The 55,670-nt window shown below is 69.9% G+C and carries 55 protein-coding genes, 2 tRNA genes and 1 riboswitch (1 of these 58 running past the window's edge); of the genes, 36 read left to right on the top strand and 21 right to left on the bottom strand.

Translation table 11 applies throughout. The features are described from left to right. The 3 genes in view from ETD86_RS05100 to ETD86_RS56690 are tightly spaced (at most 41 nt apart) and all read left to right on the top strand, a layout consistent with a single transcriptional unit that may run on beyond the window. Positions 1–169, top strand: partial view of a sugar O-acetyltransferase gene (locus tag ETD86_RS05100; protein WP_138664915.1) — the 3' portion only. It extends 419 nt beyond the left edge of the window; only the last 169 of its 588 coding nucleotides appear in the window; the start codon falls outside the window, past its left edge; it ends in the stop codon at positions 167–169. Then, positions 166–738: a TetR/AcrR family transcriptional regulator gene (locus tag ETD86_RS05095; protein WP_138664914.1), complete on the top strand. Its 573-nt coding sequence runs from the start codon at positions 166–168 to the stop codon at positions 736–738. The genes ETD86_RS05100 and ETD86_RS05095 overlap by 4 nt, the downstream gene beginning before the upstream one ends. 41 nt (positions 739–779) lie before the next feature. Continuing rightward, entirely contained in the window at positions 780–917 is a 138-nt protein-coding gene (locus ETD86_RS56690; RefSeq protein WP_211369836.1) for a hypothetical protein, read from the top strand. Positions 918–1,083: 166 nt separating this feature from the next. On the opposite strand, the gene ETD86_RS05085 is transcribed toward ETD86_RS56690, so the two are convergent. Continuing rightward, complete coding sequence (locus tag ETD86_RS05085) at positions 1,084–1,746, bottom strand: glycosyltransferase family 2 protein (protein ID WP_138664913.1); 663 nt, start codon at positions 1,744–1,746, stop codon at positions 1,084–1,086. Positions 1,747–1,968: 222 nt separating this feature from the next. On the opposite strand from ETD86_RS05085, the gene ETD86_RS57920 reads away from it, so the two are divergent. Beyond that, on the top strand, positions 1,969–4,059 hold the full coding sequence (locus tag ETD86_RS57920) for a class I SAM-dependent methyltransferase (RefSeq protein ID WP_246147645.1): 2,091 nt from the start codon (positions 1,969–1,971) through the stop codon (positions 4,057–4,059). A gap of 313 nt (positions 4,060–4,372) precedes the next feature. Here the strand turns inward: ETD86_RS57920 and ETD86_RS05070 are convergent, their stop codons facing one another. Beyond that, complete coding sequence (locus tag ETD86_RS05070; RefSeq protein ID WP_211369835.1) at positions 4,373–5,398, bottom strand: S66 family peptidase; 1,026 nt, start codon at positions 5,396–5,398, stop codon at positions 4,373–4,375. Between the two features lie 25 nt (positions 5,399–5,423). Beyond that, on the bottom strand, positions 5,424–6,569 hold the full coding sequence (locus tag ETD86_RS05065; protein ID WP_246147643.1) for a DUF1835 domain-containing protein: 1,146 nt from the start codon (positions 6,567–6,569) through the stop codon (positions 5,424–5,426). A 555-nt stretch (positions 6,570–7,124) separates the two neighbouring features. Here ETD86_RS05065 and ETD86_RS05060 point away from each other — a divergent pair. Further along, positions 7,125–8,258, top strand: a complete 1,134-nt coding sequence (locus ETD86_RS05060) for an FAD-dependent monooxygenase (RefSeq protein WP_138664949.1) — start codon at positions 7,125–7,127, stop codon at positions 8,256–8,258. A gap of 19 nt (positions 8,259–8,277) precedes the next feature. Here the strand turns inward: ETD86_RS05060 and ETD86_RS05055 are convergent, their stop codons facing one another. Next, complete coding sequence (locus tag ETD86_RS05055; protein ID WP_138664912.1) at positions 8,278–8,832, bottom strand: dihydrofolate reductase family protein; 555 nt, start codon at positions 8,830–8,832, stop codon at positions 8,278–8,280. Positions 8,833–8,913: 81 nt separating this feature from the next. Next, the gene (locus ETD86_RS05050) at positions 8,914–9,750 is read right to left on the bottom strand and encodes an alpha/beta fold hydrolase (RefSeq protein WP_138664911.1); all 837 of its coding nucleotides are present in this window, start codon (positions 9,748–9,750) and stop codon (positions 8,914–8,916) included. Between the two features lie 98 nt (positions 9,751–9,848). Here ETD86_RS05050 and ETD86_RS05045 point away from each other — a divergent pair, with 98 nt between their 5' ends. Then, positions 9,849–10,478, top strand: coding sequence for a TetR/AcrR family transcriptional regulator (locus tag ETD86_RS05045; protein WP_138664910.1), 630 nt, complete (start codon positions 9,849–9,851; stop codon positions 10,476–10,478). A 51-nt stretch (positions 10,479–10,529) separates the two neighbouring features. Here ETD86_RS05045 and ETD86_RS05040 read toward each other — a convergent pair whose 3' ends face one another. Continuing rightward, a complete protein-coding gene (locus tag ETD86_RS05040; RefSeq protein ID WP_138664909.1) occupies positions 10,530–11,144 on the bottom strand; it encodes a maleylpyruvate isomerase N-terminal domain-containing protein in 615 nt (204 codons plus the stop codon). 128 nt (positions 11,145–11,272) lie between these two features. Here ETD86_RS05040 and ETD86_RS05035 point away from each other — a divergent pair, with 128 nt between their 5' ends. The 4 genes from ETD86_RS05035 to ETD86_RS05020 all read left to right on the top strand — a co-directional run bounded on the left by ETD86_RS05035 (position 11,273) and on the right by ETD86_RS05020 (position 15,409). Then, a complete protein-coding gene (locus ETD86_RS05035; RefSeq protein ID WP_138664908.1) occupies positions 11,273–11,692 on the top strand; it encodes a hypothetical protein in 420 nt (139 codons plus the stop codon). 57 nt (positions 11,693–11,749) lie between these two features. Next, positions 11,750–13,930 (top strand): tetratricopeptide repeat protein, encoded by a 2,181-nt coding sequence (locus ETD86_RS05030; RefSeq protein ID WP_170222890.1) that lies wholly within the window; start codon positions 11,750–11,752, stop codon positions 13,928–13,930. 52 nt (positions 13,931–13,982) lie between these two features. Beyond that, positions 13,983–14,073, top strand: a riboswitch (SAM riboswitch). Positions 14,074–14,080: 7 nt separating this feature from the next. Continuing rightward, complete coding sequence (locus ETD86_RS05025) at positions 14,081–14,713, top strand: GNAT family N-acetyltransferase (RefSeq protein ID WP_138664906.1); 633 nt, start codon at positions 14,081–14,083, stop codon at positions 14,711–14,713. 21 nt (positions 14,714–14,734) lie between these two features. After that, complete coding sequence (locus ETD86_RS05020) at positions 14,735–15,409, top strand: flavin reductase family protein (protein WP_138664905.1); 675 nt, start codon at positions 14,735–14,737, stop codon at positions 15,407–15,409. Here ETD86_RS05020 and ETD86_RS05015 read toward each other — a convergent pair. After that, positions 15,386–15,901, bottom strand: coding sequence for an NUDIX hydrolase (locus tag ETD86_RS05015; RefSeq protein ID WP_138664904.1), 516 nt, complete (start codon positions 15,899–15,901; stop codon positions 15,386–15,388). The genes ETD86_RS05020 and ETD86_RS05015 overlap by 24 nt on opposite strands. A 92-nt stretch (positions 15,902–15,993) precedes the next feature. Here ETD86_RS05015 and ETD86_RS05010 point away from each other — a divergent pair, with 92 nt between their 5' ends. Continuing rightward, complete coding sequence (locus ETD86_RS05010) at positions 15,994–17,118, top strand: calcium:cation antiporter (protein ID WP_138664903.1); 1,125 nt, start codon at positions 15,994–15,996, stop codon at positions 17,116–17,118. On the opposite strand, the gene ETD86_RS05005 is transcribed toward ETD86_RS05010, so the two are convergent. Then, the gene (locus ETD86_RS05005; protein ID WP_138664902.1) at positions 17,119–17,865 is read right to left on the bottom strand and encodes an ABC transporter permease; all 747 of its coding nucleotides are present in this window, start codon (positions 17,863–17,865) and stop codon (positions 17,119–17,121) included. Next, a complete protein-coding gene (locus ETD86_RS05000; protein ID WP_138664901.1) occupies positions 17,846–18,790 on the bottom strand; it encodes an ATP-binding cassette domain-containing protein in 945 nt (314 codons plus the stop codon). Before ETD86_RS05000 ends, ETD86_RS05005 begins: the two co-directional genes overlap by 20 nt. Positions 18,791–19,293: 503 nt before the next feature. On the opposite strand from ETD86_RS05000, the gene ETD86_RS04995 reads away from it, so the two are divergent. The 4 genes from ETD86_RS04995 (at position 19,294) to ETD86_RS04980 (ending at position 21,357) form a co-directional block, all read left to right on the top strand. Beyond that, positions 19,294–20,301: a GH25 family lysozyme gene (locus ETD86_RS04995; protein WP_170222889.1), complete on the top strand. Its 1,008-nt coding sequence runs from the start codon at positions 19,294–19,296 to the stop codon at positions 20,299–20,301. A gap of 110 nt (positions 20,302–20,411) precedes the next feature. Next, positions 20,412–20,936 (top strand): C40 family peptidase, encoded by a 525-nt coding sequence (locus ETD86_RS04990; RefSeq protein WP_138664899.1) that lies wholly within the window; start codon positions 20,412–20,414, stop codon positions 20,934–20,936. Between the two features lie 78 nt (positions 20,937–21,014). Beyond that, positions 21,015–21,245 (top strand): transposase, encoded by a 231-nt coding sequence (locus tag ETD86_RS04985; protein WP_138664898.1) that lies wholly within the window; start codon positions 21,015–21,017, stop codon positions 21,243–21,245. A 39-nt stretch (positions 21,246–21,284) separates the two neighbouring features. Continuing rightward, positions 21,285–21,357: transfer RNA gene (locus ETD86_RS04980), tRNA-Thr, on the top strand. A 73-nt stretch (positions 21,358–21,430) separates the two neighbouring features. On the opposite strand, the gene ETD86_RS04975 is transcribed toward ETD86_RS04980, so the two are convergent. Continuing rightward, positions 21,431–21,634 carry a hypothetical protein gene (locus ETD86_RS04975; RefSeq protein ID WP_138664897.1) on the bottom strand — a complete coding sequence of 68 codons (204 nt, stop codon included), beginning with the start codon at positions 21,632–21,634 and terminating at the stop codon, positions 21,431–21,433. A gap of 112 nt (positions 21,635–21,746) precedes the next feature. On the opposite strand from ETD86_RS04975, the gene ETD86_RS04970 reads away from it, so the two are divergent. From ETD86_RS04970 to ETD86_RS56685, 7 genes are all read left to right on the top strand, one after another. Next, positions 21,747–23,861: a TerD family protein gene (locus ETD86_RS04970; RefSeq protein ID WP_138664896.1), complete on the top strand. Its 2,115-nt coding sequence runs from the start codon at positions 21,747–21,749 to the stop codon at positions 23,859–23,861. Between the two features lie 186 nt (positions 23,862–24,047). Then, on the top strand, positions 24,048–25,097 hold the full coding sequence (locus tag ETD86_RS04965) for a hypothetical protein (protein WP_211369833.1): 1,050 nt from the start codon (positions 24,048–24,050) through the stop codon (positions 25,095–25,097). Positions 25,098–25,497: 400 nt separating this feature from the next. Then, positions 25,498–25,571: transfer RNA gene (locus ETD86_RS04960), tRNA-Met, on the top strand. 71 nt (positions 25,572–25,642) lie between these two features. After that, positions 25,643–25,807, top strand: a complete 165-nt coding sequence (rpmG, locus tag ETD86_RS04955) for a 50S ribosomal protein L33 (protein WP_101786011.1) — start codon at positions 25,643–25,645, stop codon at positions 25,805–25,807. Between the two features lie 299 nt (positions 25,808–26,106). Beyond that, positions 26,107–26,556, top strand: coding sequence for a MaoC family dehydratase N-terminal domain-containing protein (locus ETD86_RS04950; protein ID WP_138664895.1), 450 nt, complete (start codon positions 26,107–26,109; stop codon positions 26,554–26,556). Then, the gene (locus tag ETD86_RS04945) at positions 26,556–26,984 is read left to right on the top strand and encodes a MaoC family dehydratase (RefSeq protein WP_138664894.1); all 429 of its coding nucleotides are present in this window, start codon (positions 26,556–26,558) and stop codon (positions 26,982–26,984) included. The genes ETD86_RS04950 and ETD86_RS04945 overlap by 1 nt, the downstream gene beginning before the upstream one ends. Positions 26,985–27,213: 229 nt before the next feature. Further along, positions 27,214–27,480: a hypothetical protein gene (locus ETD86_RS56685; RefSeq protein ID WP_211369832.1), complete on the top strand. Its 267-nt coding sequence runs from the start codon at positions 27,214–27,216 to the stop codon at positions 27,478–27,480. Between the two features lie 162 nt (positions 27,481–27,642). On the opposite strand, the gene ETD86_RS56680 is transcribed toward ETD86_RS56685, so the two are convergent. Beyond that, complete coding sequence (locus tag ETD86_RS56680; RefSeq protein ID WP_211369831.1) at positions 27,643–28,296, bottom strand: hypothetical protein; 654 nt, start codon at positions 28,294–28,296, stop codon at positions 27,643–27,645. On the opposite strand from ETD86_RS56680, the gene ETD86_RS56675 reads away from it, so the two are divergent. Continuing rightward, a complete protein-coding gene (locus ETD86_RS56675) occupies positions 28,295–28,843 on the top strand; it encodes a hypothetical protein (RefSeq protein ID WP_211369830.1) in 549 nt (182 codons plus the stop codon). The two genes, ETD86_RS56680 and ETD86_RS56675, sit on opposite strands and share 2 nt — an antisense overlap. A gap of 1,842 nt (positions 28,844–30,685) precedes the next feature. Here the strand turns inward: ETD86_RS56675 and ETD86_RS59915 are convergent. Beyond that, positions 30,686–31,240, bottom strand: a complete 555-nt coding sequence (locus ETD86_RS59915) for a recombinase family protein (RefSeq protein WP_138664892.1) — start codon at positions 31,238–31,240, stop codon at positions 30,686–30,688. A 225-nt stretch (positions 31,241–31,465) separates the two neighbouring features. Between ETD86_RS59915 and ETD86_RS04925 the strand changes: the two genes are divergently transcribed. The 3 genes from ETD86_RS04925 to ETD86_RS04915 all read left to right on the top strand — a co-directional run bounded on the left by ETD86_RS04925 (position 31,466) and on the right by ETD86_RS04915 (position 34,396). After that, positions 31,466–32,443: a hypothetical protein gene (locus ETD86_RS04925; RefSeq protein WP_138664891.1), complete on the top strand. Its 978-nt coding sequence runs from the start codon at positions 31,466–31,468 to the stop codon at positions 32,441–32,443. 11 nt (positions 32,444–32,454) lie between these two features. Beyond that, positions 32,455–33,492: a UDP-N-acetylmuramate dehydrogenase gene (locus tag ETD86_RS04920; protein ID WP_211369829.1), complete on the top strand. Its 1,038-nt coding sequence runs from the start codon at positions 32,455–32,457 to the stop codon at positions 33,490–33,492. Between the two features lie 337 nt (positions 33,493–33,829). Next, positions 33,830–34,396, top strand: a complete 567-nt coding sequence (locus tag ETD86_RS04915) for a TMEM165/GDT1 family protein (protein ID WP_211369828.1) — start codon at positions 33,830–33,832, stop codon at positions 34,394–34,396. A gap of 53 nt (positions 34,397–34,449) precedes the next feature. Here ETD86_RS04915 and ETD86_RS04910 read toward each other — a convergent pair whose 3' ends face one another. Both ETD86_RS04910 and ETD86_RS04905 read right to left on the bottom strand, forming a co-directional pair. Further along, positions 34,450–35,994, bottom strand: a complete 1,545-nt coding sequence (locus tag ETD86_RS04910) for an FAD-dependent monooxygenase (RefSeq protein ID WP_246147642.1) — start codon at positions 35,992–35,994, stop codon at positions 34,450–34,452. After that, positions 35,991–37,301 carry a serine hydrolase domain-containing protein gene (locus ETD86_RS04905; RefSeq protein ID WP_138664889.1) on the bottom strand — a complete coding sequence of 437 codons (1,311 nt, stop codon included), beginning with the start codon at positions 37,299–37,301 and terminating at the stop codon, positions 35,991–35,993. Before ETD86_RS04905 ends, ETD86_RS04910 begins: the two co-directional genes overlap by 4 nt. Before the next feature lie 102 nt (positions 37,302–37,403). Between ETD86_RS04905 and ETD86_RS04900 the strand changes: the two genes are divergently transcribed. After that, positions 37,404–38,012: a TetR/AcrR family transcriptional regulator gene (locus ETD86_RS04900; RefSeq protein WP_170222887.1), complete on the top strand. Its 609-nt coding sequence runs from the start codon at positions 37,404–37,406 to the stop codon at positions 38,010–38,012. An 8-nt stretch (positions 38,013–38,020) separates the two neighbouring features. Beyond that, positions 38,021–38,380 carry an arsenate reductase family protein gene (locus ETD86_RS04895; protein ID WP_138664887.1) on the top strand — a complete coding sequence of 120 codons (360 nt, stop codon included), beginning with the start codon at positions 38,021–38,023 and terminating at the stop codon, positions 38,378–38,380. Here the strand turns inward: ETD86_RS04895 and ETD86_RS58990 are convergent, their stop codons facing one another. Beyond that, positions 38,381–41,230: an ATP-binding protein gene (locus ETD86_RS58990; RefSeq protein WP_281286873.1), complete on the bottom strand. Its 2,850-nt coding sequence runs from the start codon at positions 41,228–41,230 to the stop codon at positions 38,381–38,383. Positions 41,231–41,340: 110 nt separating this feature from the next. Then, a complete protein-coding gene (locus ETD86_RS54830; RefSeq protein WP_170222886.1) occupies positions 41,341–41,487 on the bottom strand; it encodes a hypothetical protein in 147 nt (48 codons plus the stop codon). Positions 41,488–41,665: 178 nt separating this feature from the next. Here ETD86_RS54830 and deoC point away from each other — a divergent pair, with 178 nt between their 5' ends. The 3 genes from deoC (at position 41,666) to ETD86_RS04875 (ending at position 45,055) form a co-directional block, all read left to right on the top strand. Continuing rightward, positions 41,666–42,607, top strand: a complete 942-nt coding sequence (gene deoC, locus ETD86_RS04885; protein WP_138664885.1) for a deoxyribose-phosphate aldolase — start codon at positions 41,666–41,668, stop codon at positions 42,605–42,607. Between the two features lie 3 nt (positions 42,608–42,610). Continuing rightward, positions 42,611–44,035, top strand: coding sequence for an aldehyde dehydrogenase family protein (locus ETD86_RS04880; protein ID WP_138664884.1), 1,425 nt, complete (start codon positions 42,611–42,613; stop codon positions 44,033–44,035). Positions 44,036–44,197: 162 nt separating this feature from the next. Further along, complete coding sequence (locus ETD86_RS04875; RefSeq protein ID WP_138664883.1) at positions 44,198–45,055, top strand: aldehyde dehydrogenase family protein; 858 nt, start codon at positions 44,198–44,200, stop codon at positions 45,053–45,055. 7 nt (positions 45,056–45,062) lie between these two features. Here ETD86_RS04875 and ETD86_RS04870 read toward each other — a convergent pair whose 3' ends face one another. After that, positions 45,063–45,275 (bottom strand): hypothetical protein, encoded by a 213-nt coding sequence (locus ETD86_RS04870; protein ID WP_138664882.1) that lies wholly within the window; start codon positions 45,273–45,275, stop codon positions 45,063–45,065. Further along, positions 45,275–46,714 carry an amidase gene (locus ETD86_RS04865; RefSeq protein WP_138664881.1) on the bottom strand — a complete coding sequence of 480 codons (1,440 nt, stop codon included), beginning with the start codon at positions 46,712–46,714 and terminating at the stop codon, positions 45,275–45,277. Before ETD86_RS04865 ends, ETD86_RS04870 begins: the two co-directional genes overlap by 1 nt. 52 nt (positions 46,715–46,766) lie before the next feature. On the opposite strand from ETD86_RS04865, the gene ETD86_RS04860 reads away from it, so the two are divergent. Beyond that, the gene (locus tag ETD86_RS04860; RefSeq protein ID WP_138664880.1) at positions 46,767–47,942 is read left to right on the top strand and encodes a threonine synthase; all 1,176 of its coding nucleotides are present in this window, start codon (positions 46,767–46,769) and stop codon (positions 47,940–47,942) included. 58 nt (positions 47,943–48,000) lie between these two features. Here the strand turns inward: ETD86_RS04860 and hrpB are convergent, their stop codons facing one another. Next, entirely contained in the window at positions 48,001–50,385 is a 2,385-nt protein-coding gene (gene hrpB, locus ETD86_RS04855; protein WP_138664879.1) for an ATP-dependent helicase HrpB, read from the bottom strand. A 14-nt stretch (positions 50,386–50,399) separates the two neighbouring features. Beyond that, entirely contained in the window at positions 50,400–50,813 is a 414-nt protein-coding gene (locus ETD86_RS04850; protein ID WP_138664878.1) for an ArsR/SmtB family transcription factor, read from the bottom strand. An 86-nt stretch (positions 50,814–50,899) separates the two neighbouring features. Between ETD86_RS04850 and ETD86_RS04845 the strand changes: the two genes are divergently transcribed. After that, a complete protein-coding gene (locus ETD86_RS04845; RefSeq protein ID WP_138664877.1) occupies positions 50,900–52,048 on the top strand; it encodes an MFS transporter in 1,149 nt (382 codons plus the stop codon). 217 nt (positions 52,049–52,265) lie between these two features. Further along, positions 52,266–52,979, top strand: coding sequence for a hypothetical protein (locus ETD86_RS04840; RefSeq protein ID WP_138664876.1), 714 nt, complete (start codon positions 52,266–52,268; stop codon positions 52,977–52,979). On the opposite strand, the gene ETD86_RS04835 is transcribed toward ETD86_RS04840, so the two are convergent. Then, positions 52,910–53,740 (bottom strand): undecaprenyl-diphosphate phosphatase, encoded by an 831-nt coding sequence (locus tag ETD86_RS04835; protein ID WP_211369827.1) that lies wholly within the window; start codon positions 53,738–53,740, stop codon positions 52,910–52,912. The genes ETD86_RS04840 and ETD86_RS04835 overlap by 70 nt on opposite strands. 196 nt (positions 53,741–53,936) lie before the next feature. Between ETD86_RS04835 and ETD86_RS04830 the strand changes: the two genes are divergently transcribed. Together ETD86_RS04830 and ETD86_RS04825 are read left to right on the top strand one after the other, a co-directional pair. Further along, positions 53,937–54,824 (top strand): ABC transporter ATP-binding protein, encoded by an 888-nt coding sequence (locus ETD86_RS04830; RefSeq protein ID WP_138664875.1) that lies wholly within the window; start codon positions 53,937–53,939, stop codon positions 54,822–54,824. After that, on the top strand, positions 54,821–55,543 hold the full coding sequence (locus ETD86_RS04825) for an ABC transporter permease (protein ID WP_138664874.1): 723 nt from the start codon (positions 54,821–54,823) through the stop codon (positions 55,541–55,543). Before ETD86_RS04830 ends, ETD86_RS04825 begins: the two co-directional genes overlap by 4 nt. The last annotated feature ends 127 nt before the right edge of the window (positions 55,544–55,670 follow it).

The raw sequence follows: 55,670 nt of genomic DNA, 5'->3' as shown, positions 1-55,670 counted from the left end.
CGACAACGTATGGCTGGGCAGCGGGGCGATCGTCCTGGCCGGCGTCACGATCGGGGACAACACCGTCGTCGGCGCCGGCGCGGTGGTCACGCGCGATCTCCCGGCGAACGTCGTCGCCGTGGGCAATCCCGCCCGCGTGATCCGCGCCATCGGGCCGGGTACGGCATGAGCGGCCCCACCCCGCGGTCACCGGTCCCGCGGCGGCCGCGCCGGCACGACCCCGGGCGGCGGGACCGGTTGATCGACGCCGCGCTCACCGTCATCGCCGAGCGCGGCGTCGCCGGGACGACGCACCGGGAGATCGCCCGCGCCGCGGACGTGCCGCTGGGTTCGATGACCTACCATTTCGCGTCCCTGGACGAGGTGCTCGCCGAGGCGTTCACCCGGCACGCCGACTCGGTGGCCCGCGTCTTCGACGAGCGTCTGAGCGCCGCCCGGGATCGTGACGCGGCGATCGAGGCGGTCATCACGCTGGTGTCGGACGACCTGCTCGGCGCACGGCAGGACCTCGTCCTCAGCGTGGAGTTGTACGTGGCCGCAGCGCGTAACCCGGCCTTGAGGACCGTCACCCAGGCCTGGATGGCGCGCAGTCGCCAAGCGCTGGAACGCCACTTCGACGCCACCACCGCCCGGGAACTCGACGCGCTCATCGAAGGGCTCGTGTTGCACAGCGCCCTGTCGACCGACCCGATGACGCCCGAGCAGATCCGCCACGCCATTTGCCGGCACCTGCGCTGATCCCCCTCATGCGATCGGAAAGCCGATGTCCGCGGCTCGACATGACCGAGGAGATGCTGGCGCTGGCGCTGGCGCTGGCGCTGGCCAAGCCCAGCCGGGCGGGCGCCCGGCTGGGCGTTTCCGACGTGGTCGCCGACGATGCGCTGAGCCCCGCGCAGCGGGCGGAGCGCGGCTCGTAGGTCGGCTGCATCGCCGGGGCGTAGTCCTTCACCGAGTGCCGTCAGGGCTTGGAAGGCGCCGGGTCCGCCGATGTGGTGATCACATCTCCGAGGGCGGCCGCTGCGCCCCCGCCAGCTCGAGGCCGCTGGCCGGCCCCATGGCGCCGAGCTTGGCCGGAGAACCTGGTCAACCGGGCCGGATCTCGGCCATGACCCGCCGCATGTCAGCGACGGCGCGCAGCGTCCCGCGCAGGGTGCCGGTCACTTTGGAGCGTCCCGTCCGTGCCAGGTAGTCCACTTCCACCTCGGTGATCCGCCAGTCGGCCGCGGCGGCGCGCAACACCATCTCCAGGGGATAGCCGAAGCGGCGGTCGGTCAGGCCGAGCGCCAGCAGCGACGAGCGCCTGGCCGCCCGCATGGGGCCGAGGTCGTGCAGCGGCGCACCCGTGCGGCGGCGCAGGTTGCCGGCGAGGACGGCGTTGCCCAGCCGGGCGTGCGGGGGCCAGGCCCCCGCGGTCTGCGGTACGCGTCGTCCGAGTACGAGGTCGCTGCGCCCGTCGAGCACAGGGGTGGCCACTCGGAGAAGCTGGGCGGGGTCGAGCGAGGCGTCGGCGTCCATGAAACAGACCAGCTCGGCGGAGGAGACCAGCAACCCGGCATGGCAGGCGGCGCCGAAGCCGCGCCTGGGTTCGTGGACCACCCGCGCCCCGAGGTCGCGGGCGATCTCCGCGGAGCGGTCCGTGGAGCCGTTGTCGACCACGATCGGGCGGTAGCCGTCGGGCATGCGCCCCAGCACCCAGCCGAGCGCGGCTTCCTCGTCCAGGCAAGGCAGGATGACGTCGATCGTCATGACCGGGCGAACTCCTTCGTACCCGCGTCGAAGCCGATCTCGGCCACGTGTTCCCCGATGAAACCGGCCGAGCCGGTGACCATCACTCTCACGCCGCCGACGCTAGCCCGCCGTTGCGGCCATGCCGAGGTGACGTCAGCGGTTCGTAAGAGTTCTTACGAAGGGCGAACAGGCGAGCCCGTCACGCGCCCGAGCCGGCCTCGGGATGCGAGGCTGCCGCCTGTGCGCCGAAGCTTGCTCGCGGTCAGCGGGACCCTCGTGGCCTTGGCGGCCGTCCTGCTCAGGATGGTGGCCGGGCCACCCGGCCTGGACTGGTACCTGCTGGCCTGGGCGCTGTTCGCGTCCGCCTTGTGGTTGGCCCGGCGGGTGCCGGAACGGCGGCTCGGTGCGCTGGTCGTCGCCGGTGGGATCACGCTGGCCGCAACCGGGCTGGCGGCCCCTCCGAGCAGCAGCACCGACTCCTTCCGGTACGCATGGGACGGCCGGGTGCAGGCCGCGGGCATCTCCCCCTACGACCACCCGCCGTCCGACCCGGCGCTCGTCCCGCTGCGCGACGACTGGCTCTTCCCGCCGGACTGCGGCGCCCCCGATCTGTGGCCCCTGCCCGTCGACGGCTGCACCCGGATCAACCGCCCCACCGAGCCCACGATCTACCCGCCGGTCGCGCAGGGGTACTTCCTGCTGCTGCACTGGCTCTCGCCGGAGGGTTCGCGGCACAAGGCCCTCCAACTCGGCGGCTGGGCGATGGCCGTGCTGGCGCTGGTGGCGCTGTGCCGGCTCGCGGGCGCCCGCCGGACGGCGTACTGGGCGTGGTGCCCCGCGGTGCCGGTCGAGGCCGTGAACAACGCGCACGTCGACATGCTCGGCGTGCTGCTGGTGGTGCTGGCCTTCAGCGCCGTCCGCGCCGGTCGCGCCCGCGGCGCGCTGCTCGGCGCAGCCGTGGCGGCCAAGCTGCTGCCCGTGACAGCGCTCCCCGGCGCCCTGTCCGGCGTGCTGGCGAACGGCGTGGCGTGGCGGCGCGTCCTCGGCACCGTGGTGCCTGCCGTGCTCGTGGTGGCGCTGTCCTACCTGCCCTATGTGCTGGCCTCGGGAGCGTCGGTGGTGGGCTACCTGCCGGGCTACCTCAAGGAGGAGCGCTACGACGGACCCGGCGGCGGCAACCGCTACGCGGTCCTGCGGCTGCTCATGCCGGACTCGTGGGCCCCATATGCCGCGATCGCGCTACTCGGCCTGGTCGTCCTTCTCGTCCTGCGGTACGGCGACGCCGACCGGCCCTGGGAGGGCGCGCTGCTGGTCAGCGGCTCGCTGCTCCTGCTGTTCACCCCCGGGTACTCCTGGTACGCGCTGCTGGTCGTCGCGCTGGCCGCCATGGACGGCCGGTGGGAATGGCTGGGCGTGGCCCTTGCGGGCGCGGTCGCTTACACCGCCGGCCCGGTCGCCCCCGACAGCCCAGGAACCCCCTTCTACGCCGCGGCCGCGCTGGCCGTACTGATCGGCTGGGCCGTCCGCCGGCCACACCAATCGGCTGGGCCGTCCGCCGGCCACACCAAGCGGAGATACGCCAATGCCCCAGATCGTGATCATCGCCGAGGAGCCGCTGCCCGGAAGGGTCAAGACCCGGCTGACTCTGCCGCGCAGTCCGGCCGTGGCCGCCGAGGTGTCCGCGTCCTGTTTCGCCGCCGCACTCCGGGAGCTGAACCGATGATCGGGGAGATCTACGCCGACGCCCTCGCGGGAGAGGCCGCCGAGATCGAGTACGTGGACGGCACCCGCGTCACGCTGGAGACCGCACGGTGGTTCGAGCCGATCGACGGGGACGAGGAACTCCTGAGCCGCTGCTCCAGCCCCACACTGGACATCGGCTCCGGTCCCGGACGTCTCACGGCGGCCTTGACCCGACGCGGGATCCGCTCACTCGGCATCGACATCACACCGCGCGCGGTCGCCCTGACCCGCCGCGCCGGAGGGTTCGCCCTGCTCCGAGACGTCTTCGACGAGGTGCCCGGCAGCGGCCGCTGGGCGACGGCGTTGCTCGCCGACGGCAACATCGGCATCGGTGGCAACCCCGAAGCGCTGCTGCGCAGGGTCAGGCAGCTCCTGGAGCCGGGCGGCACGATCCTGGCCGAGGTCGCGCCGCCCGGGACACGAAGCCGGGTCGACCGGCTCCGGCTACGCCGGGGGCCGCTCGCCGGGGAATGGTTCGGCTGGGCGACCGTTTCTGCGAACGACATCCGGCGGGTCGCACTGGCCGGCGGGTTCGTGGAAGCCGACTGCTGGACGGCGCACGGCCGCTGGCTGGCACGCCTGCGCTAGGACGGGCACTCCTCCGGCGCACGTGGCGTGGACGCGAGGCGCCCGCGGCGACACCGCGTCCTGCCCCCATCGCCCCTCGACTCCGCCCGTTGGCAGGAGCCACTAGCGTTGTCAGGTTAAAGATCAAAGACATGGGAACCAGGATTTGTCGCCTATAGAGGGCGTACCGAGCACGCCGAGCCACCGGATCGACGCCGCTCCGAAATTGATCGCGCTCGTCACCCGGCCGATCAGCGCGTCCGGGATCGTCCGTGCCTGCCCCGGCCCGGCCGCCGGTGGATGCTCCTCGTGCCCGATGGGACGGGCCGGGGTCTCAGTGGCGGAGCAGCGTCACGCTTGTCTCGGCCTCGGCCTCGGCCTCGGCCGCGGTCGCGGGTTCGGTGTCGCTGACGGCGAGCCGGCCTTGGCCGCCGATCGGGAAGGTGGCCAGCGGGTAGGTGTGGCCGACGTCGATGTTGGCCAGGACGGGGATGCCGGTCAGCGCCGGTTGGGCGTCGATGATCTGTTCCAGTAGCGGGCGGGTCATGTGGCTGGCGTGCTGGAAGCGTCCGATCGCGAGGCCGCGGATCCCCGGAGCGCCGGGCAGCTGCAGCAGTGAGGTCAGGTCGCGGGCGAAGGTGGCCGGGTGTGACTCGAGGTCGTCCTCGACGACAAGGATCACACCGTCGAGGGACGGCATGTACGGGGTGCCTTGCAGCAGGTTCAGCGTGCACAGGTTGCCGCCGATGATGCGTCCCTCGGCGGTGCCGGGCCGGATCGGCCACCATCCGTCGTTGGGGATCAGTTCACGTTTGTCCTGGTCGAGATACCAGAGATCGTCGCTCCAGTGCGCCGCGGGGGCGAGGGCGATCGGAGCGGTGCCGAACATGACCGAGGTGAACCAGCGCAGAGTCTGCTCGAAGTGATCTCGCATCCCGAACGTCGACCAATGGGGACCGGAGTAGGTGACCAGCCCGGTCCGGGCGAGGATGGCGTTCTGCAGGGCGGTGATGTCGGAGTATCCGCACAAGATCTTCGGGTTGGCGCGGATCAGCTCCCAGTCCAGGAACGGCAGGAGCTCGTTGCAGTTGTAGCCGCCGATGACCGTCAGGATCGCGGCCACTGACGGGTCCGCGAAGGCCTCGTGCAGATCGGCGACCCGTGAGGCGATGCTGGTGGAGTCGAAGGCGTCGCGCTCATCGACGTGGTTGCCGTAGGAGAGTGTCAGGCCGAGCTCGGCGAACCGAGGCCCGATGATGTCGGTGTGGTCATGCTCCATCACCATCGCGCGGGACCTGGCCGGCGCCACCACGCGTATGACGTCGCCCTCGTTCAGCTTGCGAGGAAAGATCACATCCATCGTCGAAGCGTAACGGGCGCTCGGTTCACGGTGAATCGCCCCGAGTCTGTGGGTCCTCGGCCGGGCGGGTGATGGTCTCGGTCCCGTCGTCCCAGCGCCACGGCACGTGGTGGCCGCGCAGGTGCACCCCGCCGACCCACCGGTCGATGCCGTTGAGCGCCACGTGGTCCGCCCCACCCGCGAGCACTCGTGCCCCGGCGCGGGTCAGGCTCAGGCCGGTGCCGCGGTCGACCGGGCGGTTCGCCGGTTCGGCGTGAAGGAGCGGGATGGGTGCCTGAGCCATCCGATCCATCATCGCGAAGCACCACGTGTCTCCGAGGTACGGGCGCGTTTCTCGCGCTGCGGCGCGGACGAACGCCGTCCCGGCTTCGGCCGCGCCGTCGGCGACGGCGGCCAGGATCCGCCGCTCGGTCAGCGACAACCCGTCGCGGGTCGCCGGGTACTCCCGGCTGAGCCGGTCGAACGCCTCACCCAGGAACCGCAGCTCACTCGAGCGGTTACCGGCGATGGCGCGCAGACCGTCCGGAGTCGGCGCCCGGAAAGCGGCCCAGGCGTGCGTGGCCAGCTGGAGCGCAGCGGGGGTCAGCCGGGCGCACGCGTTCGTGGTGGGCAGTTCGCGCAGCTGTTCGGCGGTCAACTGGCCGAGGCCACCGAAGCGGGCGATGCCGGGGTGCTCGCCGATGCAGATCAGGGTGATGCGCTGCGCCGGCACTCCAAGGTCGGCGAGGCGAGCGAGGATCTGGATGATCTGGAGCTGGTCGTACAGATCCGCCTCGAACCACAGGACATACTCGCCGTCGCGGTTGGCCTCCAGGATGCGGTCCCGTTCGGCGAACATGTCGGCACCCTCCGCGCGGTCGTCCGCGTTCGCCCCGGCCAGGAAGGCGGCTCTGATCTGGCGGAGCTCCTCGGGACCCACCGCAGGCACCGGCCCCTCGTGCAGGACGTCGCGCCAGTACAGAACGCGTGGCGCGAGACCGGTCCCGGGCAGGTCCGTGCCATCGCCATTGCTGACGTGCAGGGCCGCCGCCATCCCGTCGCCGGTGGGACCGGAAGCCGCTGTGCCGGGCTGCTCGGCCAAGAGGTTGCTGCGGGCGGTCGCGTACGACTCGCCGGTCTTGGCCATGCGAGCGCGCACACGCCGTTTGAAGTCGGCCTGCTTGGTCATCATCGTCTCCCGCGGCCCGTCCGCAGATCCCCCAGCGACCGGTGCGGCGGACGCACGATCGAGAGCGAAGCCCCGCCCGAGAGGTGGACCTCCCTTTGCCTCCTGGGGTGACCCTGCTGGGGCGGGTCGCCGGAGGTTGTGCGCGGACGGACGCCACTGGCCAGTTTACCGAGTGCGGTGGCAACCGCCGCAAGAGCCATCGCGGCGTCCGTCCGCGCTCCACCAGCTCCGCCGCCACGAACCGGGCGGTGCGCGGTTCTGGACCTCATCGACCGCAGCCAGACCTTCGAACAATGACGACCCCACCGTTCGGCGACCTCGGGGGCCGAGATGCCCGCGTTCGGGCAGAGGGGGCGTAATGGCATGGGCCGGCGCCGCCGTGCCCGGAGTTTCCGGCACTTCCGGCGCTTGACGCCAAACGCGTACGGAGTGCCGCGACCCTCCCACACTCGCCTGTTACGCTGTGCAACGTATCGATGACATGACGTCACACAGGGGGCTCGTGTGAAGGTTGCCTGCGTCGGCGGCGGACCCGCCAGCCTGTATTTCGCGATCCTGATGAAACGGGCTGACCCGTCCCACGACATCACCATCTACGAGCGATACCCGGAAGGCTCGACGTACGGCTGGGGTGTGACCTACTGGGACGGGCTCTACAAGGACCTCCACGCCATCGACCCCGAGACCGCGCGTGCCATCGGCGACAGCTCGGTCCGCTGGGACAACTGGGTGGCGTACGTGCAGGACCACCCGCCGACTCCGGTGGATTACTGGGACGCGGGCTTCGGCGTCGGCCGGAGCCGGATGCTCGGCCTCCTCGCCGACCGGGCCCGCTCCCTCGGCGTGCGGATCGAGTACGAGCGTGAGATCACCGGCGAGGAGGAGCTGGCCGGCGCGGACCTGATCGTCGCCGGCGACGGCGTCAACAGCGCGCTGCGTGGGCGCCATGCCGACCACTTCGGCACCGAGGTCGCGGTCGGCCGCAACGCCTACATCTGGCTCGGCACCACCAAGGTGTTCGACTCCTTCACCTTCGCCTTCGTCAACACCGCGTACGGGTGGATCTGGTGTTACGGCTACGTCTACAGCAAGGAGCGCAGCACCTGCGTGATCGAGTGCTCCCCGGAGACTTGGGCGGGGCTCGGGTTCGACCGGGCGAACGAGGCCGACAGCCTGGCCCTCCTGGAGAAGCTCTTCGCCGAGATCCTGGACGGCCACCCGCTGATCGGCCAGGAGAACGCCGGCGAGAGCGCCCGCTGGCTGAACTTCCGCACCCTGACGAACGAGAGGTGGTACCGCGGGAACCTCGTCCTGATCGGGGACGCCGCGCACACCACCCACTACTCGATCGGCGCGGGCACCGCACTCGCGCTCGGGGATGCCGCTTTCCTGGCCCACGCGCTGGGCGCCCAGCCGCGGCTGGAGCCCGCACTCGAGTTCTACGAGCGGGGGCGCCAGACCGCGATCCGGGGCGTGCAGAAGGCGGCCCGCAACAGCGCCCGCTGGTACGAGAGCCTCCCGCGTTACGTCAAGCTCCCACCGGAACAGATGCTCGTCCTGCTCGGCCAACGGCATTCGGCGCTGCTCCCGCATGTCCCGCCGCGGCTTTACTACCGGTTCGACCAGGCGATCGGGCAGGTCACGTCGTTCTGGTCGAAGATCACACGCCGGGGGGATGCCTGGCCGACCTGATCGCGCGGCCATTTGCTCGTCACGGTCGGCTGAGCGGCCGGTACGTCAGGTGGAGAACTCCGTGCTCGAATGCGCGGTGCGATTCCAGGCGCATTTTCCGGGGTGGGGCGTCGGCCGGGAAGAGGCGTGGCCCTTGGCCGCGGGTGAGCGGATAGAGGAAGAGGTTGAGCTCGTCCACCAGGCCGTCGGCGAGCATGGCGCGTACCAGGGTGCCGCTGGCGCTGGTGAAGATGTCGCCGTCGACCTGATCCTTGAGGCGTCGGATCGCGTCGGGGTCGTAGGGGCCGAGGATCGTCGAGTTTCGCCAGGTCAGCGAGTCGAGGGTGCCGGTGACGACGTACTTGGGCGTGTCGTTGAAGAAGGACGAGTGCGGGTCGTCGGCGTCGGTGCGCTGCGACCACGGCTCCTCGAAGTGCTGGTAGGTGGTCCGGCCGAGCAGGATGGCGCGGCAGCGTTCGGTGATGCCGGTGAGGGCGTCGTTCATGGCGTCGGTGAATTCGTAGTCGACGGACCAGGCGGGGTCGTCGATGACGCCGTCGGCGGTGATGAACTCGTGGACGAGGATTGCTCCCATGGCGTTGCCTCCGTTTCGGTGCGGCTTGGGTTCCGGGCGGTGGTGCAATTCGAGGCGGTGAGCAACAGGCTCTCGACTCGGTCAGTGTTGCGCGGTGGGCAGCCACTCGGTCAGGGCGGACACCAGGTGCTCCGGGGACACGTCGTGGTCCTTGCCGGGGAGCTCGCGCGCCGTGGCGTTCGGGAGGACGCCGGCGAGGGCGGTGGCCGCGTGGGCGAACCCGGGCAGGCCGGCGTCGCCGTACGTCACCAGCATGGGGACGTCGACCGTCGCGTATCGCTGGAGGCGGGCGGGGTCACCGCTCATGGTGTCGCCCATGATGGCGGCGTCGTTGGGGAGTGAGGGCGCGATCTGCTCCATGCCCGCCCAGTAGGGCTCGGCGCGCATCGGCTCGACGAACTCCGCGGGGACTGCGCAGGGTTCGGTGAGGAACAGGGCGACCGCGTCGCCGGGGCGGCCGTCGGCCAGCGCCTGCTGGACCCGCTCCCGGTAGCCCGCGGCGAGCGGGGCGCGGTCGGCCGAGACGAGGAAGGGCGGCTCCCAGAGCACGAGCGCGGTGATCGGCAGGCCCGCCCGTACCGCCTCCAGGGCCAGGACCCCGCCGGAGGAGAACCCGAGCACGGCGGCCGTGCCCCCGGCGTGGTCGATCAAGGCGGCGACGTCGGCGACCTCGGCCTGGACCGCCTCGGTCGCCGCCAGTGCCGGATCGGTGGGGCCGCTCTCACCGCGCCCGCGGCGGTCGTAGGTGATCACGGTGTGCCGGGCCGCCAGCCCCTGCGCGACGGTGCCCTCGGTGGGGTGGGAGCCCCGGTAACTCATGGCGCCGTTGATGATGACGATCGCCGGCCCGGAGCCGATCGAGGTGAACGCGATCTCGGTGCCGTCGGCCGAGCGGGTGATGCCAGTGGTTGCCTTCATCGTTCGTCTCCCTAGTACGGTACTGTTCAGTACGTACAGTACGGTTCAGTACTGACAGGGTCAAGAGGGAACGGTACTGTTCAGTACGGAGGTGTCACATGGGCACAGGCAGCAGGTCGGACGCGACCAAGGCGCGAATCTTGGACGCGGCGTTGGAGGCCTTCGTCACGGACGGGTACGCCGGTGCGAGCACAGATCAGATCGCGGCGCGGGCAGCCGCGTCGAAGCAGACCGTGTACAAGTACTTCGGCGACAAGTCCGGCCTGTTCCGGGCCCTCGCGGACGACATGATCGGACGCGGGCTGGCCGCGGTGGTCGAGGTGAAGGCCGACGCCTTCAGCGATGGCGAGGAGACCGTACGCTGCCTTGCCCGTCAGCTCGTGGGATTGCTCTTCGACGTGCGGGTGCAACGCATCCGCCGGCTCGTCATCGCGGAGGCCACCAGGTTCCCTGAGGTCGGGCAGGCCTACTACGAGGGCGCGTTCCTGCGTGTGCTCGGGTCGGTGGCCGAGACGCTGCAGGACGCGGCCGATCGCGGCTGGTTGCGCCTTCACGGCGACGCGAAGATCGCGGCCGACCATCTCGCCGGGTTGTTGTTGTGGCTTCCCGTGAACCGCGTCATGATGACCGGTCAGCCACATCCGGATTCGCCCAGCGAAATGAAGGCGATCATCGAGCCCGCGGTACGCGTGTTCCTCGCTGCCTATGGGCCCCGATCGGCCGACTAGCGGTGCACTGTTAGATCGGGCGCCTGTCGTCGAGCGGAAACCTGGTGGCGATCAACCCTGAGGGCCGAGCATGGGGTTGACGCCATTCCATTCGGCCAGCGGGGCGCAGTGCCATTTCCACCTCACCTGCCGTTCCTGACCGGGGAGGTCGGTGCGGCCGTTGGCCCACAGCAGCGTCGCCCATGGGGGCGTGTCCGCCGGCGCCCACGGGAACAGGCGACGCAACGTGGCCATGGCGGGTTGCTCGGGTGGGAGGAAGGCTCGGTCGAAGCCGGAGGCGACGTCGTTGGTGTGGACGAGCATTTCGTTGCAGGCCATCGCGGCGAAGCCGGACGCGTCCGCGAGGCCGAAGGGGTGCCAGCCACGAGCCCCGGGCGCAGCCCCGTCCACGACGCGCGCGAGGACCGTGGAGTATGTGGTCATCGTGCTGATGAGCTCGTCGGGCTTGGACTCGGGGCGGACACGGATGTCCGTGGTGCTGAGCTCCTGCTCGCCGGCGGCGAAATCCGTGGCGTACCACAGCAGGCAGTCGCTGATGTGGGCCGCGGTCCGCGCGACGGTCCAGTCCATCCCGGGAATAGGGGTTTCCGCCCAGTCTTGGGATGCCACCGAGCGCAGGAATCCCTCGCACTCGGTTGCGGTCTGCAGCACCATGTTTCCGTTCATGCGCGGGATCATCGCATACGCGACTGGCAATGTGGCCGCCGTTCAGGATGCCTCCTTCTCCTGGAAGTCCTGATTTTTTGGGGAATCTGAGGTATCCCGGAATCAGGGCGAGTGGAGGAGGGGGAGGCATGCTAGCTGAGGCTTTGATCGCATTGGCGGGCGCCGCGGGTTCGGCGTTGGTGACGGCGATGACCACCGATGCGTGGGAGGGGGTCAAGACACGCTGCGCTCGTCTGCTGGGGCGCGGTGATGCCGATGCGGAGGCCCGGCAGGAGGGCAGGCTGGAGCAGTCGCGGCAGGAGTTGCTCGCCGCCGACGATCGTGAGCGGGCCGGGCGGGAGCAGGAGGCGGCGTGGGCGGCGCGGCTGCGGGACCTGCTGGAAGACCATCCGGACAGCGAAGGGCAGCTGCGCGAGCTGGTGGACTCTGTCGCCGGCCATGCGTCCGCGAGCGTCGTGCAGGTCAACGCCCAGGCACGTGATCAGGCCCAGCAGGCGGTGCAGGGGCAGGGGGTCCAGAACGTCACGTTCGGCCCGCGCCAGGCCTGAGCGGCGAACATGACCGGGCCCGAGCGCGCGTTGCCGCTGGGACCAGACGCACGGGACATGAAGGCGTCCGCGTACGACAACTCTCAGATGGCCGTCCAGGGGGAGGGGACGCAGCATGTGCATTTCCACGGGGTCTCGCGTCCGCACGTGACTCTGCTGCCGATGGTGGCGCCGCCCCCGATGGTGGGGCGGGACGGAGAGATCGCGGCCCTGGTCGGCAAGGTGGACGCGGCGCTGCGGGAGGGCCGCCCGCTGTTGATCTCAGCGGTTCACGGCATGGCGGGGGTGGGCAAGACGGCGCTGGCCCGTGCCGTGGCCGTCCAGGTCAAGGAGCGGTTCACCGATGCGCGGGTGGAGGTGGACCTGTACGGCTTCACCCCGGACACCGACCCTGCCGACCCGCGTGACGTGCTGGCCGAGCTGCTCGGGTGGGCGGGGTTCGAAGCGGCGGACATTCCCGGCAGCCTGGATGGCCGGTCGCGGTTGTGGCGGGGATGGCTGGCCGGGCGCCGGGTGCTGCTGTTGCTCGACAATGTCCGTACCGTCGAGCAGGTCATGCCGTTGTTGCCGCAGGACGCGCCGCACTGCCTGACCTTGATCACCAGCCGGTCCAGTCTGGACGACCTGGACGATGCGGACCGCCTCCCCGTGGATCTCTTGGATCCGCCGGAGGCGGTGAGCCTGCTTCGGCGGCGGGCTCGGCGGCCGCTGGCCGGCGACGGCATCCTGGCGGATGTGGCGCGGCTGTGCGGGTGGTTGCCCCTGGCGCTCGATCCGGTGGGGCGGTTGCTGGCCCGCCAGGACCCGGCCATGGTGTTGGAGTTGATGACCGAGGCCATGCGTGACGGCGGCCGGCGGTTCCGGCACATGACCAAGGTCGATCAGGCGATACGAGCCGCGTTCACGGTCTCGTACCAGGCGTTGGACACCGGTCAGCGGCAGGTGCTGCGTTGTTGTGCCTGGCACCCCGGGCCGGACTTCGACGTCCGGTCCATCGCGCCCCTCGCCGGACTGTCCCCATCGGTGACGAGGCTGCGATTGGACGAGCTGGCCGCGGAGGCCATGCTGACGCGCCAGCCCACCGACCGCTACGGCTTCCACGACGTCTTCCTCGAATGCGCCCGCCGGCAGGCCGATGCCGAGGACTCGGCGGACGAACGGCGGGCCGGGCACGATCGCCTGTACGCGACCCTGCGGGACCACGTCCGCATCGCGATCAGCATGCTCACCACGACCGCCCCGGGCGATCCGTCCTTCGGATCCCCCGGCCAGGCCCGTTCCTGGTTGATGGCCGCCACCAGCGAGGTGCGCGTGGCCGCCGACATCGCGCTCGCCCAGAGGCATCCGAAGGCGCTCGCGCTCGCCAACGAGGTCGCCTGGTGGCTGCGCCTGAACGACCGCTACCTCCAGGCCCATGATCTCTATACCGCCATGAGAAATACCGCTGTCGCCCAAGGCGACCGATCGGGCCAGGCCGGCGCGATGTACGGCCTGGCCTCGGTCGCGGCCATGCGGGGCGAGTTCGGCCAGGCGGAGGAGGCCTACAGGCAGGCTCGCGGCTTGTACGAGGAGATCGGGAACGAGAGCGGCCAGGCCGACGCGATGCACGGCCTGGGTGACGTCGCGTTCGTGCGAGGGGAGTTCGGGCCGGCCGAGGAGGCGTACAGGCAGGCTCGCGGCCTGTACGAGGGGACGGGGGACCGGACGGGTCAGGCCCACGCGCTGCAGGGCTTGGGTGACGTCGCGTTCACGCGAGGGGAGTTCGCCCCGGCTGCGCAGGCGTACAGGCAGGCTCGCCGCCTGTTCGAGGAGATCGGGGACCGCCTGGGCCAGGCCGGCGCGATGTGGCGCCTGGGCGATATCGCGCGGATGCGGGACGAGGACGGACCGGCCGAGGAGGCGTACAGGCAGGCTCACAGCCTGTACGAGGAGATCGGGGACCGCCTCGGCCAGGCTCACGCGCTGCGGGGGTTGGGCGAGGTCGCGTCCATGCGGGGTGACGACGGGTCGGCTGAGGAGGCCTTCACGCAGGCTCGCGACCTGTACGAGGAGATCGGGAACCGATTGGGCCAGGCCAACGCGATCCTCGGGCTGGCCCAGCTGGCGCACGCGCGGGACCACAAGCACGAAGCCGGCCTCGCGTACGCCGCCGCAGCGGAGATCTACCAGTCCATCGGCTTGGACTACTGGGCGGATCTCTGCCGGGCCGAACGGGAAAACGTGGTCGAGGACTACTGAACGGTCCTCGTTTGACGGACGTCTCGGGGGTCGGGCATCATCTCGGCACCGAGATTCATCCAGAGGATCCGAGGGACCCGGCCCTGTGACGGTCCGGCAACCTGCCCCAAGCGGCAAGGTGCCAACGCCGGGAACGATGAGGAGAGTTCCATGAGCCTGCGGCTCGATGTTCCTGTGCTGCGCGGATCCCTGGTCAGGCTGGAGCCCCTGGAGATGCGGCATGCGGCCGATCTGGCGTGGGCGGCGGAGGAGGATCGCTCCGCCTACGCGTTCACCCTGGTGCCTCGAGGCGCGGACATCGAGGCGTACCTGCGGGATCAGCAGGAGCGCACGGGGCTGACGCCGTTCGCGCAGGTGCGGGCGGCGGATGGCCGAGCCGTCGGATGCACGGCGTTCTGGGATCCTCGCTTCTGGCCGGGGCGGGAGGAGTTGCGGGCGATCGAGGTGGGGTGGACCTGGCTGGCCGCGTCGGCGCAGGGCACGGGGATCAACGCCGAGGCCAAGCTCCTGCTGTTCACGTACGCGTTCGAGGCACTCGAGGTGGTGCGGGTCGATCTCAAGACGGATGCCCGCAACGTGCGGTCGCGGCGGGCGATCGAGCGCCTCGGCGCCCGGTTCGAGGGGGTGTTGCGGAATTGGTCGCCCTCGTGGGCGCCGGGCGAGGAGGGGCAGGTTCGGGATTCGGCCGTCTTCTCGGTGATCGCCGACGAGTGGCCGGCGGTCAGGTCGGAGCTGAGCGCCCGGCTGGCCGCGATGTCCGATACCCGCCAGCGGTGCCCCTGACGAGCCATGACACTGGTGGGTATGAGCATTTCCCTCAACACGCAGGCGCACACCAGGGTCGAGCCCAGCATCCTCTACTTCGGCACCCCGGTCGTGTTGCTCTCTTCCACGAACGAGGAGGGCACCCCCAACCTGGCCCCCATGTCGTCGGTCTTCTGGCTCGGCTGGAGGGGCATGCTGGGACTGGGCTCACGGGCCAAAACGGCTCAAAACTTAGTGAGGACGCGCGAGTGCGTACTGAACCTGCCCTCCGACGCGATGGCCGGCGCCGTCGACCGGCTGGCGCTCACCACCGGCTCCAATCCGGTGCCTGACCGCAAGTGGGAGCGGGGCTACCGGTACGTGCCGGACAAGTTCGAGCGGGCCGGACTGACCGCCGTCCCCTCCGAGACGGTGACGCCGCCGCGGGTCGCCGAGTGCCCGGTCAGCATGGAGGCCGTGGTCGAGGCCGTGCATCCGGTCGGGGACGACGGCGGGACGCTGGCCTTCGAGGTACGCGTGCAGCGGGTCTGGGTGCACGAGGAGATCCGGATGGCCGGGACGAGCGATCGCATCGACCCTGACGCCTGGCGCCCGCTGATCATGAGCTTCCAGCACTTGTACGGGCTCGGGCCGCAGGTCCATCCGTCCACGCTCGCCCGCATTCCCGAACACTTCTACCGCGGGGAAGACCTAGAGCGTGCCCGCGCGCTCTAGCAGCGTCAGCCACGTGCGGTGCCCGCAGAGGCGTTCGATGTCCGCGCGCGGCAGCCACTCGGCACGGGTGCTCTCCGAACCCGCCGGCGGGCGGGTCGGGGCGCCCGGGCCCGGCACGACGGCGCGGAACATGGCCATGTACGTCAACGCCGCGTAGCGGTACTCGGCCGGCGGGGCGTCAAAGAGCTGGATCCGCTGCCAGGCGAAGACGGACAGGGCGGCGGGAGGCAGGCGCAGGCCGGTCTCCTCGTGCAACTCGCGCGCCGCGGCGTCGATCGCGCTCTCGCCGGGTTCGAGATGGCCGCCCGGGATGTCCCAGCCCCTCCCCTCCCGATCCACGCAGGTCATCAGGGTCCTGCCGAGCTCGTCGGTGACGAACGCGAACGCCGACGTGGTGCTGTCCGCGGGCGGAACGGTCCGGGACAACATGACGTCGAGGCGGTGCGCCACGGGAATCCAGGGCACGGTGTTCGTCGCGATCACATGGGCCACCAAGTCACCTTCATTCCCGCCAAAACGTGATGTCAAGGCATTATCAGGGTGAAACCCTTTTCCGCCCCAAAGAAGGGAAAGACGCCCTGTATATGATCCGTAACGCTGCGAGGTTGTGGACCGTTCTCCTACCCGCACTGGCGCTGCTCGCGCTGGGGCTCTCCTGGGGCCGTGAGCTGCCGCTCGCGCTCGCGATCATCGTGGCCCTGCTGCTGGCCGGCGCGGTGCTGGCCGCCGTGCACCACGCCGAGGTCATCGCCCACCGCGTGGGGGAGCCTTTCGGCTCGCTGGTGCTGGCGGTGGCGGTGACGGTGATCGAGGTGGCGCTCATCGTCAGCCTCATGATCTCCGGTGGGGCGCAGACCGGTGCTCTGGCCCGGGACACCGTGTTCGCGGCCGTGATGATCACCTGCAACGGCATCGTAGGACTGTCCCTGCTCACCGTCACACTGAAGCGGCGGATCGCGGCGTTCAACGCCGAGGGCACGGGGAAGGCGCTCGCCACCGTGGCCACGCTCGCCACGCTGAGCCTGGTGCTGCCCACGTTCACGACGAGCGCACAAGGGCCGGCGTTCTCGCCTGCCCAGCTCGGCTTCGCGGCGGTGGCCTCGCTGGCGCTGTACGCGCTGTTCGTGGTGACGCAGACGGTACGGCACCGCGACTACTTCCTGCCGGTCCCCAGGGAAGCACGGAGCGGCGAGGGCCAAGTGAGCGCGACCAATGACACCGTCGACCCCGAGGAGCACGCGCCCCGGCCGTCCGGGCGGACCGCGCTGACAAGCCTCGGGCTGCTGCTGGTCGCGCTCGTGTCGGTCGTCGGCCTGGCCAAGGTCGAGTCACCGATCATCGAGGGCGCGGTGTCGTCGGCCGGGCTGCCGCAGGCCGTCGTGGGCGTGGTGATCGCGCTGCTGGTGCTGCTGCCCGAGACGATCGCCGCGATCAACGCGGCCCGGCGCGACCAGGTCCAGATCAGCCTGAACCTGGCGCTCGGGTCGGCGATGGCGAGCATCGGGCTGACCATCCCGGCCATCGCGGTGGCGTCGATCTGGCTCGAAGGGCCGCTCCTGCTCGGATTGGGCGGCACCCACATGGTGTTGCTGGCCCTGACGGTCGTGGTCTCGACGCTCACCGTCGTGCCTGGCCGGGCGACGCTCATGCAGAGCGGGGTGCACCTGGTGTTGTTCGCGGCGTTCTTGTTCCTGGCGATCAGTCCCTGATCAGACGACGCCCTGGCGCATGGCTCGGTTGCCCAGGTAGAGGCCGGCCGCGGCGATCAGGCAGGCGGACGCGGTGCCGTACAGGATCGAGGGGTCGGCGAGGTCGCCGGCGAACAGGGATCGTTGTGCGTCCACGATGTACGTCACCGGGTTCACCTGCCCGATCGCCCGCAGCCACGCCGGGGCGGTCTCCAGCGGCAGCAGCACACCGGACAGGAGCAGCAGGGGGAACAGGATCGACTGGCTGACGACCCAGAACAGCGTGCCCCCGGGGGCGGACTTGATGGCCAGGACGAACGAGAGAGCCCCCAGCCCGACCCCGAAGACGACCAGCTGGGCCAGGCCGGCCAGCACTCCTGCCGTGTGCAGCTCGAAGCCCAGCGGCAGCGCCAGCAGGATGATCAGCACGGCCTGGACCAGCAGCACGATCATCGCCTTCATGGCCCTGCCCACCAGCATCGCCGTCCGGTTCAGCGGTGTGACCAGCATGCGCTCCATCGAGCCGCCGATCAGCTCGACCAGCAGCGTGTAACCGGCGGACATGGGGCCCGTCAGGCACATCATGACCAGGATGCCCGGCACGAACCACTGCCACGACGAGCCGACGGCCCCGTCCAGCAGCGACCCGAACAGGAACAAGAACAGCAGCGGCTGCCCCATCTCGAACAGCAGCCCGGCGGGTGCGCGCAGAGCGGGTTTGAACTCCCGTGCGAAGACGGTGGCGGTGTCACGCAGGAATGTCGTCATCGGTGAGGCTTCTCCCGGTGAGAGTGAGGAACACGTCGTCAAGGGTGGGACGGGTGGTCTCGGCCGTGGTGACCTTGATGCCGGCACCGTCCAGGGCGCGCAGGCATTCGGGCAGGGCGGCGGCCGCGTTGGCGGCCCGCACGCGCACGGTCGTGCCGTCCGCCGTGCCGTCGCTCATGCTCGCGGCCCGCCGCGCCTCCGCCTCCGTGCTGGTGGTGAGCGTGATGTGGTCGCCGGCGAGGTCGTTCTTGAGCTGCTCCGAGGTGCCGTCCGCGATGATCCGGCCGTTGTCGATGATCACCACCCGCTCGGCCATGGTGTCGGCCTCCTCCAGGTAGTGGGTGGTCAGGAACAACGTCGTCCCGTACGTCTCTCGCAGCCGCAGGATGTGCGCCCAGATCTCGGCGCGGCTCTTCGGGTCCAGGCCCGTCGAGGGCTCGTCCAGGAAGAGCAGGTCAGGGCGGTGAACGAGGCCGAGCGCGATGTCCAGGCGGCGGCGCTGTCCGCCCGAGAGCGTGCCGGGCTTGCGCTTGGCCAGCGGTGTCAGGTCGAGCAGGTCGAGCAGCTCGTCCGCGCGGGCCGCCGCCTGCTTGGCGGGCAGGCCGTAGCAGCGGCCCTGGGTGACCAGTTCGTCGCGGACGAGGAAGTCCTCTCCCGCGCTGTTGCGCTGGCCCACGTAGCCGATGCGGGCGCGTACGCCTGCCGGATCCCTGGCCACGTCGTGGCCGGCCACCGTGGCGGTGCCCGAGGTGGGCGGCAGGAGGGTCGTGAGGATGCGCAGCGTCGTCGACTTGCCCGCGCCGTTCGGGCCGAGGAACGCCACCAGCCGGCCGGCTTCGACGTCGAGGTCGATGCCGCGGACGGCCTCGACGGTCTCCTTCTTCTTGAGCTTGAACACTCGGGTCAGGCCCCGGGCGTGGATCATGGTCGGCCTCCTGCGGGCATGGCGAAGAAACCCCAGGTCGGGGGCTCGATTGAGGATCGAATCAAGTTTGGGCAGCAAGAGCCGCCTTTGGCAAACGCGAACATCACGTTCATAAACCCTCCCCACCTGCGCAAACTCCGTCAGGGTGACGAGTTGGCGACGGCCGGTTTTCGGGCTCTGAAGTGCGGTTTTCCCAGACGTGGCGGAGAATTTTTCGCGAGCCCTCGGACGAGCGCTCGGCCCGCCGGTCTTCAGCGGGGACGGCGGCCTCCAGGACACGCTCGAAAGACCCGAAGGGGTGAGCGAGCGGGAGTGGAGCCGGCACGAGGCGCGTGTGCTGCATGCCATCCACGGCGACGCCCACGTCGGTGACGCCCGATGGCGGGAACGGGCGGCGGGCGTGGCGCCACGGGGCCGGGGCCGGTGTATTGGCTCGATACTTCGAAATCGGTGGATATTTCCGGACTTGCGGAATTGTGTGAAGCTCCGCCATGATCTCCGGCGTGAAACGTCTCTGGTTATTCGCGGTGATTGCGGCGCTTGGAATGGGTGGCGGGGTCGCCGAGGCGGCCGATGGCGTACCCGGGGTCGATGTCAGCAATTGGACCGGCGACATCGACTGGGCAAGCGTCGCTTCCGGGGGTGGGAAGTTCGCGTTCGTCCATGCCACCGAGGGGACGAACTACCGCAACCCCCGTTTCGACCCTCAGTTCGGCGGTGCCGCGTCGGCCGGGCTGGTTCGCGGTGCCTATCACTTTGCGCAACCGCACGAATCCGATGGGGCGACGCAGGCCGAATATTTCCTGCAGAACGGCGGCAGCTGGATCGCCGACGGCCAGACGTTGCAGGGAGTGCTCGATATCGAGGACAACCCGTACAAGGACCGGAACGGCAAGAACAACTGCTACGACCTGTCCACGGAAGACATGGTCACCTGGCTCCAGGACTTCACGAAGAGGTACCGCGCGCGGACCGGCCGACACGCGATCATCTACACCACCACGAGCTGGTGGCAGACCTGCACGGGCAACTCCACGAAGTTCAGGTCCAACCCGCTCTGGCTCGCCCGCTGGGGCACCGACCCGGGGGAGCTGCCCAAGAGCTGGAAGAAGCACACCTTCTGGCAGTCGGCGGACAAGGGACCGCTGGTCGGCGGCGGGAACTCGTTCAACGGCTCGGAATCCCAGCTCAAGGCGATGGCCAACCCGCCGGCGGAGGTGTCGGTCACGGGCGTGGCGAAGAGCAGGCGCACGTACACGGTCACCGTCGCGAACACCGGCCCGCACCCCGTCACGAACGTCAAGCTCTCCGGGCGCGCGTTCGGCGGGCAGAGCGTGGTCAGGGCGCCTGGATGCACGTACAGCGGTACGGCGGTGCGTTGCGCGATCGCGGAGTTGCCGCGCGGCAAGAAGGTGACGTTCACATTCACCACCAAGCCACGCAAGTCGAAGGGCACGGTCGGCATCAACGTCACCGTCGGTTCGGTGAAGCTCACCCTCAAAGCCGGATAAGTCCCGATGAGTCCTGATGAGTCCTGATGGGTCCGTATAAGTCCATATAAGGCAGGTGTAGGGCAGTATGAATCCCGGGCCCGACAGTAGGTGGAGGGGACGGGAACGGGATGAAGCGGCGGTTAGCCGTGGCGGCGGTGCTGATCCTGCTGACCGCCACGGCTTCCATGCCCTTCGCGACCCGCGTGCTGCCGAGGATCGTGCAGATCGCGTACGAGCTCGAGCGGCACGGCATCGTGTACTCGTGGGGCGGCGGCCACGCGGAGCGGCCGGGGCCGTCGAAGGGGACCTGCAAGGGCTACAAGGGCCGGATCAAGCCCTGCCCGGCCGCGAAGACACGCGGCCTCGACTGCTCGGGGTTCGCCCGGTGGGTGTACGCGCTGGCGCACGGGGAGGACGTGCTGGGGCCGGGGAACACCAATGATCACGTACGGAAGATGCGGCGGGTCGACGCGGCGCCCGTACCCGGAGATCTTGTTTTCTTCGGAAAGATCACCAAAAAGGCCGTCAGAACCCACCATGTCGGCATCTACTTGGGTGACGGCAAGATGATGAACGCGCCCGAGACCGGGGCCGTGGTGCGCATCGACGACATCGCCCGGCTGAAGGACCTCGCGGGTTTCTACCGCTACTGAACGCCTGCCGACTCGGTATGGCTGTAACGCCTGTGGCGTGGCGGAAATTGAGAGACCCGGAGGCTACTCTGTGCCGCTATGGAAAGGCGATGGGTCGGTCTCGACGGCTACGAGGTCGTGGGCGCCGTGCGGGCCGGGCGGCAGGTGCTGCGGGTGCGCAGGAACGGATGGCTGGTAGCCGACTGCACCTCCGTGGCAGAAGTGGCCAGGCATGTCGATTTGGCCGATCTGTGCGAGGTCATCGAGCTTCGTCCGCGCCGCTTGCCGGAGAAGATCGTCCAGGCCGGAACGAGTTCGCATCATCGCTGAGTGCCGTGTATGGTTACACCTGTCCGCAGCGACGGACAGGCCCCTATAGCTCAGTCGGCAGAGCGTCTCCATGGTAAGGAGAAGGTCAACGGTTCGATTCCGTTTGGGGGCTCTCTACATGAGTAGCCACAACGCCCGGTCCACGTGATGGTGGGGTCGGGCGTTTCGCGTTTTTGCGCCATTCCTCAGAAGCCGACCAATTCGGGTGACTCGGCGACGGACTTCAGCTCCAGCCGGAGCGCCGCGCCGTCCAGCACGACGGAGCGAACGCCCTCAGTGGTGTCGCGTGTGCCGCTGTGGCGTGCCACCCGATAGACCTCCTGACAGCTCTCGACCAGAACGAACGGTGCGGGCGCGTTCTGGCGCGGCGGGACACCTTCTGCCGGCACGGGACTCCCTCGACGGCGGGTGGCGGGGCCGGCCGCGCAGGACTCCCGCGGCGGTGATCCCGGGCCGGAAAACCCGCAGAATGCGGGCGGGTGTCGGCTATATGGTGCGTCAGTGGATACGCTGGAAAGCCTCGTCATCGTCCGGCGGCTGCGAGTTCCCATCGACGCCCCCGCCGACGCAGCGCCCGCCGGCTGGGGAGAGGTGGCCGCGCGCCAGCTCGACGCCGCGCTCCTGAGCGTCGGCTTCACCTGCTCGGCGGCCCTGCTGGAACGTCTGGCGCGACTGCCCGGCGAGACCGTCGTGGACCTCGGCGTACGCGTCCTGGCGGCGGTCCGCGGCCTGGTGGGCGACCACGTCCGGCACAACGCCTACTTCATCGACTTTCCCAAGAACGTGCCCGACACTCTGGAGTTCTGGGTCGGCCTGCTGCGTGAGGCCATGCTCGACCCGGTCGCCGCCGCGCGGCTGCAGCAGCCCACGCTCGACCTGCTGACGTTGCCGGGCTATGGGCGCTACCAGCACACCTACGCCGACCTGCTGGCCGCGCACGCCGAGCTGATTCCGCTGGCAGGCGACGGGGTGACCGTGCTGGAGCTGGGCGGAAGCCTGGAATCGGAGGCACGCGAGCTCTACTTCTCGCTGGCGGGCTCGGAATCGCCGCTCGCCGCCGAGGACCTGGCGGCATTACGTTCGCTGGCTTCGTACTGTGCCGACCAGCCGGAACGTATCCCGGTGCGCGAGAACCGCGCGGTCGTCAACGAGGTGCGGCTGGCCGCAGGGCGGCCGCTGCTCGTGGACACGGTGACGGACGTGCTCCGGCTCGCCTGCGGCTGCTCCGGCGGGGATGTCACGCTGGCCGTGCCCACCAGGTTCCGTTCGTTCCGCCGTGCCGAGCGCCGCGCACTCCTCCAGGCCCTGGACGCGGTCGCCACCCCGGCCAAGCTCGGTGACGTGGCCCGCCATCGGGAGCAGTGGAAGCGGCTCGGTGAGCGGCTGCATCCCCACGACTACCCGCGCCTGACGCGGGCCGCCCACGTCTTCGAGGTGGCCAGGGGTGTCCGTGAGGCCGCCGGGTTCGACGGCCGGGTCGAGGCCGCGCTGTCGGCGGGCCGTACCGCCGATGCCGTCCAGTTGCTGGAGCGGGCGCCCGGCGCGTTGCTGCGCCGGCTCGACCACCTGGTGCGGACCGGCCTGTCCGCGCCGGCCGTGCTGGACGCCGCGGAACGTGCCGCGTCCGGCGCTTCAGGACGCGTCCTGCTGTCCCTGCGTGAGCACCTGCAGAATCGGCTCGCCCGCACCGCGGGCCGCGTTTTCACCAACCGGTACGGCAGGGCGTGGGCGACGCCGGACACCCGCGCGCCGCTGGAGGATGACGTGCTGGCGCGGGCGCTGGACATGCTGGACTCGGAGATCGCCCGCCGCCTGTCCGACCCGGGAGAGCTGATCGTCGATCCTGACGTGCTCGACGTGGCACTGCCGCTGTCCGGCAAGGCCGTCGCGCCCGGGCTCGGCATGCTGCCCCGAGGCTCGCTGTCGGCCGTGGACGGCGAGCTGCTCAGGCTCTTCGTCCACTGGCGCGAGGCCGGGCGGCGCACGGACTACGACCTGTCCGCGCTCATGCTCGACGCCTTCTACGGCAACCCGACGCACATCTCGTGGACGAATTACTCCAACGGCTTCGCCACGTACTCCGGTGATCTCACCGCGGCGCCGGACGGCGCGTCGGAGTTCATCGACATCCGCCTCGCCGAAGCGACCCAGCCGATCATCATCCCGCAGGTCAACGTCTACGCCGGGGAACGGTTCGACGAGGCCGCTGAGGCGTTCTTCGGGTACATGACCAGGGACGCCGTGCAGGAAGGCAGGCCGTTCGAGCCGCGCACCGTCCGCATGAAGTCCGACCTGCGCGGCTCCGGCCGGATCGTGCTGCCGCTGGTCTTCCTGCGCGGCGACGACGGTGCATGGCGGGTGAAGTGGCTGCATCTCTACCTGAAGGGGCATCCCGGCTTCAACCAGGTGGAGGGCAACCGGGTCACCGCCTCGCTGCTGGTGCGCTCGATCGTGGAACGCGACTACCTGCGCGTCCGTCATCTGGCCGACCTGCTGCGGACGAAGGGCTCGGCGGCCGGGGGCACCACCTACATCGGGCTGGAGGCTCCGGCCGACCTCCCGCCCGGCACGCGGGTGTACACGCCTGGGACGCTGCACGAACTGATCCCGGCCTGATACCGTGGAGATCGTCGTGAGGCCATTCGAGGGCTTCCTTCTCACCTCTGGGACCAGGAATGCCCGCAAGGGCGCCTGGCTTGGCTAGCTCTCGAGCCTTCCTCACGACCCGGCGGGGGCCTCGTTCTCCCAGGCGATGTCCTGTGTTCATCGATGGGTAGTGGCAAGCCCATAGATTCCGATCTCGTGAAATTTGATGACGTACCCGCTGTCAAGGAATTCTCCCGGCGTTCTCTGCTCACCGGCGCGCTCTCCGCGACGGGCCTCGCCGTCCTGGGCGGCACCCCGGCCCACGCGGCCGCCCGGCCGAGCGGGAGACCGCCCCGCGTCCTGATCGCCACCAACGAGCCGTGGGGCACCTACCACGTGGCCCCCCTGCTGCCCGAGGCACGCCGCCTGGGGTGGGAGATCGTGCAGCTGGTGCCCGATCTGTCCGGGATCAAGCCGGGTGATCCCGTGCCGGTGGCGACCCCCGACCGCATCCCGCCGGCCGACCTGCTCGTGGTGACGGGCGCGGGAGACTGGCCCGCGGACTGCGCCGCGCGCCTGCCTGGACTGCCCATGATCGCCAGCTCGCTCGCGTACCAGCTTCCCGTCGAGGCGCCCCGCGCGGCGGAATTCCGCTCCCGGCTCAAGGCGATCACGGCGTCCTCTCCGGCCGAGGCGAGCGTGTTCGACGACTACTTGGGCACGCGCCGCCCGATCACGGTCGTGGGCACACCGCAGACCGACGCCCTGCCCCGGCACACCCCCGAACCCGGCACCGTGCTGGTACTCACCAGCGTGACCAGGTCCAGCCAGACCGGCGGCTCGGCCCCGGGCACCGAGCTGCTCCTGGCCGCCGCCGAGCGGCTCGCGGCGGCCGGCAAGCACATCCTGGTGGGCCTGCACCCGCGTGAGGACCGCTCGTTGTGGGAGCGGTACGAGATCAGCTCCGTTCCCTCGGTCCAGGCGTCGGCGCGGGCCGAGGCCGCCATCGGCATCCCGGGCACGGTCTTCCCGGTCGTCGCCGCCGTGGGCGTACCGCTGGTGGGCTGTACGGATCCGCGCCTGCAGATCCCCGGCTACCTGCTGAGCGTGTGCTCGCACACGATCACCGCCGCGGACGCCGCCGTGAGCGCGGTGGCGGAGGCCAAGCCGGTCTCCCGCGACGTGCTGTACGAGGCCGTCGGCCCCATCGGAGGGTCGGCCCGCAGGCTGCTCAAGGTCTGGCGGAAGTCGGGCATTCGGGTCTGAGCCCCAGCCGGGCTCGGCGGCCGGCCTTCTTCGGCGTTTCCAAGGTTCGCCGACGGTGGCCTGAAGGTGCCCGGTCAGCACCGCCGCCGACGGCCTGCGTGCCCTTGAGGCGGCGGGCGGCAGGACGCGGTCGTGCTGGACATCATGATGCAGGGACTGCACGGGCCTGGAGGTGTGCCGGCGGCTGCGGGCCGGCGGCAGGTTCGGCTCGTGTTGTCCCTGCCTTCGGTCGTTTGAGGGACTCCCGGGCTCTTGACGGCAGGTAGTATCTTGTTTTCGGATTTCGGTTCTCGGGGGACCTGAGGCATACTGCTGGGAGCACCCCGCTCGCATCAGGTGAGTTACGAAACTGCTCCCTGCGTCGGGTATCCTCTACAGGCCGGGTCCATACCGGCTCAAAGGCGGAGTAGCTCAGTCAGGCAGAGCAAACGGCTCATAATCGTTGTGTCGCCGGTTCAAGTCCGGCCTCCGCTACTGCCCAACCCCAGGTCGTCCGGCCTGGGCATGGGCGTGTCCATGTCCCGAACGTAGAAAGGCACTCCCAAGTGGCTGCCACCGACGTTAGGCCGAAGATCACGCTGGCCTGCCAGGAGTGCAAGCACCGCAACTACATCACGCGGAAGAACCGGCGTAACGACCCGGATCGGCTTGAGCTGAAGAAGTACTGCCCTAACTGCCGCACGCACCGCGCGCACCGCGAGACCCGATAGCTCTCCGGGGGCTTCTCCATCCTTCATATCGCACAACCGGCGTCCTGGTGTGGACGCCGGTTTGCCGTGTCTGCACGTCCGGTGCCCGCCTCGCCACTGGTTTGTCCCGGCCACGCGTGAAGACCGGGGCGTGAACCGGAGCGTCGGCGGGCGGGAAGTGCGAGGTCAGGGCCGACGGCGGGTGGATGTGCAGCCCGAGTACGGCGGGCGCAAAAACCAGGCCAACCACCGGCGACAGCCGAACCTTGTTCTGTTACCGTCGGCCTCAGCAGCAGCGGACACTGCGCGAGGGAGCATTGATGGCCTTGAACCGTGACTTCGTGGGCAGGACCTACCCGCCCAGCGCCCCCTACGAGGTCAGCCGGGTGAAGATCAGAGAGTTCGCGGCCGCCATCGGCGACGGCAACCCGATCTACCGCGACAAAGAGGCCGCCCAGGCCGCCGGGTACCCCGATGTGATCGCGCCACCGACGTTCCCCATCGTGTTCAGCCTGCAGAGCGGCGGCGAGGCACTGGCGGATCCCGACCTCGGGCTGAACTTCGCCATGGTGGTCCACGGCGAGCAGCGGTTCGAGTACGTACGCCCCGTTCACGCCGGCGATCAGCTGGTCACCACCGCCACGATCACCGACATCCGCACCGCCGGGCGCAACGAGCTGCTGACGGTACGCAGCGAGGTCACGACCGTCGAGGGCGAGCCGGTCTGCGTCACCTACAACACGATCGTCGAGCGCGGAGGGGCCGGCTGATGGGCGCCACGGTGAAGTACGACGAGGTCGAGGTCGGGCAGGAGATCCCGGCCGTGGACTACAACGTGCGGCGGCTCAACCTGGTGATGTACGCCGGGGCCTCCGGGGACTTCAACCAGATCCACTGGAACGAGCGGTTCGCCAAGATGGTCGGACTGCCTGACGTGATCGCGCATGGGATGTACACGATGGCGCAGGCCGGGCGGTTCGTCACCGACTGGGTGGGGGATCCGGGCGCGGTGGTGGACTTCGGGGTGCGGTTCTCGTCGATGGTGGTCGTGCCCGATGACGATCAAGGGGCGACGATCTCGGTGAGCGGGGTCGTGGAGGAGAAGCTCGAGGACAAGCGGGTGGTCATCGGGCTGACGGCCAAGTCGGGCGAGGCCAAGGTGTTGTCCAAGGCACGCGCGGTGGTCCAACTCGCCTGACCCTGACCCGCGGCCGGGTCGTCCGGCCGGTCTGACGTGCGGCCGGGTCGTCCGGCCGGTCTGACGTGCGGCCGGGTCGTCCGGCCGGTCTGACGTGCGGCCGGTTGATCGGGCTGCCTTCGCGTGGCCAGGTGGTTCGGTTGCCTCATGCGGCGGCCAGGCGGCTCAGCTGTCCCGGCGTGCCCCCGTCGTCCCGCCGTAGAGGCGCACGAGGGCCGGTAGGCGCGCCATGCTCGCCTGGTGGGCCAGAGGCGCCGCCTACGTGCTCGGCTACCACACGGTTCGCCTCCCCAAGTACGCGGTCAAGACCGCCGTGTATGCGCCCATCGGGTTCGTCTCCGGCATCGCCCGCGTGCTGACCTGGGCCAGCGCGGAGGAGGGCAACCGGGCGTTGCGGCAAGCAGCCGCCGACCGCAACGACCCCGCCACCTGGCTCAAGCTGGACAAGCAGCGGAACGGCAAGCACGCTGGCGCTGGTCGGTGCTGCTGCTGGTAAGCCTGCTCACCGGGGCATCGGTGGCCACCCTGCTCATCTGGGACGTGACAGTGCCGGATTGGGCACGGTGGGCGCTGCTGGCCGTTTTGACGCCGCTGCTGGCGCGTGCCGGACGGCCCGAGGACAAGCCGATCACCGATCGCGTCAGCCACGGGCCGCGTGTCAGCTTCCCCCGACGAGATCCACCGGGACGGCCCCAGGCACCTGGCTATCGTCGATCTGCCCTACGGGGTAGAGGCTGCTGACGTCGTCGCACGGCGCTGCAAGCTGGCCTCCGCGATGCGGCTCCCGCTCGACCAGGTATGGCGAGAACCCGCCTAGGGCCACCCTGCACGGCTCGCGCTGTGGGTCGGCTACCAACCCGCGAGCAAGATGGCCACGCCGTCCTGGCCACTGCTGAAGAGCGGCAGCGTGGACGTCTTCACCTCGTTCCCGCTGTTCATCACGCCCCGCACGGAGATCGTCAACGCCATGCTGATCTTCCGCAACTGGCTGATCGGCGGGCAGCCCGGTTCGGGCAAAACGTTCCTGCTGCGGCTGCTGGTCCTGGCAGCCGGCCTCGACCCGCGCGCCGAGATCAGGGGGTATGCGCTCAAGGGGGTCGGAGATTTCGCCCTGGTCGAACCGATCTGCGCCGAGTACGGCGACGGCCAAGACGACGCCACGATCGGCAGAGCAGCCGCCATGATCAAGTGGCTGTATCACACCGAGTGCCAGCAACGCGCAGCGAAGATCGCCCACCATCACGCGCTCGGCATGGCCCAAAGACAGCCTGCCCACAGGGATCACCCGCAACATCAACACCCGCGTGTGCATGTCGGTCCGCGATCAAGTCACCAACGACATGATCCTCGGAACCGGCATGTACAAGGCCGGATACCGGGCGACCATCTTCGAGCCGGGCAACGACAACGATCCGGGCGACGCAGGATGGGGCGTGGTCGTCGGCGTGGGCAAGCCCGGTAACCGCCGAAGCTTCGAGGTCAACGCCGACCAAGCCAAACAGGTCATAGAACGGGCGATCAAGGCGCGTGTCGAAGCGGGCACCAGGCCCGAACCCGACACCCAGACCCGACCCGAACCACCCGCCTATGACCTGCTGGCCGATGTTGTCACCGTCTGGCCAGCAGGGGAAGACGCCGCGTGGAACTCGGTGCTGTGCGAGCGGCTGGCCGAGCTACGGCCCGAGGTCTACGGCGGCTGGCAGTCCGAACAGCTCACCAGCGCCTTGAACCCCCGCGGCGTGGAGGTCACCTACATCGCCCGCCGCATCGACGGCAAGAGGCACAACAAGCGCGGCATCTACCGTGCCCGCCTCGCAGAAGTGGTTGCGGAACGTAAGCAAACCGGCCGCACCGACTAGCGCCAAACCTACTGCCTGGCAGTAGGTGACCCTACTGCCAGGCAGTAATCCCGCTAGGACCTCAATATGCCGTCTGACCAGGCCGGTAGCAGGTAGTAGCTCAACCGTTGACCAACCCCGAAACTCCCTCAGGAGGTGGTTTCTTGACCCCAGACAACCTACTTACTACCGCAGCGATCACCCTTCCGATCCTGCTCACTCTGCGTTACGTCTTCCTCTGCTACGCCCGACCATTCCGCGAACACCGCCGATGCAGGGGCACCGGCCGCATCCCCTACCCATTTGGCCTATCCGGCTGGCGCTTCTGCCCCCGCTGCAACGGCACCGTCCTACGCCTCAGACTCGGCAGAGAGCAATGATCCGAGCGGCGGGTATCGCGCACGCACGCAAGTCAAGACGCGCACAAGGGTTGCCGGATCACATTGAGGACCCGGTAGGCATCGCGGAAATACTTCCGCTATTTCAAGCAAAAAAGAATTGAAAGTCGAATGCCAAATCAAATAAATTCCGCACCAGAAAATGGTGTAGCCGAATCGAATAAGACGGAACGGTATCGTGGAGTCAATCCCGCGATGCCGTTCCGTTTATCACATCAGACCAAAGGAATCGTGAATGGTCTCGGATCTCACGATACTGACTGATTACTTCACACTCGCGGACCTGGTGGGAATGTGGCCGAATGTCACGCACTATCTCGGACGCCCTCAGACGCCTCTGCTGCCGTACCAGGCGAAGGCTATCGCACTTGCCGTAGCAACAATAAATATCCATACAGGGACGGACGACCACATCGTCACAAGGAGAATTAGGTAGAGCCCAGCGCAAACGAATGTTTGCCAGTTCGTCCACCAGCCTTCGACAATCTCGCCTGCGACGAATACAGCAAGCCACCATAGGGCGAGCATGCCCGGTATAGTGACCCACAAGGGAAGGCTCCCGTGGGTCTCGATCGCCCACCTGCCTAGGGCAGCGAACCATCCCGGGATGTCGGGGTCGGCAAATATAGAGCGGAACCACGGAGCGGACACGCTATCCGAGACGAGGAACTGGAAGATGGCAATACACCCTCCAATCAAGCCTAGCGTCACCGAAAGTGTGTCAATGAATCGCCTTAAAGGCGATCTAGAGGGTTCAACGCCTTTGTTTGGGTCCGGATTAGACACAAAGTCACGCCCTTTCGCTCTGAGACGGCTCGATGCTAACAATGCCCTTCCTGAGCGGCCGGAGGCAAGCTAAAGTTCGTGAAGCCAGCTGATCCAGCACGAGAAGCCCCGCCAGGGGTTGCCTCGGCATCCACTTTGGGCCAGGCCCCGGCGTCCAACGCGTACTCCAGGAGCGCGCCATCCCAGGCTGTTGACGAAGTATCCCGGCGCGGCGTGCCAGGTCGCGCCTCTTAGAATCGCCAGTCGAAGTGCAGACGCTTTTCGATGATCGCAAGCTGCTTTTCCGTTCGCACCTTCTTATCTTTTGATGTACGGGTACATGTTGCGTGGTGCTCCGTCGGGTAGTGGATAGACAATGATTTGGTGAACAGCTGACTTTATTGCTCTGCGCCTACGGTCTATCGACCAGTTTTCCCATGCTCCACTGATTGACTGATCCGGGGGAACATCGGCCAGGACAGATTTCGATGACCCGCTGAGCCGATCGTACTCGCGCCGAAGTCTGGTTATTGCCGTCTCGCATCGGGTCTTGATTTCGATCCATTCATCACGCTCGACGATGCGCGGTCGCGCGTAGCAGTCCGCTTTAGCCTCTGCGCGGATCTCCTCCTGCGCGGAGATTTCATTTAGGATCCGCTCCCGTTCGGTTGCAGAATCGTCGCTCGCATTTGCTTGTGCTCTAACGAACTCCGGCGATGAGAGCGCCTCTGTAGGGTGTAGATCGACGCGAACGACCTTGTTCTTGTGAGAATCGTCTTCCGGGTCGCGCTCGGCGTATATGTAGATGTAACCGAAGCGACGCGTTCCGCCTGCTGCGCTCCTGCGTTTCGTGCCTGACGCTCTGCAGCTTCACGTACGCCCTGCCCTTAACGGCGCTTTCTTTGCGAGCGCGTAGCGCTTCCATCCCGCCCTTATACGAGCCGTCCGGCGTGCTGAGGTCGTACACGGCCCCCGTGCTGTACTCCATGAGTACGACACCGTTGGCTATGCATGCCTGCTCTAGGCGATTCCATGCAGCTAGGTTGCGAACGAGCCGATCGATATCGCGAACGATTACTACATCGATAGGTTCGGATTCGATGGCTTCAATCGCGGCATCGAACCCGTCGCGCGTTACCTCATGAAACGCCGAATACCCGTCATCTTTGAATTCGGCGACGACCAGAACATTGTTCTCGCTGGCGTATTTGTTGCCGTTCGCGAGTTGGGTCGGTACCACTCCGCCGCATCCCATGACTCGCTGAGACGCGCGTACAGCAATCCCCGCCTTGAGGAGTCACCTGAGCTGATGGGACGTGGTGGTAAAGCTGCACGTCGGAGCGTTGCTGCCCTACCCTGGGGAGGTCTCTTCGCCACGACGCCATGATGTGACAAATCTCAAGACTTGGGTACCCGTGTGCCTATGAGTGAAGCTGCGCGACAGGTATGGCCCACGGTCCGGTCGATCCCCGTCTCCGCCGTGACCGACGCCAAACCGCCCGGGCGGCTGCGCCCCGCCCGGCTGGAGCAGGTGGCGGGCAGCTCGGGAAGCGGACGGGACACCACGGGCGGCGCCGCGACCGGTGTGGGGACGGCCGGGGCCAGGGCGCGGGCGAGCTCCGGCACGCACGCCCGCGCCAATCCCGCCGCCGAGCTGGGCTTCTCCGGGGACCCCGGCCAGCACGGCGACGCGGAAGACGGCATGCTGCATGCCCAGCGCGCCTGGGACGCCACTCTGGCCACGAACCGCCTCGACGACCAGGGCGTCAACGCCGAGCGGCAGCGCCTGGAGGTCAAGGACGTCACGACCGCCGTGGGCCTGCTCGTCGACGGCTGGCCCGCTGACGTGCGTACCTGCGTCCAGTCGGTGATCGATCACACGGACGCGACGGTGCTCGCGCTCGACCTGGGCAACATCGACGGCGCCGGTGACGTGCTGGACGACCTGGCCGAGCGGCATCCGGGCCGCGTCGCCGTCTGGCACGTGGCCGAGCGGCCGCATTGGCGAGGAAGCACGGCGACCTGGGGCGAGAGCCGGGCCAAACTGCTGCACCTGGACGAGTCGGACGTCCATGTGCTGATGGAGACGTCGACCGTGCTCCGCGGCGACGCGCTGACCCCCCTGGTCGCGGCCGTCGTGGAAGGGGCGGTGGCCGCCGGATGGCGCGGCGTGGACCCGGCCGGCGGGCGTGAGGTGGGCCCGGGCAGGGTGCCGGCGCTGACCGGCGACCTCATGGCGGTACGCCGATCGGCCGCGCTCGGCGCGCTGCCCGAGGACGCCAACTACGGCCGCAATGCGGACCTGGAGCTGTCGCTCGGCCTGCGCGGCGAGCTGGTCGTGCCCCAGAGGTCGCTGCCGGTGGAGCGGCTCGGCACGCATGACGTTCCGGCGGACTACCAGGAGCGGGAGTCGCGGCGTAACTATGACGGGGTGCTGCGCATGCTGAGTGCCTCATAAGCTAGTTGCCCATGGAGATGCTCGCCCCGTACACGACGCTGCGCCTGGGCGGTCCCGCCCGCGAATTCGCCGAAGCGACCACGGCGGAGCGGCTCGTGTCCCTGATCGCTGACGCTGACAGGACGGCGGTGCCCACGCTGGTGCTCGGCGGAGGCAGCAATGTCGTGGTGTCGGACGCGGGATTCGACGGGCTCGTCATCAAGGTCGCGACCCGGGGTGTGTCCGTTTCCCGTGATGGCGAGCAGGTGCTGGTCACGGTCGAGGCGGGGGAGGACTGGGACCCGTTCGTGGCCCGTGCGGTGCGGGAGGGCTGGTCGGGCATCGAGTGCATGTCCGGCGTCCCCGGGCAGGTGGGGTCCACGCCCATCCAGAACGTCGGTGCGTACGGGCAAGAGGTGTCCCAGACCGTCAGGTGCGTGCGTGCTTACGATCGCCGCACCCGGCAGGTGGTGGATCTGGAGGCGCGGCAGTGCGGGTTCTCGTACCGGGACAGTGCTTTCAAGCGGGATCTGGCGCGGTTTGTGGTGCTGGCGGTGACGTACGCGCTGGATATTTCGGAAGTGTCCGGACCTGTGGCGTACCAGGAGTTGGCCGGGCGGCTGCGGGTCGAGCTCGGCGACCGGGTGCCGCTGGCGCAGGCCCGTGAGGCCGTTCTGGGGTTGCGGCGCGGCAAGGGCATGGTGCTCGATCCGGACGATCCCGACACGCGTAGCGCCGGCTCGTTCTTCACCAACCCGATCCTGACCCCTGAGGAGGCGGCGGAGCTGGCGACGCGGGCGCCCGATCATCCGCGCTGGGAGATGCCCGACGGGTCGCTCAAGGTGCCGGCCGCCTGGCTGATCGAGCAGGCGGGCTTTTCGAAGGGGTACGAGCGCGGCCCCGTGCGCATCTCCACCAAGCACACGCTCGCCCTGACCAATCCCACGGGCTCCGCCACCACGACCGACCTGCTCGCGCTGGCGCGGGAGGTGCGGGACGGGGTTCGGGAGAAGTTCGGGGTCACGCTGGTCAACGAGCCGGTGCTCGTCGGCTGCGCCCTGGGCGAATAGCCCCCGCCACCGCTGCCCGAGCCTCTCGAGCGGACCTGCACCGGCCGGGCTGGGAAACCGGCCGGGCTGGGAAACCGGCCGGGCTGGGAAACCGGCCGGGCTGGGAATAGGTGTCCGGGTTGGGCTGTTATGGTGGGTTGGAATTACCGAAGGGGAGTAGTCCCAATCGTGTGATCGACACACTGGCGCGTTCGCGCGCCCGGTCACACGGGCCTCTGTACGGGCGGACGAGACCTTCGGCCTGGTAGCTATGTCGACAAGACGCTGCCTGGCCGAAAGTCGTGCCCGAAAACTCCCTGGGTACCTGCTTCCGGCCTGGTTGCGCGGAAGAGGACCGTTGGAAGCGTTCTGGATCAGCCTCGCCGTCATTTTCGTGGCCGAACTCGGTGACAAGAGCCAGCTCATGGCGATGACGTTCGCGACCCGTTTCAAGACTTGGCCCGTGCTCGTGGGCATCACGATCGCCACGACCGTCGTGCACCTGGTGAGCGTGGCCGTCGGTGGTCTCATCGGGGACGCGTTGCCCACGACCGCGATCTCAGTGGTGGCCGGGCTGGCCTTCCTCGGGTTCGCCGTGTGGACGTTGCGCGGCGACGAGCTGACCGAGGAGGAGTCGCGCAAGGCCCAGCGCACCACCAGGAACGCCCTGATCGCGGTGACCGTGGCCTTCTTCCTGAGCGAGCTGGGCGACAAGACGATGCTGGCCACGATCACGCTGGCGACGCAGCACGGCTGGGTCGGCACCTGGATCGGCTCGACCGTCGGCATGGTCGCGGCCGACGCCCTGGCGATCCTCGTCGGCCGCCTCCTGGGCAAGCACCTCCCGGAGAAGGCCATCCGGTACGGCGCCGCCGCGGCTTTTGCGATCTTCGGTGTGGTGCTGCTGGGCGAGGCGATCCTGTAGACGATGGAGGCTCGACCATGACCGGCCGGGAGACCTGCGGTTCTCTCCGGCCTTCACCGGCCGGCACCGAACCATCTGGTCAACGCGCGGCGCAAACCGTCTCTGACCTGGTCGTCCGCTTCGCCGGGCGGTGCCGCCCATGCGACGTACGCGTCCGGCCGGATCAGCAGGGAGTCCGCCGGTCGCCCCTCGCCGGGGTGAGCCGACACGATGTCGACCCGATCAGTCCACGGCAGGGCGGCCTCGCGCACGCAGGAGCGGCCGGCGAGGTCGAGGACGACCGGCCGGGCGGCGTGCAGGAGCCGCGCGACGCGGGTCGTGCCCCCGTCCGTGACCAGTGGCAGGTCCGGCGCGAGACCGCCGGTCAGCGGGTGTGGCCGGGCCCCGTCCATGTCGTACCGGACGTCTGAGCCGTGCAACAGCTCGGCGATGCCGCGCAGCACCCCGTCGGTTCCGAGCAGGTCGCCGAACAGCTCACGCAGGGCGCTGATCTCGGGGCCAGGCGCCATCAGGGCGGACTGGGCCTGGGTGTGCATGAGAACCCTAGCGGCGACCGGGTGCCGTTCGGCGTGATAGGTGTCCAGAATTCCGGGCGGCGCGCAGCCGCCGACCTGCGCGGCGAGCTTCCAGCTGAGGTTCACCGCGTCCTGCAGGCCCACGTTGAGCGCGGGCCCGCCGAAGGCGGAGATGGCGTGGGCGGCGTCCCCGGCCAGCAGTATCCGGCCGGCTCGATACCGTTCGGCCTGCCGACTGTTGGCCCGTACCCGCGACAGCCAGTGCGGGCGTTCGACTGGCAGATCCGCCCCTAGCACGCGGCGTACGGCCGCCTGAAGCTCCTCCAGCGATATCGGGCCGCCGCGGTCAGCGGCCGGCTCGCCCCATTCGAGGGCGGCCACCCGGTGCACGCCCGGCCGGAACGACGAGAACGCGAAGACACCGGTCTCCGTGCGGGTGAATCCGGGGGCGACGCGGCCGGCCCAGGGCAGGTCCAGGTCGCCGGTCCCCGGCACGATCACGGAGGCGGGCAGGGTCACGTCGCCGAACCGCGCCACCTCGCGGCCGGTCGTGCCGGGGAAGCCGATGCCGGCCAGCCTCCGCACGAGGCTGTGGGCGCCGTCGCAGCCCACCAGGTAGCGAGTACGCAGCCGGTAGTCCCCCTGAGGTCCGCGGACGTCGGCCGTGACGCCGTCGTCGTCCTGGCGCAGGGCGGTCAGCTCGTGGCCGGGCCGGAGGTCCACGTCGAGTTCCCGGGCACGTTCGCTCAGCAGCCGTTCCAGCCGCGGCTGTGGTATCGGCAGCAGGTGCAGCGGGCTCGTGCCGAGTCTGCGGAGGTCCAGTGGAAGGGCGCCGAACTGGAAGTACGGTGCCGGCCCCGCGAACTGCGCCCCGGCGCTGAACCTCTCCAGCAGACCGCGGTAGTCCAGCACCTGCACGATCTGGCCCACCAAGCCGTTGGCCTTGGGCACGTCACCGGGCTCGCGCAGCCGCTCCAGCACCACGGGGCGGATGCCGGCCAGACTCAGCTCGGCGGCGAGCATCAGCCCGACCGGCCCGCCGCCGACCACCACGACGCCCGTGCTCATGACGTCGGTGCTCATGACGTCGCCTCCTTCACGGCCTTGATCAGGGCGGTCTGGCGCGGATCCGCGCCGAGCAGGCCGGGCATCATCCGGTTCACCACGTACCCGAAGGCGAGGCCCGTGTCGGGGTCCGCGAACGCCAGCGCACCACCCGACCCGGTGTGCCCGAACCGGCCGGCCCCGCCGAACGGCGAGAACGGCGAGTCGCCCATGAACCCCAGCCCGAACCTGGTGTCCACGAACAGCACCCTGTCGGGCCCGTCGGACCGCGTCCGGGCCGCGGCCCGGACCGTCGACGGCGACAGCAGGCGCACGCCGTCGACCTGGCCGATCAGCGCGGCGCACAGCCTGGCCAGCGAGCGGGCCGTGCCGATGCCGTTGTGCCCGGGGATCTCGGCCGCGTGGACGGCGCGACTGTTGTCGTCCAGCTCGGGCAGAGTCAGGGCGCGGCTGCTCAGAGAGTTCGGGTCTGACCTGGCTTCGAGCATCTTGCGGAGCGGCGGGGACAGCGACTCGAGATCGACTCCGGCCGGCGGCTGCGGCGGTATCAGGCGGCCGACCCGCGGCTCGTACTCGGCCGGCAGCCCGATCCAGAAGTCGAGCCCCAGCGGCCCGGCCACCTTCTCGGCGAAGAACGTGCCCAGCGACCGCCCGGTGACGCGGCGCACCACCTCCCCGATCAGCCAGCCGAACGTGCGGGCGTGGTAGCCGTGCGCGGTGCCTGGCTCCCAGGCGGGTCGCTGCTTGGCGAGGGCGGCGACGATCGGGTCCCATGCCTGGACGCTGTCCATCGAGAACGGTTTCTCCAGAGCGGGCAGCCCGGCCCGGTGCGACAGCAGCCACTTGACCGGGAGATTCCGCTTGCCCTCGGCGGCGAACTCCGGCCAGTACCGCGCGACGGGCGCGTCCAGGTCCAGCTCGCCGTGTTCGGCAAGGAGGTGGGCGCAGACCGCGGTCGCGATCTTCGTGGTGGAGAACACCGGGACGATCGTGTCCTCCTGCCACGGACGGCCGGTGGTTTCGTCCGCTTTGCCGCCCCACAGGTCGACGACTCGCCGGCCGTCCAGGTAGACGCAGCAGGCCGCCCCTACCTCGCCGGACTGCATGAAATTGGTGGCGAATGCCGTGCGCACCGCCTCGAAGCCGGACGCGACCGTTCCCGCCACCTGACTTCCTGGCGTCCGGCCTCCGCCGCTCTCGTCCCCGGAACATCCGGTGGTCAGGGCGCCCCCGAACAGCACTGCCGCGCTCGCGCCCAGACCTGCCCTGACCACGTCTCTCCGGTTCGGTAACGGCGGCCGGGCACCCTTGTCCGTCTCTGTCATCTCTCCTCCATCCCTTGGATGCTCGTACAGTAAATATTTACTGCGCAATCCGTCAAGGGCCCTCCGGTTGCGAGCGCGATGAGTTCCGTAAATAGTTACTGCGTGACCGACAGTAGATCTTCGCTGCTCACCGCCGCCGCCGAGGAGTTCGCCAGGCACGGCCTGCAGGGCACCCGCGTGCACTCGATCGTCAAACGCGCCGGGATCAACGAGCGGATGATCTATCACCACTTCGGCAACAAGGACGGCCTGTACGCCGCCGTACTGAAGGCCCAGATGGAGGATCTGGCCGAGGCGTGGCGGCCGATCATCGCCCGGGGCGTGGAGATGGAGCCGTACGCCGGAATGCGCAGCGTGCTGGCCGGCTTCGCCGGCCTGCTCCTGGCCCGGCCCCAGCTGACCGCGTTGCTCCTGCACGAGGCACTGGCCGGATGGCCCACCGAGCCGCTGCCGACCGCCGACATGCTGCCCGCCCCGCTCCGGGACCTGTACGCGCGCGGCCAGAGCACAGGCGCGTTCCGCGCGGACTGCCCATTCGAGATCGCGTACGGCACCGCGCTGTGCGCACTGATCACCCTGCCGATGTTCGTGCCGCGCTTCGCCGAGGTCCTCGGACCGGACGCGAACGTCGTCACCGAGAGCCTGCGCGATCAGATGGTCGGCCAACTGCTCGACGGCATGACCGGCCCGCTGCCCGAACCTCGGAGATGATCGGACACATGGAAATCTGGATCAACCCCCGCTGCTCCAAGTGCCGGTCGGCGCTGTCGATCCTGGACGCCGAGTCCGCCCAGTACACCGTCCGCCGTTACCTCGAGGATCCGCCGACCGAGGACGAGTTCCGCGCGGTCCTGGAGCGGCTGGGCCTGGAGCCGTGGGACATCACCAGGACGGGCGAGCAGGTGGCCAAGGAGCTCGGCATGAACACCTGGCCACGCGACGAACCCGCTCGCGAGCGCTGGATCGCCGCGCTGGCCGAGCATCCGATGCTCATCCAGCGCCCGATCATCACGGCCGACGACGGGTCAGCCGTGGTCGGACGGACCGAGGAGGCCGTGCGGTCGGTGCTGCCCGAGTAGCTACGAGATCAAGGACAGGCGGTGGGCGGCGGCGGCCGCCTCGCCGCGGGTGGTGACGCCGAGCTTGGCCAGGATGTTCGACACGTGCACGCTGACCGTCTTGGCCGAGATGAACAACTCGGCGGCGATGTCCCGGTTGGTCCTGCCCAACGTGACCAGCCGCAGGACCTCCAGCTCGCGCGGTGTCAGCAGCTCCGAAGATTCCTGGGCCGGCGCGCCGCCCACCCGCCGTGACAGCGTCTCGATCTCCTCGACCAGCGGAGTGGCCCGCAGCGCCTCGGCCAGCGGCAGCGCCACCTTCAGCCGGGCGGCCGCCCCCTCGCGGTCGCCGGCCCGCGCGGCGGCCGTGGCCGCCCGGAACAGGGCCTTGGCCTGGTTGTGCGGGCGCTTGAGCCGCTCCCAGGCCGCGGCCGCGGCGTCGAAGTCCCCGATGTACGACAGCCGGTACCCGTCCACGACGGGACCGATCACCGACAACTCGGCCGCCATCTCGGCGGCGTGCGCGCGGGCCGCCGCGGCCCGTTCTGGCTCGGTGGACTCGGCGGCGTCGCAGACGATGCGGAGCAGGGCGAGCAGCCGCCAGCCCAGCATGGCCTTGGACGACTGCTTGGGGAGGGCGAGCACTCGCTCGGCCACGGTCAGTGCGGCGCCGGGCTCGCCCCGCAGCAGATGCCAGCCGATCCGCAGCCGCGCGTTGCTGGTGATGTCCTGGACGAAGTCCTCGGCGCGGTCCTTGAGCACGCCGACCTCGGACAGGATGCTCTCGACCAGCTGCAGCTCGCCCCTGGCCAGGGCGATGTCGGCGCGCACGCGCAGCAGGGCGTACCTGGTGCGCAGGTGCGGGCCATGGCTGAGCGCGGCCTCGACGAGCTCGATGGCCTCGTCCCAGCGGCCGATCGACTCCAGCGCCTCGGCCCAGTTGTTCATGATGAACAGGCCGCTGCCGCGGAGCCGGCCGTACTTCTTGGCGATCTCCCAGCCCTGTTCGGACAGGCGGATGGCCTCCTGCTCCCGGCCCATGTCGATCAGCGCGTCGATGTTGTTGCCGATCGCCCGGGTGATGATGCGGGCGGACTGCTCCTCGTGGCCGATCTCCAGCGCCTGCTCGTTGACCGCGATGGTGGACTCGAGCTCGCCGTTGAGTGAGTGGCCGAGCGCCAGGTTCATCAGCAGGTCGGCCTCGAGGCAGCGGTCGCGGTGCTCCCTGGCCAGGCGCAGGCCGGCGGCGATGACCTCGCTCGCCTCGGCGATCTCGCCGCGCAGCATCAGGTGGCGGCTCAGCGTGGTGAGGACCTCTGCCCGGTCGTGGCTGTCCTCGGGGACGAGCCGCAGGGCGTGCCTGAGGTCCTCGATGATGCCCATCTGGCCTTTGCTCATCTTGAACCCGGCACGGCGCACGATCAGCTGCGCCACGCGGCCCGGCTCGCGGGTCTCGTCCAGCTGGGACAGGGCGGCCTTGACGAACTTCATGCCCTTGTCGACGTCGCCGCCGGCGTTCGCGGCTTCGGCGGCCCGCTCCAGCACGGCGGTGTGATCGGCGCCGATGCGCTCGGCCGCGTCGGGCACCCGGTCCCAGAGCATGAGCACGCGTTCGAGCAGCGGCACGGCCTCGGTGTAGGCGAAAGCCTTGAACGACTTACGCGCCGCCTCCCACGCCGAGATCAGCGCCCAGAGGTCGTTGCGGGCGCCGTACCAGTGGTGTGCCAGCTCGACGGGGGCGCGTCCGGGCGGGACGAGCGTGCGGTCCTTGGAGATCTCCTCGGCGTACCCGGCGTGCAGGCGCTGGTGCTCGCCGGGCAGCAGCTCGTCGTGCACGGCCTCGCGGATCAGGGAGTGCCTGAAGACGTACGCGCGGTTGTCGGCGACCTGCAGGACGTTGCCCGCGATGGCCGGGCGCAGCGCGCTCTCCAGCTCGACCTCGGACAGGCCGCTCACGGCGGCCAGCAGCGCGTGGCCGACCCGGATGCCGCCTGCGGCGGCGATGCGCAGCACCCGCTGGGTCTCCTCGGGCAGCCGCTCGACGGAGTTGAGTATCAGGTCCTGCATGGACTCGGGGAACGTGCAGACCTCGCCGCTCTCCAGCATGGCCTCGACGAACAGCGGGATGCCCTCGCTGCGCTCGTAGACCTTCTCGACGCTGCCGTACTCCGGGACCTTGCCGAGGATCCCGGTCATCTGCTGGGCCACCTCGTCGCGCGACAGGCGGGGCAGGTCGAGCCGGAGCACGCCGTTCACCCGGCCCAGCTCGGCCAGCACCGGCCGGAGCGGGTGCTGGCGGTGCAGGTCGTCCGAGCGGTACGTCATGACGATCAGCACCTGCGGGATGTGCAGGTTGCGGCTGAGGAAGGCGATGAGGTCGCGACTGGACCGGTCGGCCCAGTGGATGTCCTCGATCACGAGGACCGTGGGGCGGCTGTCGGCCAGGCGCTCCAGCAGCGTGAGGAACTGCTCGAAGAGCCGCGCGCGGCCGGTGTCGGTCTCGCCGTCGCCGCTCGGCTCGCCGAACTCGGGCAGCAGGCGGGCGAGGTCGCGCTGGGCGCCCTCCGGGAGTAACGCGGCGACGGCGGCGGGGCCCTGTTCCCTGACGAGCTGCCGGAGCGCGGCGGTGAAGGGCGCGTAGGCCAGACCCTCGGTGGACAGCTCGACGCATCCGCCGAACAGCACGTGCGCGCCGTCGGCGGCGCACCGTTCGGCGAAGCGCTGCACGAGCCGGGTCTTGCCGACGCCGGCCTCGCCCCCCAGCAGGACCGCTGTCACCTTGCCCTTTCTGGCGTCGTCGAAGCTCTCCGCGAGAGCCCCCAGCTCCCCTTCCCGCCCGACGAAGACGGGACTGACAGAACGTCCCCGCATGTCATCCAGCATGTCATGCCTCACTGATTGCTTTCGACTTATTTGAGGCTTTTACGGAGGTGCGGAGGCCCGGCCACGAGGGAGGTAGTGGCCGGGCTCTCGTGGGGTGCTCATGAGGAACGGCGCTTGCCGAAGAGCGAGCGGCGCTCGGACTTGTTGGCCCGCTGCGCGTCGCGTACTCGCCGGTGCTCGGCTGCTGCCCTGCGCAGCTCGTCCGCGTGGTTCTTCATGAGCTCGTACTCGATTTCGGGATTCATCACTCATATCTCCTTGTTTGTGCTGACACCTTTAAGAGTCGGGCTAAGGCCAGGTACGACGCATCGGGTGGATGCCTTATCTCTGGGCGTAGGAGCAGCTCGGCATACCTAGACCCGGCCGCACGGCGTCCTAAGGCGGTCCGGTTTGGAGGAGGAGGCCCTGGTCGGCGATGCTGTGATGGTGTCAACTCTGACGACTTCGCTCGCGGACGTCGCCGCGTCCGGCGCGACGCTACGGGCATTCCTGCACGGCCTGCCCGGCGTCGACCGGGTCGGCGCAGACCAGCGGGCGGCCATGCTCGGCACCCGATCGATCAAGACCACCGCCAAGGCCAAGGCCATTGACCTGGCCATTTCCATGGTCGACCTGACCACCCTCGAGGGCGCGGACACGGCAGGCAAGGTGCGCGCGATGTGCATCAAGGCCCTGCGCCCCGGCAGCGACGCCCCTAAGGTGGCGGCCGTCTGCGTCTACCCCGACCTGGTCGCCGTGGCCGCCGAGGCCGTGCGCGGTTCGGGGGTGAAGGTGGCCTCGGTGGCGACCGCGTTCCCGAGCGGGCGCTCGTCGCTGGAGGTCAAGGTGAGCGACACGGCGCTGGCCGTCGCCGCGGGCGCCGACGAGATCGACATGGTGATCGACCGCGGCGCGTTCCTGTCCGGCGACTACATGAAGATCTTCGAGGAGATCGTCGCGGTGAAGGCCGCGTGCGGCGCGGCGCACCTGAAGGTGATCCTGGAGACGGGCGAGCTGTCGACCTACGACAACGTGCGGCGGGCGTCGTGGCTGGCGATGCTGGCGGGCGCCGACTTCATCAAGACCTCGACGGGCAAGGTGTCCCCGGCCGCGACGCTGCCGGTGACACTGATCATGCTGGAGGCGGTGCGGGACTTCCGCGACGCGACGGGACGGCAGGTGGGGGTCAAGCCCGCCGGCGGCATCCGTACGACGAAGGACGCGATCAAGAACCTGGTGCTGGTCAACGAGACCGCGGGGGATGACTGGCTGACGCCCGAGTGGTTCAGGCTCGGCGCGTCCTCGCTGCTCAACGACCTGCTGATGCAGCGTCAGAAGCTGGCCACCGGCCGGTATGCCGGCCCCGACTACTTCACCTTGGACTAGCCGATGGCGATCTTCGAATACGCACCCGCCCCCGAATCCACCGACGTCGTCGACATCAAGCCGTCGTACGGGCTGTTCATCAACGGCGAGTTCGTCGACGGCTCGGGCCCCACGTTCAAGACGATCAACCCGGCGACCGAGGTGCCCCTGGCCGAGATCGCCACCGCCACGTCCGACGACGTGGACCGGGCCGTGCAGGCCGCGCGCAAGGCGTTTGGCGTCTGGAGCGCGCTGCCCGGCGCCGAGCGGGCGAAATACCTGTTCCGCATCGCGCGCATCATCCAGGAGCGGGCCCGCGAGCTGGCCGTGCTGGAGTCGCTGGACAACGGCAAGCCGATCCGCGAGTCACGCGACGTGGATCTGCCGCTGGTCGCGGCGCACTTCTTCTACTACGCCGGCTGGGCGGACAAGCTCGAGTACGCCGGATTCGGCACCAAGGCGCTGGGCGTGGCGGGGCAGGTCATCCCGTGGAACTTCCCGCTGCTCATGCTGGCCTGGAAGATCGCGCCCGCGCTGGCCTGCGGCAACACCGTGGTGCTCAAGCCGGCCGAGACCACGCCGCTGACCGCGTTGTGGTTCGCCGACATCTGCCGGCAGGCCGACCTGCCGCCGGGTGTGGTCAACATCGTGACCGGCGCGGGCGACACCGGCGCGGCCGTGGTCGCGCACCCCGACGTCAACAAGGTGGCCTTCACCGGCTCCACCGAGGTCGGGCGGATCATCGCGCGCACGGTGGCGGGCACCGACAAGAAGCTGACGCTGGAGCTGGGCGGGAAAGCCGCGAACATCGTGTTCGAGGACGCCGCCATCGACCAGGCCGTCGAAGGCATCGTCAACGGCATCTTCTTCAACCAGGGACACGTGTGCTGCGCGGGCTCCCGCCTGCTGGTGCAGGAGTCCATTCAGGACGAGCTGCTGGACTCGCTCAAGCGCAGGCTCGGCACGCTGCGGGTCGGTGACCCGCTGGACAAGAACACCGACGTCGGCGCCATCAACTCCGCCGACCAGCTGGCCAAGATCCGGGAGCTGTCCGAGATCGGCGAGTCGGAGGGCGCGCTGCGCTGGTCGCCGGCGTGTGAGCTGCCCGAGCGCGGCTTCTGGTTCCCGCCGACGATCTTCACGGGGGTCGCGCAGTCGCACACGATCGCCAGAGACGAGATCTTCGGCCCGGTGCTCTCCGTGCTGACCTTCCGCACCCCGGCCGAGGCCGTCGAGAAGGCCAACAACACCCCGTACGGGCTGTCCGCCGGCATCTGGACCGAGAAGGGATCCCGCATCCTCTGGATGGCCGACAAGCTCCGGGCCGGCGTGGTCTGGGCCAACACGTTCAACAAGTTCGATCCCGCCTCTCCCTTCGGCGGTTACAAGGAGTCCGGGTACGGCCGCGAGGGCGGATTGCTCGGCTTGGAGGCCTACCTTGACGTGTGAGCATCGCCGCCCCCGGCGCCGGAAACGGCGTGCGCAGGCCACCCGCGGCCACGCGTTCGCGCGGGCCGGTCGTCCGGTCCGCACCGGCTGGTACGCCCATCGCTGCGGTGTGAGCCGGTGCGGCCAGGTCTTCGTCCCCGTTCAGACGTCGCAGGAGGGTCGATGAGCCGGCTGTCCGTCAGAAAGACCTACAAGCTGTACATCGGCGGGGCGTTCCCGCGCTCTGAGAGTGGGAGGTCCTACCCCGTGACCTCGCCCAAGGGCGAATTCCTCGCCAACGCTTCGCAGGCCTCGCGCAAGGACGCCCGCGACGCCGTGGTGGCCGCGCGCAAGGCGTTCCCCGGCTGGTCGGGCGCGACCCCGTACAACCGGGGGCAGATCCTCTACCGCGTCGCCGAGATGCTGGAGGGGCGGCGCGCCCAGTTCGCCGAGGAGTCGGCCCCGGTGAGACAGGGCGGGAAGCGGGCGGCGCTGGAGGCCGTGGACGCGACGGTGGACCGGCTGGTCTGGTACGCCGGGTGGTCCGACAAGATCGCCGCGGTGCGCGGGGCGGCCAATCCGGTCGCCGGTCCTTACTTCAACCTGTCCTCGCCCGAGCCGACCGGGGTGGTCGCGATCGTGGCGCCCGCCGACCCGCTGCTCGGGCTGGTGTCCGTGGTCGCGCCGGTGATCGTCACCGGCAACACCTGCGTGGTCGTGGCCTCCGAGCCGTCGCCGCTCGCCTCGATCACCCTGGCCGAGGTGCTGGCCACCTCGGACCTGCCGGGCGGCGTCGTCAACGTGCTCACCGGGCGGCAGGCCGAGCTCGCGCCCTGGCTGGCGAGCCACATGGACGTCAACGGGCTCGACCTGACCGGGGTGGCGGACGCCGACCTGGCGCTGCGGTGCGAGCAGGCGGCGGCGGAGAACCTCAAGCGGGTCCTGCGTCCCGCCCAGGAGGACTGGACGGCCGACCCGGGGATCGGGCGGATGACGCGGTTCCTGGAGACCAAGACCGTCTGGCATCCGGTCGGGATCTGAGTCCGGCTCAGGCCGGGTTCAGGCGGAACAGGTTCCGCGGGTCCCACCCGGCCTTGAGCTCGGCCAGGAGGCCGATGCCGCCGCCGCCCAGCGTGTACGAGATCGCGCCGGCGTCCGGCGACGAGCCGGACAGCGGGGCCGGCCCGTGTGGCGCTACGGGGAGGCCGTGGCCGGTGGTCTGGACGGCTATGGGCAGATCGTCCGCGGCGGCCAGAAGCATCAGTGATAGCCGCGTGGCCGCACCGGAGGATGGGCGGACTGGAGCTGGGCGGCCAGGCCGAGCAGATGCGGCTCGCCGCCGGGCGGGGCGATGAGCTGCACGCCGATCGGCAGGCCGCTGGTGTGCGTGGCGATGGGCACGGTGATCGCGGGCCAGCCGCACATGTTCCAGGCACCCGTGGCGGGGGCGAACCTGACGTTGGCCAGCACGTTGCGCAGGAACCCGCGCTCGCCCCAGCGGTCCGCTCTGGGCGGCACGGTGCCCAGCGAGGGCGTGATCAGCACGTCCGCGTCGCCGAACCACTGATCCGCCCCGTAGGCGCTCCAGCGCTCGCGGCCGCGTACGCCGTCCAGCTTCATCCTGGTCAGCGCCCGGCCCGCGCGGGCAAGCGCCCGGGTGCGTCGCTCCACGGTGCGCCTGTCCATCTCGGCCGCCGACATGGCGGCCTGGCTGAGCCAGGTGGCGATCGTCGCCGGGCCCAGCCAGGCAGGCAGCCGGTGGCCGTGCTCGACCACCGTGTGCCCGGCCACCCGCAACGTCTCGGCCGCAGCGCGCACCGCCGCCTGGAACTCCTTGTCCATGGGCAGGCCGATCGGCAGCGGCTGCGGCGCGTAGGCCACCCGCAGGTCGAATGGCTCGGGGCTGTCCGGCGGCGGCTGCGGCTCCCACACCTCGTCGTCGTCCGCCCAGACGGAGCGCAGCATGGGCGGGCGCGGATCCACCCGCCGGCCGCCACGCCACGCCTCCGCGAGCGACGGGTCGGCGGCGAGCACGGACAGCGTCAGCGCCAGGTCGGACACGGTCGTGGCCAGCGGGCCGTTCTCGGTCAGCCGGTTCCAGTCATCGGCGGGCGGGGGCACCACGTCGGCGCCCGGCTTGACGGCCAGCACGCCGCAGGCCGCCGCCGGGATGCGCAGCGACCCCATGCCGTCGTTGCCGAGCGCGATCGGCACCATGCCCGCCGCCACGGCCGCGGCGCTGCCCGAGGACGAGCCGCCGGGCGTGCGGGTCCGGTCCCATGGGTTGCGCACGATGCCGTACGCGCTGTCGCCGAACGCCACCAGCCCCAGCTCGGGCAGGTTCGTCAGGCCGACGACCACCGCGCCCGCCGCGCGCAGCCGCGCGACCGTCGCATGGTCCGCCGGCGCGGGCACGTCCGCGGTGCCGGCGGAGCCGCCGCGCGTGGCCTCGCCCGCCACCTCCAGGTTGTCCTTCACCGCCACGGGAACGCCCGCCAGCGGCAACTCCGCCAGGTCGGGACGTTTCTGCACGGCCTGCGCCTCCTCCACGGCCTGCTCCCTGACCCGCCGGAACGCTCCCACCTCGGGGTCCCGCTCGGAAATGACGTGAAGGTGCTCCTCGACGACCGTCGTGGCCGAGACATCGCCGTGCCGAACGGCCGTGGCGATCTCGGTGGCGGTCCTGCCTGCCCACAACATGTCTCGAGTGTGCAGGTTTTCGTACCTGGTGGCGAGAGTAGGGTGAGAACACGTGAACAGCACATCGCTCGCCACCGGCCAACGTTCCCTCGGAGCTCCAGCGACCGAGTTCCCGCTGTTCCCACCGCTGACGCGGGGTTGCCCGAAGACCAGCACCGACGAGATCGCCTATCCGCTGGACGTCGTGTACGACTACGCGCGGGTGGACACGCGGCTGTTCGACCAGGAGCCGGGGACCGACATCGGGCGCTGGGCGCCGCTGCTGCCGCCCCTCGACGCCCCCACGCTGGGGGAGGGCGGGACGCCGCTGGTCGAGTTCGACGGGATCTACATCAAGGACGAGTCGCGGAACCCGACCTGGTCGCACAAGGACCGGCTCAACCGGGTCACGGTCAGCGCCGCCGTCGCAGCGGGCGCGCCAGGCGTGGTCGTGGCCTCGTCGGGCAACCACGGGGCCTCCGCCGCCGCCTACGCCGCGCGGGCGGGACTCCGCGCGATCGTGCTGACGTCGGCCGATTCACCGCCGGCCGTGCAGGCGTTCGCCCGCGCGTACGGTGCCCGCGTGGTCTCCGTGCCCACCGCGGCCCGGTGGCCGTTGTTGCGGGAGGTCGTGGACCGGCTCGGGTACCACCCGGTCAGCAACCAGACCGTCACACACACCGGACACCCGTTCGGGCCCGAGGGATACAAGACGATCGCGTACGAGGTGTTCCTGCAGCTCGGCGCGGTGCCGGCGGCGGTCTTCGCGCCCACCGGGTACGCGGAGCTGCTCTACGGGGTGTGGAAGGGGTTCACCGAGCTGCGGTTGCTGGGGCTGGCCGGCGCCACGCCCCGGATGTTCTCCTGTGAGACGGCCGCGGGCGGGCCGCACGCGCGCGCGATCGCCACCGGCGCGCCGGCCGCGATCGTCGAGCTGGGTCACAGCGACGCGTACGGCATCGCCGGGTCCGTCGGCGGGCACCGGGGCGTGCTGGCCGTGCGGGACAGCGGCGGCGAGGCGGTGCTGGTGACGGATGACGAGATGCGGCAGGCACAGCGGGACCTGGCCCGGCAGGGGTTGTGGCAGGAGTTGTCCGGGGCGGCCGGGCTGGCCGGGTACCGGCGGTTGCGGCGCGAGTTCGACGGGCCGGTCGTGTGCATCGGCACGTCCAGCGGCTTCAAGGACGTGGGGGTCGGTGCGGAGACGTTCCCGGTGCTGGAGAACCCGACCTTGGAGGACCTGCGTTAGCTCTTCAGCCAGACGCGGAGCGGACCGGCCGTGGTGAAGCCGTGTTTCGCGGCGTCCGTCATCGGCGAGTCCGGCTCGTGGGGATGGCCGTCAGCGGGTCCTCCGGCCAGGGGTGCTTGGGGTAGCGGCCGCGGAGTTCGGCGCGTACGGAGCGGTAGCCGTCCCGCCAGAACGACGCCAGGTCCGCCGTCACCGCCACCGGACGGCCCGCCGGGGAGAGCAGGTGCACCAGGACCGGCACGCCGGCGATCCGCGGTGTCTCCTGCCAGCCGAACAGCTCCTGCAGCTTCACCGCCAGCACCGGCTGCTCACCCGCGTAGTCGATCCTGATGTGGGAGCCGCTGGGCACCTCGATGCGCTCAGGGGCGACCTTCTCCAGGCGTTCGCTCCACGGGATCAGGCGTTTGAGTGCTTGGGCCACGTCGAGGCGTTCCAGGTCGGCGCGGCGGCGGGCCCTGGACAGCTCCGGCTCCAGCCACTGGTCGGCCAGGTCGATGAGCGCGTCCATCGGGGGCCAGGGGTCGCCGATGGCGCGGTGGCAGAAGGCCAGGCGGTCCCTGAGGTCCTTGGCCTGTTTCGTCCAGGTCAGGACTTCTTCCGTGCGGAGGCCGTACAGGATGGCCTCGCGGACGTCGGCGTCCTTGAGCGGGGTCGAGGACAGCTCGATGGCGCCCATGCGCTCGACCTTGCGGGCGGAGACGTCGCCGCGACGCTCGCCCGGCGGGACCCGCCACTCGACCTCGTCCTCTGTCGTGGTGGGGTGCGCCCGTCTGGCGATCTCCTCGTCGATCGTGACCGCCTGCCTGATGCGGGCCGACGCCTGCCCGGTGGGGCGGTCGGCGACCGCGATGGCCAGCCACTCCGCGGTCTGCAGCCGGGAGCCCTCGGGGAGCTGGCCCCGGGTGCCCGACGCCATGAGATATCCGCCGCCGCGACGGCGCGCCACCCGCTCCGGGAACGCCAGCGCCACCGCCATCCCGGCCAGCACGTCGTCCTCGGTTTCGCCACCGGCCTGGGACGCCGCTCTGCGGAGGCGCTGGGCCTCCTGGCGCCAGCGGGCGGCGAAGCCGGATCCGCCGCGGCGGGCCGTGCGCCAGATCTCCACGAGGTCGTCGCCGGCGTCCCGGGGCAGTTGCTCGGACAGGAGCGCGATCACCTCGGCGGCACGCGGGCCCAGATCCAGCAGCGCCCTGGCCAGGCGGGGATGCACGCCGGCGAGCGCCATCCGCCGCCCGCGGTCCGTCACCCTGGCATCCGGCCCGAGAGCGCCGAGCTCCACCAGGGTGCGGGTGGCGGCGGACATCGCGGCCGGCGGTGGCGGGTCCAGGAGCGCCAGCCCGGAGGCGTCGGTGACGCCCCAGCAGGCCGCCTGCAACACGAATCCGGTCAGGTCCGCGAGCACGATCTCGGGACGCGGGTGGTCGGCCAGGCGCTCGTGGTCGGCGTCGGTCCAGCACCGGTACACCGTCCCAGGGGCCTCGCGGCCCGCCCGTCCCGCCCGTTGGCCGGCGGCCGCCTTGGAGACCCTGACCGTGGTGAGCGACCCCAGCCCCCGGGCATGGTCCGTACGCGGCTCGCGCGCCAGCCCCGAGTCCACGACCACCCGGACGCCGGGAACGGTCAGGCTCGACTCGGCGACGGACGTGGCCAGGACCACCCGGCGCGCCGAGCCCGGCGACAACACCGCGTCCTGGACGTGGGCCGGCGCCTGGCCGTGCACCTGGAGGACGTCCGGGACACCCGTACCGGAGAGCATGGCCGCGACCTTGGCGATCTCGCCGACGCCGGGGAGGAAGCACAGCACGTCGCCGTCGTGTTCGGCCAGGGCGCGGCGGACCACCGAGGCCACGTGGGACAGGAGCGCGGGGTCGACGCGCAGCCCGTGCGGCGGGGCGACCGGGCGCGGCGGCGGGGCCCACACCGTCTCGACCGGGTACGCGGCCCCGGTTGCCGTCACGACCGGGCCGCCGAGCAGGCGGGACCACGGGGCGGCGTCGGCGGTGGCCGAGGTGGCGATGAGGCGCAGGTCGGGGCGGAGCGTGTCGCGTACGTCCAAGAGGAACGCCAGCGAGGTGTCCGCGTCCAGGTGCCGCTCGTGGCACTCGTCCAGCATGACGACGTCCACCCCGGCCAGCTCCTGGTCCCGCTGGAGCCGCTGGAGCAGCACGCCGGTCGTGACCACCTCCACCATGGGGTTCGCGCCCGTGTGGCGCTCGCCGCGGATCGTGTAGCTCACGCCCATCCGGCGGGCCGCCGCGCGTACGGCCAGGCGGCGCGGCTCGGCCACCAGCACCCGCATCCCCGCCTCGGCCAGCGCCGGCGGAACCACCGTCGTCTTCCCGGTGCCGGGCGGGGCGGTCAGCACTGCGGTGCCGTGCCGCTCGAGCACGCCGAGCAGCTCGGGCAGGACGTGGTGGATGGGCAGTGCGCCAGGAGCGGGCATGATCGTCGTCTGCGTCAGGGCTGGGCGTGGGCGTCGGCACGAGCCGCGCCGGCCGGGTCGAGGTCGAGGCGGGCGGGTGCGTCGGGCTGGTCCTGCGTCGCGGCCGGCGCGCTGGGCTGGGTCAGCGCGGCCGCCAGGATCGAGTCGAGCAGGCCGGGAAAGCGGGACTCCAGGTCGTCGCGGCGCAGGCTCATGTACTTCAGCCTGCCCATCTGCTTGGTGAGCAGCACACCCGCCTCGCGCAAGGTCCGGTAGTGGTGTGAGGCCGTCGACTTGTGCACGCCGAGGTCGTCGCCGGCGACGGTGCAGTTCAGCTCACCGGCCACGGACAGCCGGACGACGATCTCCAGCCGGACGGGATCGGCCAGCGCCCGCAGGACCTCGGTGAGCTCGATGTCCGCGGTGGCGGGATGCGGTAGCAGGCGCATGCGTGAACCCTACCTCCGTCTTATCGTTTGACAACGATCCAACTATAAGTCAGTTTGATGGGCATCCAACATTTGCTGGAGGCTTCATGAGTACGCGGCTCTTCCCGCTGGCTGTCGGAAATTTTGCGATCGGTACGGGCATGTTCGTGACCGCCGGGCTCTTGCCGCCCATCTCGGCGGACCTGGAGATCTCGCCATCGGCGGCGGGGCAGCTGATGACGGTCTTCGCGCTGGCGTACGCGGTGTTGTCGCCCCCGCTCGCCGCCCTGACCGCCCGCCTGCCGCGTAAACAACTGTTGCTCCTGGCCATGGGCGTCTTCGTGCTGGGCAATGTGCTGACCGCGCTCGCGCCGACGTACTCGCTGGTCCTGGCCACCCGGGTGATCGCCGCCGTCGGGGCGGCCATGTTCACACCGACCGCGTCGGGCGTGGCGAACGCGCTGACCACCCCGGAGCGCCGCGGCCGGGCGCTGGCGCTGGTCATAGGCGGGCTGAGTGTCTCCTCGGCGATCGGGGTGCCGCTCGGCACCTGGCTGGGCACGGCCACGAGCTGGCGGGTCACGATCTGGCTGGTGGTGGGGCTCGGGATGGTCGGGCTCGCCTGGGTGGCGGCCGTGGTGCCCGAGCTCAGGATCCCGGCGTCGGGGCGGCTGAAGGAGCGTTTCGCGCCGCTGGGTGACCGGCGGGTGCTGGTGGTGCTGGTCACGCAGTTGCTGATGTTCTCGGCCGGGTTCACCGCGTACACCTACATCGGGTCGCTGTTCGACCTGCCGCTGCCCGCGGTGTTGTGGGCGTGGGGGCTCGGCGGCGTCGTCGGCAACCAGCTCGGCGGGCGCCTCACCGACGCGTACGGCCCCCGCAGGATGATCATTCTGGGACTGGCCGCGTCCACCGTGTTCCTGGCCCTCATCCCCGTCGCGAACCTCGCCCTGCCGATCGCGCTCGTCTGGGCCTTCCTGTGGGGCGCGCTCGGCTGGCTCGTGGTGCCGGCCCAGCAGTTCAGGACCGTCGCCGCGGTCCCTGACAATGTGCCGATCGGGCTCGGGCTGCTGTCGTCCGCGCAGTACCTCGGGTTGTTCGTGGCCGGGCTGGCCGGCGGCGCGGCGCTCGACTGGTACGGCAGGACGGGCGTGATCGTGCTGGCCACCGCGTTCGGGCTGGTGACGTTGCTGTTCACGATGGCCACCTACCGGAAGGTGGCCATCTCCGCCAGGGAGAGCGTGCCCGTCAGGTAGCGACGGAGGTTCGGCGCGCTGGCGGCCGCGAGCACGTCGGCGGGCATCGGCGCCAGCGGCTCCACCTTGAGGACCGCGCGACCGGACCCGCACGACGGGGCCCCGCTGCACCATGCGGCACAGGGGCCGCCTCCTGATCTTCTCCACCTGGCAGGGGAGGAGCCGTCCTCCAGCAGGCGGACGACGGCGGCAGGGGTCGCTGCCTACCGTCGGCGGCATGTTGAACAACCAGGTGACCTTCCGCCGCGTCACGGCAGGCGTCCTGCTGATCGTGGCCCCCCTGCTCCAGGCCGTCGCCGTGGCCGTCGACCCGGGCACCTGGGGCGACGACAGGGAGGCGGTCAGCTTTGGCGTGAACCCCGCGCTCGCCCAGATTCAGTCAGTCCTCTACCACTGGAGCTGGATGCTCATGGCCGTGGCCGTACTCGGCCTGCTGCATCTCACCAGGCGCCGGTTCATGGTCCTCAGCCACGTGCTGGGCGGGCTGACCATCATCGGCTACCTCTCCCTGTCGGCCCTGCTGATGATGGATCCCGTGGAGTGGTGGCTGGGCCGCCAGTACCCGCCCGAGCAGGCACAGAAGATCATGGACGAGATCGTCAACCTGCCCGGGGTGATCTTCGGGTTCCAGATGCCGTGGATGTTCTTCGGGCTTCTCGGCCTGCCGGTGCTGACCGTGCTCGTGTGGCGGGCCGGGTTCACCGGCTGGTGGGTGCCGCTCGTCGTGGCCGCCGGCTACGTCGGCTCCTTCACGGTCCCGTACGGCCCCGCGACCGTGCCCTTCTGGGCCGCTCCCGTCCTCGCCCTCGGCTGGATCGGGGTGAAGATCCTCAGGATGGGCGACGAGGCGTGGGCGGCGTACTACCCGATCGCCGGGATCCAGCCCGCGGTGACCGCGAGTATGACGAAGAACCCGAGCACGATCCGGTAGATCACGAAGCCCGTGAAGCGGTGGGTGCTGATGTAGCGCAGGAACCAGGCCACCGCCAGGTAACCGACGATGAACGAGATGATCGTGGCGAGGATCGTCGGCCCCCACGCGGGGGACGGGCCCTCGCCGATCTCGCTCAGCTCGTACAGGCCCGACGCCAGGACGGCCGGGATGGCCAGCAGGAACGAGTATTTGGCCGCGTCCTCGCGGCGGTAGTCGAGCAGCAGGCCCGCGGTCGTGGTGCCGCCCGAGCGGGACACGCCGGGGATCAGGGCGAGCGCCTGGGCGAAGCCGTAGACGATGGCGTGGGTGAAGCTGAGGTGCTTCTCCAGCGTGAGCTTGTTGCGGGCGGTGCGGTCGGCGAACCACAGGATGAGCGCGAAGACGATCAGCGTGGTGCCCACCAGGCGCAGGTCGCGGAAGACGCCCTCGATCTGGTCCTTCAGCACCAGGCCGAGCACGCCGATCGGCAGCGTGCCGACGATGACGTACCAGCCCATGCGGGCCGCCCAGTGGCTGCGCAGCTCTTTGTTCCACAACGACCGCGTCCAGGTGGAGATGATCTCCCAGAGCTCCTTGCGGAAGTAGATGATCACGGCCGTCTCGGTGCCGATCTGGATGACGGCCGTGAAGGCCGCCCCCGGGTCCTGCCAGCCGGCGAAAGCGGAGACCACCCGGATGTGGGCGCTGGAGGAGATGGGCAGGAACTCCGTGAGCCCCTGGATCAACCCCAGAACCACCGCTTCGAACCAGCCGATCACAACGACACCTTTCGAGAACGCGGGAGTGACGAGGGTGAGGCTAGCGGAAACGGGGACCGAGCAGTTGCTCCCGTAGCGCGTTGCAGCCCGGGTGGGATCCGGCGAAAGTGGTCCCGGCCGGCTGACATATGTCACGTCGGGTGTGCTGACGTACGGCACTTCAGCCGGGGCTGTGCCGTCGCTCAGGCTGAATGCCATGCCAACAGCATTGGAACTCAAGGCCGTGAGCAAGCGCTACGGCGACACCGTCGCGCTCGACGGCGTGGACCTGAGCGTCGCGGAAGGGGAGACGGTCGCCGTACTCGGGCCGAACGGGGCGGGCAAGACCACGATGTTGTCGATCGCCCTCGGGCTGCTCAGCCCCGGCTCAGGAGTGGTCGGCGTCTTCGGCCGGACACCGGTCGAGGCGCTGCAAGCCGGCGAGGTCGGGGTGCTCCTTCAGGACTCCGGGCTGCTGGAGGACGTGCGGGTGGATGAGCTGGTCACGGCGGTCGCCGGGATGTACCCGCACCCGGTTCCGGTCCAGCGGGCGATGCGAGCGGCGGGCGTGGAGGAGTTCGCCACGCGGCGCGTCGGCCGCCTGTCCAGCGGTCAGCAGCAGCGCGTCCGGTTCGCCCTGGCGTTGGCCGGTGACCCGAAGCTGCTCGTGCTCGACGAGCCCACGGTGGGGCTGGACGTCGAGAGCCGCCGTTCGCTGTGGCAGGAGGTGCGCGCCCGTACGGCCGCGGGCCGTACGGTGATCTTCGCCACCCACTACCTCACCGAGGCCGACGACTACGCCGATCGGGTCGTCCTGCTCGCCGGCGGCAAGATCGTGGCGAGCGGGCCGGTGAGCGCCATCAAATCCCTGGTCGGCGGCACGGAGGTGCGTTTCGTCCTCGAGGACGCGGACGTGGCGGAGCTCGCGATCCTGCCGGGCGTGCGCCATGTGCGGATCGAGGGGCGGGCCGTCACCCTGCGCACGGACGACTCCGACGCCACGCTTCGCGGCCTGTTCGCGATGTTCGACGTCAGCGAGGTGCGGATGATGAGCACCGATCTGGAGGACGCCGTCATCAGCCTGACGGGAGGGCGGGAACGATGAGGTCGTATCTGAAGCTCGAAGTGCGGCGCGCCTTCCGCAACCCGGCCGGGCTGATCCTGCTGACCGCCTTCCCGCTGGGGCTCTACCTGCTGTGGACCAAGGTGCTCAACGTGGTCCCGCAGGGACAGCGCGTGGACTTCGCCGCGTTCTCCATGGTCTCCATGACCACGTACGGCGCGATGGGGGGCGCGCTGTTCATCGGGGGCGCCATCGCGCTCGAGCGGAGCAAGGGATGGTCACGGCAGCTCGCGGTGACGCCGCTGCCGCCGCACGGGTACGTGGTGGCCAAACTGGTCAGCGGGGCGGCGGGGGTGCTGCCGAGCATCCTCGTCGTGCTGGCTGGGGGCGCGCTGCTGGGCGGGGTGCGCCTGCCGCTGTGGGCCTGGCCGGCGCTGGTGGCGTTGATCTGGCTGGGCGTCATGCCCTTCGCCGCGCTGGGCGTCGCGTTCGGCTACACGCTCAAGGGGCAGGCGGCGAATCTGGCCATGATGGGCGTCTACTTCGTACTGTCCGTTCTGGGCGGCCTCTGGCTGCCGCTGCAGGCCATGCCCGAGGGGATGCGCGCGCTGGCCGAGTACAGCCCCGCCTACCAGGCCGGATCGCTCGGCTGGCGGGTGCTGGAGGGACAGTGGCCGAGCGGGACCGGGGTCGGTCTGCTGGCGGCGTGGACCCTGCTGTTCGCCGGGCTCGCCGTGTGGCGTTACCGTCGGGCTTTGTGACGGTGAGGACGGCGCTGCCGGAGCTGGAGCACGGCCGCGCCCGCGCGGCGGCCCGGGCTGGGTCCGCCGCGTGGCTGCTGCTCTTGTGCTGGCCGCTCTGGTCACTGCTGGACGCGGGGCCGGGGAT

The organism is Nonomuraea turkmeniaca, from assembly GCF_005889735.1.
Taxonomy (GTDB): Bacteria; Actinomycetota; Actinomycetes; order Streptosporangiales; family Streptosporangiaceae; genus Nonomuraea; species Nonomuraea turkmeniaca.
The sequence above is the reverse complement of the archived record's forward strand: the minus strand, read 5'-3'. Positions and strand labels throughout refer to the sequence as shown.

Coding starts and splice junctions, on each gene's coding strand:
- ETD86_RS05040 (WP_138664909.1), bottom strand. CDS start 11,144: ATGAACGGAAACATGGTGCTGCAGACCGCAACCGAGTGCGAGGGATTC.
- ETD86_RS05060 (WP_138664949.1), top strand. CDS start 7,125: ATGAAACGGGCTGACCCGTCCCACGACATCACCATCTACGAGCGATAC.
- ETD86_RS05000 (WP_138664901.1), bottom strand. CDS start 18,790: ATGATCCACGCCCGGGGCCTGACCCGAGTGTTCAAGCTCAAGAAGAAG.
- ETD86_RS04985 (WP_138664898.1), top strand. CDS start 21,015: ATGGAAAGGCGATGGGTCGGTCTCGACGGCTACGAGGTCGTGGGCGCC.
- ETD86_RS04990 (WP_138664899.1), top strand. CDS start 20,412: ATGAAGCGGCGGTTAGCCGTGGCGGCGGTGCTGATCCTGCTGACCGCC.
- ETD86_RS04910 (WP_246147642.1), bottom strand. CDS start 35,994: ATGAGCACCGACGTCATGAGCACGGGCGTCGTGGTGGTCGGCGGCGGG.
- ETD86_RS04865 (WP_138664881.1), bottom strand. CDS start 46,714: ATGTTGTGGGCAGGCAGGACCGCCACCGAGATCGCCACGGCCGTTCGG.
- ETD86_RS04830 (WP_138664875.1), top strand. CDS start 53,937: ATGCCAACAGCATTGGAACTCAAGGCCGTGAGCAAGCGCTACGGCGAC.
- ETD86_RS04920 (WP_211369829.1), top strand. CDS start 32,455: ATGGAGATGCTCGCCCCGTACACGACGCTGCGCCTGGGCGGTCCCGCC.
- ETD86_RS05070 (WP_211369835.1), bottom strand. CDS start 5,398: ATGGATGTGATCTTTCCTCGCAAGCTGAACGAGGGCGACGTCATACGC.
- ETD86_RS04950 (WP_138664895.1), top strand. CDS start 26,107: ATGGCCTTGAACCGTGACTTCGTGGGCAGGACCTACCCGCCCAGCGCC.
- hrpB (WP_138664879.1), bottom strand. CDS start 50,385: ATGCCCGCTCCTGGCGCACTGCCCATCCACCACGTCCTGCCCGAGCTG.
- ETD86_RS05045 (WP_138664910.1), top strand. CDS start 9,849: ATGGGCACAGGCAGCAGGTCGGACGCGACCAAGGCGCGAATCTTGGAC.
- ETD86_RS04875 (WP_138664883.1), top strand. CDS start 44,198: ATGAGCCGGCTGTCCGTCAGAAAGACCTACAAGCTGTACATCGGCGGG.
- ETD86_RS59915 (WP_138664892.1), bottom strand. CDS start 31,240: ATGGGATGCGGCGGAGTGGTACCGACCCAACTCGCGAACGGCAACAAA.
- ETD86_RS56690 (WP_211369836.1), top strand. CDS start 780: ATGACCGAGGAGATGCTGGCGCTGGCGCTGGCGCTGGCGCTGGCCAAG.
- ETD86_RS58990 (WP_281286873.1), bottom strand. CDS start 41,230: ATGCGGGGACGTTCTGTCAGTCCCGTCTTCGTCGGGCGGGAAGGGGAG.
- ETD86_RS54830 (WP_170222886.1), bottom strand. CDS start 41,487: ATGAATCCCGAAATCGAGTACGAGCTCATGAAGAACCACGCGGACGAG.
- ETD86_RS05010 (WP_138664903.1), top strand. CDS start 15,994: ATGATCCGTAACGCTGCGAGGTTGTGGACCGTTCTCCTACCCGCACTG.
- ETD86_RS04895 (WP_138664887.1), top strand. CDS start 38,021: ATGGAAATCTGGATCAACCCCCGCTGCTCCAAGTGCCGGTCGGCGCTG.
- ETD86_RS04870 (WP_138664882.1), bottom strand. CDS start 45,275: ATGCTTCTGGCCGCCGCGGACGATCTGCCCATAGCCGTCCAGACCACC.
- ETD86_RS05005 (WP_138664902.1), bottom strand. CDS start 17,865: ATGACGACATTCCTGCGTGACACCGCCACCGTCTTCGCACGGGAGTTC.
- ETD86_RS05030 (WP_170222890.1), top strand. CDS start 11,750: ATGAAGGCGTCCGCGTACGACAACTCTCAGATGGCCGTCCAGGGGGAG.
- ETD86_RS04880 (WP_138664884.1), top strand. CDS start 42,611: ATGGCGATCTTCGAATACGCACCCGCCCCCGAATCCACCGACGTCGTC.
- ETD86_RS05050 (WP_138664911.1), bottom strand. CDS start 9,750: ATGAAGGCAACCACTGGCATCACCCGCTCGGCCGACGGCACCGAGATC.
- ETD86_RS04845 (WP_138664877.1), top strand. CDS start 50,900: ATGAGTACGCGGCTCTTCCCGCTGGCTGTCGGAAATTTTGCGATCGGT.
- ETD86_RS04825 (WP_138664874.1), top strand. CDS start 54,821: ATGAGGTCGTATCTGAAGCTCGAAGTGCGGCGCGCCTTCCGCAACCCG.
- ETD86_RS05020 (WP_138664905.1), top strand. CDS start 14,735: ATGAGCATTTCCCTCAACACGCAGGCGCACACCAGGGTCGAGCCCAGC.
- deoC (WP_138664885.1), top strand. CDS start 41,666: ATGGTGTCAACTCTGACGACTTCGCTCGCGGACGTCGCCGCGTCCGGC.
- ETD86_RS05065 (WP_246147643.1), bottom strand. CDS start 6,569: ATGATGACCAAGCAGGCCGACTTCAAACGGCGTGTGCGCGCTCGCATG.
- ETD86_RS05095 (WP_138664914.1), top strand. CDS start 166: ATGAGCGGCCCCACCCCGCGGTCACCGGTCCCGCGGCGGCCGCGCCGG.
- ETD86_RS05025 (WP_138664906.1), top strand. CDS start 14,081: ATGAGCCTGCGGCTCGATGTTCCTGTGCTGCGCGGATCCCTGGTCAGG.
- ETD86_RS04840 (WP_138664876.1), top strand. CDS start 52,266: ATGTTGAACAACCAGGTGACCTTCCGCCGCGTCACGGCAGGCGTCCTG.
- ETD86_RS56680 (WP_211369831.1), bottom strand. CDS start 28,296: ATGCACACGCGGGTGTTGATGTTGCGGGTGATCCCTGTGGGCAGGCTG.
- ETD86_RS56685 (WP_211369832.1), top strand. CDS start 27,214: ATGCTCGCCTGGTGGGCCAGAGGCGCCGCCTACGTGCTCGGCTACCAC.
- ETD86_RS04850 (WP_138664878.1), bottom strand. CDS start 50,813: ATGCGCCTGCTACCGCATCCCGCCACCGCGGACATCGAGCTCACCGAG.
- ETD86_RS05085 (WP_138664913.1), bottom strand. CDS start 1,746: ATGACGATCGACGTCATCCTGCCTTGCCTGGACGAGGAAGCCGCGCTC.
- ETD86_RS04945 (WP_138664894.1), top strand. CDS start 26,556: ATGGGCGCCACGGTGAAGTACGACGAGGTCGAGGTCGGGCAGGAGATC.
- ETD86_RS05055 (WP_138664912.1), bottom strand. CDS start 8,832: ATGGGAGCAATCCTCGTCCACGAGTTCATCACCGCCGACGGCGTCATC.
- ETD86_RS04905 (WP_138664889.1), bottom strand. CDS start 37,301: ATGACAGAGACGGACAAGGGTGCCCGGCCGCCGTTACCGAACCGGAGA.
- ETD86_RS56675 (WP_211369830.1), top strand. CDS start 28,295: ATGTCGGTCCGCGATCAAGTCACCAACGACATGATCCTCGGAACCGGC.
- ETD86_RS05035 (WP_138664908.1), top strand. CDS start 11,273: ATGCTAGCTGAGGCTTTGATCGCATTGGCGGGCGCCGCGGGTTCGGCG.